Raw genomic sequence first — 41,510 nt, 5'->3', positions numbered from 1 at the left:
ATTTGATTGATCTTGCTTGATAACTTTTTCAATCATGGCACATTACGATGCCTTTGCGGAGTGACCATCTCAAGCATGCCCTTTTTGTCATTCATAAGGTAGTTATGGGGACCGCCTTAGGCTGTTTGGCTATGGTTAATAACCTGTACCTGAACGGCTATTTTCATGGTGAGCAATGGCTAATAATTACAGCGCTGCGTCCTGGCAGAAGTTGAGTGAGGGCGTAAATGTTTTGCTTTATATTTACGCCATAATTGATAACAATGTCTCTGGCATTTTGGCAGTAACGCGTGCTAAAGCCGACCAGGTTGTCAGGCATCTTCCTCATGCATCTGGCCGTCGATCAGGCTGATTCGCTCAGCCAGCTCTTCATCATGTTTGACCAGCTGATAGCTGCCGTCACACATATATTCCAAAAAAATGGTTTCTCCCTTACTGGCCTGTAGCTGATCGAGTACTTCTTGTGGCAATTCCACTCCCAGGCCGGCACCAACCGCTTGTATCTTAAGTTCAATCATTGTCGAAATTCACTCATAGGATGATGGGATTATTTTTGCAGATGTTGTTGCAAAAACGATGTAGTAATCCAAATTGTAGTTGTGCTGATTTGCAGATACAAGGCGGTGGGGTCGCCGGGGATTTGTTTCCGTAAAAGGTTAAATGGCCTGGCTGCTATAGGAAAAACTTTAATTTGTTATTCTTTGCTTTTTCTATGGGCGCTGATGAGTTTACGATGTTTTATTTGCAGCGAGCCCATTCACATAATATCGGCCAAGGAGTACTATCAGTATGCCGCCAAGCACCATCAGGGATGAGAGCATCAACTGCAATGAAATGACTTCATTGGCAAATATTACCCCGCCTAAAGCTGCAATAATAGGCACCAGTAGTTGAACAACGGCGGCTTGTATCACACTGAGTCCCCTCAGTGCTATATACCAGACGGCATATCCAATGCCCGAGGCAATTGCTCCCGACAACACCGCCAGTAAAATTCCGTCCCGTGACAGATGACTGTTGTAAAGCATCGGCAATACCAAGAGCAGAAGAAAAGGCAAGGTGCGTAAAAAGTTATAGCTGGTGTCGGCAAGCGGGCTGTTCGACCCCCGGCCTTTAAGGGTATATACGCCCCAGGCAATACCGGCAATGGTCATCAGGACAAAGCCGGTAAAAGACGGGGTGCTCAGACTAGGTTGCACTAAATAGACAAAGCCGGAAAAGGCGATCAAGGTGCCCAGCCATTCTGTTGCGTGAAGCTTGATGCCTGAAAGCAAACTGGCCATGATCATGGTCAGCTGAACGGCACCGAAAAGGATCAGGGCACCTGTGCCTGTGTCCAATGAAATATAGGCAAATGAAAAAGTGACCGCATAAAGGAATAACATAAAAGCAGCCGACCAGCTGCCTTTGGCTGGCGGTGTTTGATTGCTTTTTGTTGCCAGCAGTATAACCCCGAGCATAATAATACCGGAGAATAAGCGAATGGCGGTGAAGCTGGCGGCATCTATCGCGCTGTCTCCCAGCGCCAACCGGCACAAAACCGAATTTCCGGCAAAGGCAAAAAGTGCAAAGCCGGTACAGGCGGTAATTTTAAAAGTATTGGTGTTCATAAAAGCCAGTGTGCCTTAGCCATAACCTAAAATAGCAAGAAAATGTCTCTAACAAGATACATATTATCAACAAAATAAAATGTTTAGGGTGTTTTAAAGGGGAGCTTAACACGCCAGTTAAAACAAAAGGCAGCTTAGCCGGTTAAGTGATATAAACTGATGCCGATAGCGGTGACGATCAACAACAATCCCAGCGGCCGGCCCAGCTTTTGCCCCCAAGCGGCATTTTTTTCTATCGCCATAATAAAAGCCAGCAGCAACATCCAGCTAAGGTTTGCTGCGGAAACCGCAAACATCAGCAACATCAGCGCCCAACAGCAACCGACACAAAACAGACCATGCTGCCAGCCGATGTTAAATGCCTCACGCCGGTCATTTTTGCCGTGCCAGTGGCTCATCAGAAAACCCAGGGGCGTACGGCACATGTCCAGGCAGGCATATTTGACTTTTGAAAATTGAAAAGCACCGGCCAACAGGAAAAGTCCTGCACTCCACCCCCAGGTTTGTTGCATTTGTCTGCCACCGGGAATTTGTTCAAGCCCCCAGATAAGCGCCAGTGCTAATACACCAAAACCGAGCCAGGCTAGCAGATAACCACTTAACAGTAGCAACAGCAAATAACGGCTTTGTTTGCGCGAAGCCGTCATGCGGCGAAACAGGTTGATCAGCGGCACTGTGGTCGGCAGCATCATGGCAATTGTCATTAACAACCAACCCGCTAAAAAGGCAACTGACGAGAGCCAGGCCGGTACATGGCCGTGGTGAGCGTGTGCGTCGCCGCCATGGTTGTGAAATAAAAAGCCGTATGGCGACTGCTCCAGATACCATAATACTATCCAGGACAGCACTACTATGCTGCCCAGAACAATGGTTATCAGGTTGCGTGACGGGCGAACATTTATATCGTCAATAATTTTGCCCTCGGCAAAAGACTTAAGGTAAACATTATTTAACTATCACAACCTGTATGTTCGAACAAAAAGTCACTTTGAATGGAGTTGAATCCCTCAATATCAATATCGACATTTAAGGGCTCGCTTTTAAGGGTAAACTTGCTTGCTTTGCCGACATAGGCGGGAGCCCCCGGTACCGTGGAGAAAATACTGTTGGACAGCGTGGTGACCTCTCCGGTTGCGCTTCTATACGGCTCAAGCTCGGCATAGGCGACATCGGCTACCTTCAATATGCCTTTGCCTTCATTTACCTTAAACAAAATAGGCACCCGTTCTACAGAGGTAACTTCTCCCACCAGTTGCACAAGTTCTTTTACCGGCCCGCCTTTAGCGCCGGAATAAACCCCCTGGATAGCAGCTGCCTGCTCGTCCGTGGCATTTTCATCAATGAACATAGTAACCCGCCAATTGCCGTCGAGCACATTTCCCGGAATAAAGACCGCTAAAGCTATGGTTAAGCCTCTTACGTCAACGCCGTCAATGGTGCCATGCTGAAAATTCCAGGCCATGGCGGATTTACAATCAACAAAATCGGGGTCTTCTCCCACCCAGCAGGGGCAGAGGATTTTACAGGTACAAACTTCGAGCAGACTGCCTTGTAAACGATATGACATGGTGTTCTCCCTAATATTTAGTAGGTGTAAACATCCTTGAATTTAAAGCAATTATAGTGAAGATTTTCACTATAGCAAAAGCACGTTACGGCACCGGATAACACGATAACGACAAGCACTTTAATAACACCGGCTTAGCTGCTAATGTTAATTTTGATCTGGCATGAGGGACTTATGACTTTTCAAACTATTTACCCGGCAGGGAAGGCGCTTGTAACACTTTTTCACTTGCTTCAGGGGAGCGAAAACGCAGAAAAAAACGCTGGCTTTTATGCGTTTGCCGGTGCCGCTTTAGTGATTTTTCCCAACCCTGGCTACAGCATTGAAATTGACGGAGATATGCGTGATTGGAACGCCATTGAGGTAGCGGTCACCGACAAGGCGGGAGATGCCCACGGTACCGGTTGGTTTTCCAAACAGGGATTGCCCAAGCCAAAAAAAGCCAGGTCAGACAATCCGGGGATCGGCTTCGCTAGAGGGTAGCGGAAAGCTGTCACAGCAGGCAATTAGCGGTGGATACCTGTTAGGTGAAAAATCATTCCGGGGCTCAGACAGCGCCGAGCCGTTTAACTATACGCTCAAATCTGTGCCGAGAAAACGGAGCTTTCCCGACAACAAGAATAAATCTGCTCCCGGATGTTTGCGACCGCAAATACAGTGCTGCGCGTCAGTGAGTCCCGGTTAACGTTTGGGTAATTCATAACTGCGCTGGTCCGGTTTGACTCTGCCGCCATCCATGGCCTCCAGCATATGTTTAAGTGCCGGGGTGGCTTTGCCGTTACCATTTTTATCCAAAAAGTAGGTATGCCCCTTAGGGGTATCAACGCTGTTGTTAAAATTATCACAGTCAACTTCATAGACATTTCGGGGTAAAAGGTCTAAATCTTCCGGGCCTGTCATACCGAGTCGGCGCGAAACCACCTTGTTTTTTAAATTGGCTATTTTGCTGGCAGGCATGGCCAGATCGTCATTGGCAAAATAAACCAGGGTATTGCGTGCGGTATTAGGAATTAATTCGGCGTTTTGTCCCGGCTCCAGGCAATGGTTCACTACATCCGGCGCAAACATAAAGATATTGCGGAACAGCTCGGGCACTTGCCCGGCATGGTCGTGACGGCCCCAAAAGGCGACGGCGTTTCTTAGTACCCTTGCCCCCATGGAATGCGCTAAAATATTGATCCTGCGGGCACAGGGCTTGGGTAATGAAGCTTCTTTATTACGCCAGATATCAAATTTGGTCAGCATTCTGGCAAAAGCGCCGCCACTGGCATCGGCGGCTTTTTGATCGTCCCAGTAATCATCAATAAATGCGGCAAGAGAGTCATCATCACAGGGCCACATTAACGGCACCACATAAGCAAAGTCGGCACCTTTTTCTTTATTGATTAGTGTTTGCAGCGTTGTTGCATTGGGAAATATATCCGGCTCTGCGGTATTATTGAAACCATGAATATAGAGTAAAATCTGGGTTTTGGGCGGCAGGGCTTTTAACCGGGAAAAAAACTCCAGGCTGCCTATTTCAATATAATCATCTTCACCTTGGCGCTCACAAAAATACATGTCTGTTGCCGCCCTGGTTTTTTGTACCGGAAAGGAAATTTTTCTGTTTTTCTTGCTTCTGACGGATTCTTTTGGGGTGCGGTTGGTTGCAAATAACATATTGGCCTCATCTTATTGTTATTGGGGTGATAAATTGCCAATAACTGCAAGATGAGGGCTTGAGCAGGACAAGATTCAATATCCCTATCCAAATAAGACAATTCAATACTAACGTATTGTAAGGCTAGTAGTTTTTGTTGTTATGTCAAATGAACCTGGCTGCTGAACGGCCTGGCCGATGTACTTTTATTTGGTGAATTTTTAAGGGATTCAGGGGGAGGTCGCCAAATCTGACGCTCCCCGGCCGGTGGATTTCTCTGCCGGCTTTAATGTGGTTGAAGATGCTTGAACTGCAACTCCACCAGGCGCTGATAAAGCTCGCAGCTTGCCATCAGCGATTTGTGATCTCCCATTTCAATCAGTTTGCCCTGATCCAGCACTGCTATTTGATCAGCATGTTGAATGGTGGATAACCTATGGGCGATGATCAAGGTCGTGCGGCCACGCATCAATTCTTCCAGCGCCTGCTGTACATGATGCTCACTTTCACTGTCCAGGGCACTGGTTGCTTCGTCCAGTAACAGAATATGTGGATCTTTTAATATTGCCCGGGCAATGGCGATACGCTGGCGCTGGCCGCCGGAAAGCCTGACCCCCTTCTCGCCGAGAAAACTGTTGTAGCCGTCGGGCAGGGTGATGATAAATTCGTGGGCATGGGCTTTTTTCGCCGCCTCGATCACCTCTTCGTCGCTGGCGTCCGGTTTGCCGTAACGAATGTTGTGAAAGACATCGCTGCTAAAAAGCGCCGGTTGTTGCGGTACCAGCGCCATTTGCTGGCGTAAGTCTTTGGGATCGAGCTGGCGGATATCCGTGCCTCCCAGGGTAATGGTACCGGACTGGGGATCATAGAAGCGTTGCAACAATTCAAATAAGGTGGTTTTACCGGCGCCGGAAGGTCCTACAAGGGCCAGCACTTTTCCTTGTTCAGCGCTGAGTGTCAGTGCATCGGTCGCCGGGAGATCCGGCCGGGAAGGGTAGTTGAAGGTGACATTTTTAAAACTTATTTCTGCCGGCAGACTCGCGGCAGAAACGGCATTTTTTACCGGCGGCAATATATGGCTTTCAACCTGTAAAATCTCTATCAGTCTTTCCGTTGCTCCCGCCGCACGTTGCAGCTCTCCCAGTACTTCGGAAATGGTGGCAAGGGAAGAGGCGACTAAAATGGCATAAAAAACAAAAGCGCCGAGATCGCCGCCGCTCATCTTGCCTGAGATCACATCACTGCCGCCCACCCATAACATGCCGGTAATGGCGCCAAAAACGATGACGATCACACCGGCAATTAAAGTGGCGCGTTGCTGAATGCGGCGACGGCCGATTTGGAAGGTTTTTTCAACTTCACCTGAAAAAGAGACTTTTTCTTCCGGCTCCCGGGTATAACTTTGCACCGTTTTAATATGCTCTATTGCTTCCCCGGCATAACTGCCGACATCGGCCATGGAGTCCTGGCTTTTTCTGGAGAGCTTTCTCACCTTGCGGCCATAAAAGAGGATAGGCACCAGGATAAAAGGCACTGAGGTCAACACAATCAACGTCAATTTAATATTGGTGGCAAATAACATCACCAGGGCGCCTAAAAACATCAGCGCACTGCGCAGCGCCATGGAAAAAGAAGAGCCGATAATACTTTGCAGCAGCGTGGTGTCTGTGGTGATGCGCGACATGATATCGCCGCTGCCGCTGGTTTCAAAGTAACTGGGGTGCAGGGTGATCACATGGTTAAACACCGCCAGGCGGATATCGGCACTGACCCGCTCCCCTATCCAGGACACCAGGTAGAAGCGGGCAAAGGTGCCTGCGGCAATCAGGACCGTGATGCCAAGGATAAAGAACACGGCATTTTTCAGCTGCTCCAGCGATTGCTGGACAAACCCCTGGTCAATTAACATTCTCACCCCCTGGCCCACAGATAACATCACGGCGGCGGTAAAAATAAGCACAATAATGGCGGCAAGGCCCCGTGCTTTGTAGGGGCGGATAAACTGAAGAAGCTCTAACAATATCGTAAGTTTTTTACCTTGCTTACCCGTTTGGACATCAGCGGGGGCTGATATTGTTGCTGAGGGATCTGACTGCATATTTTTCCTTATTTTTTGCCTGTAAAAAGCGGTAATACCGCTAGGGTCATTGAGAGTAACACTAAGGGACAGTGTACGCGCTAATTCACCGACAAAATAGCAATTATTGCCAGGCATTAGCCCAATAACGATTTGCACAAAGACACGGTTTCCTTAATCAATAAGCTGGCTTATATTATTGAGGTGATTTGCCAGTAATATAAGCCATTTACCTTGTTTTATTCTTTGCTTCGGGTAAAGGAGCGCCGGGTAAGGATAACCACTTTAAGTTCAGGAGTTTTATGAAATACCTTCAGTTAGGCAGCAGCCCGTTAACAGTCTCCCGCATTTGCCTGGGGACTATGACCTGGGGCGTACAAAATAGTCAGCAGGATGCCAACGATCAGCTCGATTATGCCCTGGCGCAGGGGATTAATTTTATTGATACCGCAGAAATGTACGCCATTCCCCCGAAAAAAGACACCTATGGCAAAACCGAGACCTATATCGGCAACTGGCTAAAAGTCAATCCGCAAAAGCGCAAAGACATTGTTTTGGCATCAAAAATTGCCGGGCCGGGGTTCTCTTATATCAGGGAAGGTAAGGCGATAACCGGCAAATCGGTTATTCAGGCGGTGGAAACCTCGTTAAAACGCCTGCAAACCGACTATATCGATTTATACCAGTTGCACTGGCCTAATTATCCCACCCCGCATTTTGGCAAGCACTGGCCGAATAATACTCACTACAGTGAATTTGATGTTGAGGCGCAACGCCAGAATATGCTGGATATTCTACAGGGCTTAGATGCCTGTATAAAAGCGGGCAAGATCCGCTATTGCGGCTTATCCGACGATACCCCCTGGGGGTTGAATCAATACCTGAAATTAAGTGAGCTGCATAACTTGCCGCGCATGGTGTCGGTGCAAAACGAATTTAGCCTACTGCACCATAAAGACTGGCCTTATTTAATTGAAAATTGCGCACATGAAGATGTCGCTTATTTGCCCTGGTCGCCGCTGGCAACCGGGTTGTTAACGGGGAAATACCTTAATGGCGCCCGTCCTGCCGGCACACGCTTTACTTTTATGCAGCGTCACGGCCTGTTCAGGGATACGCCGATAGCCAATGAAGCGGTAACCGCTTTTGTCGAGCTGGCCAAACAGCATGGTATTTCACCGGCGAAACTTGCCCTTGGCTGGGTTGATCAGGTTAACGGGGTAACTTCTACCATTATCGGAGCGACCAGCATACCCCAGCTACAAGAAAATATTGCCGCATTCGGTGAGCCTTTATCCGCTGAAATCCTTCACGATATTGACCAGGTATTGAAACGTTACCCTGCGCCGTTTTAATATCCGTTGGCTTTATTGCAATAACCCGGTTTAGGAAAGTCTCCAGGCACCGGGTCGCCATTTCCGGCGGGGGCTGTTGCGGCCCCTGTCAAAATTTTATCGGCTGTTTTAAGTCATTTTCTGTAATGGCCTGGATTTTTTTATTGGCTAAGGTCAATTAAACAATCGCTTTTTTTCTTTTTATTTAGCTGTTAAGCCACTCCTTCTCTTGATTGAATGATTTTTGGTCAAAATATTGCACTATCCATTTTGTCCCTAAAGAAACACAGGCAAAGCGGCTAAGCACGGTATTTTGACTCCTGCTCCGGTTTTATGACCCGTGTTTAACATTTAGCCCGGGACAGTCATATGTTTAAAACAGTTGCCGAATTGATGTACCGGTGCTGTTTTGTTGTAGCAAGAGGTAATGATGGCGGCGATTAAAATTCCCAGTATTGATAATCACAAGTTTGCAGTATTTAACAAAATGTCTCCCGGTTGTTCTTTGACTGTGCAGGTAAATGCGGCGCAAACCATACGTTTCTCCAGCCAGTTGATCGGTTATGAAATGGGCAGTTATTTGTTGATCACTTTACCTGCCGGGGCTAAAGATAAATACCACAATACCTTGATGGTGAGCGGATATGAAGTGGTGATCCGTGCCTTGCTCGATGGCGGGTTATGCCTGGCCTTTTCCTGTCCGGTAGAATCCCTGGTTTCTTACCCCCATGAATTTCTGGTATTAAGCTTCCCCAAACATATAGAAACCTGTCAGTTAAGAAAACATCCAAGGGCGGCAACTTGCATCAGCGCCATGATTGAAAATACCGGCTTCGAGCAGGTCCCTGTGATCAATGGTTGCATACAGGATATTTCATTAGGCGGCTGCTGTTTTGTCTTTGATATGCCCGCAAAAGTCAAAGATGTACATCATAGAAAACTTATGGTGAACCTGGGAGATCAACAACATAGTGTCGGCATGCTGGCGGGGGAGGTCAGAAATCAGCGTAAACAACAAACGAAAATACGTCTGGGGATAGCTTTTGACGAAACCACCAGCCAGGTGGCTGCGTTGTGCCGTCAATTACATGTCGACTTAGCCGCCTTACGTTAATTTCACCAAAACAACACAAATTGTCCGATAACCTGGATAAATATCTTAATGTTTCCCTATTCAAAATTGCTGCTAACATAAATTTCTCACAAAAATATCACGATAAAAGTTAATTTTTTTAACATTTATTTCACCGCAAATTCAAAAGGTTAAAAAAAAGTTAAAATCAATTTAAAATTATTTGAAATTAATCCTGAGGCCTCTGGGTCTTTTTAAATCGATTGAAGAGTCGAAATAGATCGACGGCGTATTTCAGGATGATGTTGAATGTTCAATAAAAGAAATTTTTCAAAATTACCTATATTCCCCGGTTTAGTTTTCACTTTACCCGTGTCGCTAATGTTATTGCCGGCACAGGCGTCAATATCAATCGTTATTGTTTTTAAATGACAAAGGTTTATGTCAACTCATTTGTTGATCGGCTGTGCTGCTGATAACGGCCTGCCGGTTGGGAAAATCAAGAATCGTTAATAAATAAGGAAGATACGATGAAAACTATTACAAAAAATGCCATCACTCGTGCCCTGGTTAAGTTCAATTTAGTTACTGCGGTTATTGCCTGTAGCACTTTCGCTCAAGCCGGAACGGTGCAGACGCTTAACTTTACCGACCAGCATGCTCCTAACTGGGGTATGCAGCAGTACGGCGGCTTTGCCGTAAGCCCGGGCTCAACGTTCAAAGTAGTGATGACACCTGATGCCGCTAAAGATTTAGACGGTGAAAGTGAAGTTTCCATGTATGTCAACTGGGACTCGGCGCCTGCTATTTTTGGCAGCAAGTTTGTTTGTTCTCCGTCACATGCATCGAACGATTATTATGCACAGGAAGTTTGCGAGTTAACGGTGCCGTTAGGGGTTTCAACCGCCCATGTTGGCATCAGTGGTTTTAGTTTCTTCGCCTATCACGATTTAACCATTACCCATGAAGCCCCAAAGGTAGAAACCTTCGCCGGGCCGATTGGCAATACCGAATGGGTTTACAAAGAGTTTCCAGTTACTCCGGGCAGAGGTTTTAAAGTTGAAGTGACCCCTATTATCGGCGACGACCACAGTGAAACCGATGTTTATGTGCAATTTGATTCACAGCCCTGGTATAACAACTACAGCTGTAAATCTATGCTGGCAGACGATTTGACCGACGTGTGTGAAATCATAGTGCCGGAAGGCGCCAGCAAAGCCGTTGTTGGTATCATAGGCTCTGGTTTCCACGTAAGCTATGACGCGAAAGTAACTTACTAGTCATTTGCCCCGGTCAGCGCTGCTTTAAGCACTGACCGGTGAACAAGTTGAGCTGGCAAGGCTATGCCTGTTTTATCAGCTCAGCTTGCCCATAAAGGTCTTAGCCAATAGAGCGACTAAACCGGGGCCGCTTTTCGGGCAACAATCTTCTGCAACAGCTTTGGAAAAAAACGTTTGATCCATAAAGCGTGCATTTCCATGCCTTTGCCTACGGCAATTTCCGGCTTGCCTTTTTTCCAGCCTTTCACTATTTTGCTCGCGGCTTGATGGACATCCATACCCGCCTGGATATCCTGATCCATTTTGCCAAATTCAGAGCCGTCGCCGTTTAACGCCTTGTTGGAAATATTGGTGCGGATAAAACCGGGAGTCACAGTAGAAACATAGATGTTTTCCCGGGCCACTTCCGCCCTGAGAGCATCAAAAAAGCCCATCATGGCATGTTTGGCGGCGCAATAGCCGGTGCGATAGGGCACACCGACTTTGCCTGCCACCGAAGCGGTTACCGAGAGGTGGCCGCTGCCTTGTGCCAGCATGATTGGCAGGACTAACTTGGTCAGGGCAATTTGCCCGAAAACGTCTACTTCGAATAAGGTTCTGTAGGTGTGCAGTTCGGAGTCCACACACAGGGACCGTTGGGAAATACCGGCATTGTTGAACAAAAAATCTATCCGGCCAAACTGACTTTGTGCTTCTTGTACTTTTTGCGCCATGACATCAAAGTCGGTCATATCCAGGACCAGCACATAAACATCTTCATCACTGGCACCCGCCTGCAAGCATAAAGCTTTGACCCGGTCGAGTTCGTCCCTGCGCCGGGCAGAAAGAATGAGTTTATGGCCGTCAGTTGCCAGCAATTGCGCAACTGCCTCTCCTATGCCGGATGAAGCTCCGGTGATCCAGCTTACTTGCCCTTTTTTCAATGCTGCTCCCCTTAGATTTTTATTATGTGATGCCTTGCTTTAAGGCATATGCTGCCTTGCCCGTTGCGGTAAATTATGCCTGTTTTATAGATGGTATCTTAATGTAAGTGTTTGAGGAATAAAATATTGCACGCAGTACATCGGCAGAGGCACGGGGGATTGCTTCTGCTATTGCAAGTGAGTCTATGACTTGAGGTTATTTTTTATTGATGTGCTGCGCCGCCAGGTATACGCCGGCGCCGACAAGAAGTGCTATGCCCCAGTTGCCGCCAATTTCATTTTCAAAAGGGGATTTTACTTGTTTTACCTGTTGTTGCTGGGCGCGTTTTCTTTCTGCCTTTCGCGGGGACGAATCTGCGGCGGCATTGCTGCCGATAAAACACACAAGAGTAAAGAAAATAATAAACAGAGTGTGCATCCATTTCATGTGAAATATCCTTTTTTGGCAAAGTTAAAAACGAAGCTTTTTCAATTTTTACCTACTTATATCAGCATAGTGGATGAGGTCATAACCGGTAATATTTTTTATCAATAGGCTGAGATTTTCCTACATTGTATTTCCTCTAATATTGTTATTTGTGTTACTGCTTGGTGTTTGCCGGCAGGGGGGAATATAAAAAATCAGGCCAAAAATTAAAGGGGAAGCATCCCTTATATACTCATTTAAAAGGCTTTGTTAGACTCGCTCGCGATACCTGGTTCGTATCATGATTTAACTCAAGGACGTAAAATGATTAAAAATGTATTGGCGATCTGTACGCTGATTTTTTCTGTCGGTTCATTGGCAGCTTTTAACCGGCGACAAAGGTAAGGGGTTAATTGCTGCCGGAAATTATGACAACCGCAGCATTAAATATGTTTCCTTATACCCGGCGGTGAACTGGAAACAGGTTGAAAATCATGCATGCCATACAAATCAATTGCTTACATTAACATCCCAAATCAAATACTGTATTTTTCATTATTATTAATGTGGTTTTTGCCGACAATAAGGCACATCAAGCCCCTTAAATTGCATCTACTTTTGAGCAATCACAACAGAGTCAGAGTCTAAAAATAAATTGTCGTCTTCTACAAGGCTATCAATTACCATCAGAAGGCGTTTGCTCGTCCGCCAACCCTTCAGTTTCATGCTCAAAATATTTTTCTGCAAACTCTATCAATATTTCCGCTAATTTATTTGTGTGGTCGTTATTGGCTGCCAGGTCCTCGACTGTTTGGGTCAGTAAACTTTCCAGCTCTTCAACCCGTTTTTCAAGTCGCTCTACTTTTTCTTCTAAGGCTGCTTCACTCATTAATTATTCCTTCCTCTGGTTGTTAGATGGTTTATTAAGCAAAGTTAGTCTATCAGCCGGAGGTAAGGGATTCAATTTGTTACCAGGGAGGGGAGCTGGTGTTGCATCCAAATCAAAGGAGGGTGATCCAGGCAGAGCATGTTAAAGAGGTTTTTAAGGTTGAAGTTGTTACTGGGGGCGCTGCGACTACCAAGGTAGCCGCTCGAGCTTGGTTTTATAAGTCAGAGCTTACAGGCTTAGGACTGATTTTCCGCTTAAGGGATTTTTTTAAGCTGACTTTAAATAAGTCAGCACCTTCAGCGGTTAAGGCAAAAGCTGCTGAGCCTTTAGGGCTGTTAAAAATATATCCTTCTTGCATTAGTAGCGCTATGGCGCCCGTGTGCTCACCTTGCTCTTCGGCTGTGCCGTCAACATCTGGGAATATATCAACAAAATGTATTTCTTGTTGCACAGGAAATTTGCTGGCTAAGTGGTTAAGAATAGCTACGGCAGGTTTTTCGAATTTTTCTAAATCAATACTCATTACCTTTCCTTCTGTTGGTGTGTATTCGTTTGGCAACAATAGATTACCAACACAAGGGAGGAGGTTCAACGCTTCAAGAGGGGAGCCTGATGTCACCGGAAGAAAGGCAATTGGTTTGCGAAACATCAAACAGGCTACCAGCCAAATATGAGCGCATGTATCAGGAATTAAGAGCAAGGCGAGCTTGGGCCACAAGCTGTCTCTCCTTGCTGATACGACTTTTATTGAGTTTTATCACTGTCTTTACCATGGAAAAATTACCAGGTTATTTTTCCCGTTTATTAGCGAACAACAGCTACCGACTTAATCTGTGCCCAGGCATGCTTGCCGGGCTCTAGTTGTAACTGGTGGACAGATTTTTGCGTTAACCTGGCAATAAAGTATTCGGCACCGCATTTTAACCGCACCAGCGCCATGGCTTCATCCTGGTCTTGGGAGATCTCTACTACTTCTACCGCTAAGCGGTTGACGATACTGGTATCGTCATGTGAGGCTAAAGCCAGGCTGACATCCCGGGCAAGTACCCGTACCCGGACGGATTGTTTCAGGGCATCACCGCCGTCGCGTACCCAGAGTTCGCCACCGTCAAAGGCGATTCGCACCAGGTGCCACTGGTTATCCCGCTCGGCTACTTCTCCGGTGATAATGACTCCGGTTTCTTCACCAAATTTCAGGGGTAAATCGATGCGGGACAGTACCTCGGTCAGGTTGCCCTGGGCCACCAGTTTTCCCTGTTCCAGTACCAGGATATGGTCCGCCAAATGGGCAACCTCATCCATGGAATGGCTGACATAAAAAATGGGAATGTCGAAGCTTGCTCTTAGCCGCTCCAGGTAGGGCAATATTTCCTGTTTGCGGGCGCTGTCCAGGGAGGCCAGGGGTTCGTCCATCAGCAATAATTTCGGCTGGATCAACAGGGCGCGGGCGATTGCCACCCGTTGTCGCTCACCGCCGGAAAGTTGGGCGGGATAACGTGGTAAGACAGGAGCGATGGCCATCACGCTCAATACCCGTTCATATAAGTCCTGCGAAAAAGGGACGCCGGAACGTTTGATGGCATAATCCAGGTTGGCCTTTGCCGTGAGATGCGGAAACAGGCTCGATTCCTGGAAAACATAACCTAAAGGGCGTTTATGGGTGGGTTTACAGTGGGATGCGCTTTGCCAGATATCTCCTTTTACGGTTAACTCGCCCGAATCCGCCGTTTCTAATCCCGCGACACAGCGCAGGAAAGTGGTTTTTCCCGAACCTGAATGGCCAAAAATGGCGGTAATGCCATTACCGGGCACGGTCACATCGACATCCAGTGAAAAACCATCGGCTTTGTCTCCCGGGTAAGCGAGTCGGAAGCTGGCTGCTATGGTGTTATCGGTTAAGGCGTTAGTTAAGGTATTAGTCAAGATCAGCCACCATATTTCATGCCTAAGCTCGCCTGTTTACGCTGAAAGCCATAAAGCCCGAGCAAGACGATAAAGGAAAACACTACCATGCCGGCGGCCAGGGCATGGGCCTGGGCATATTCCAGCGCTTCGACATGATCATAAATTTGCACCGATACCACCCGGGTTTCGCCGGGAATATTGCCGCCTATCATCAGCACCACGCCAAATTCTCCCACGGTATGGGCGAAGCCGAGTATGGCGGCGGTAATAAAGCCGGGTTTGGCCAGCGGCAGGACCACAGTGAAAAAAGTATCCCATGGTCCCGCCCTTAGGGTGGCGGCGGCTTCAAGCGGACGCTCGCCGATGGCTTCGATGGCATTTTGAATCGGCTGTACTACAAACGGCATCGAATAAAATATCGAGCCTATCACCAGTCCCCAAAAGGTAAAGGGCAGGGTGCCCAGTCCCAGGCTCTGAGTAAATTGGCCGATCACTCCGTTGGGGCCCATGGCCAGCAATAAATAAAACCCTAAAACCGTAGGTGGCAGCACCAGCGGCAGGGCGACGATGGCCCCTACCGGGCCTTTCCACCAGGATTTGGTTCGGGCCAGCCACCAGGCGATAGGGGTGCCGATGAGCAGCAATAATAGTGTTACGGTGGTTGCCAGGCGTAAGGTCAGGTAGATGGCGCCCATATCCGCTTCGGTAAAAATCATGATTTTATCTCCGCTTTTCTTTCCAGAGCCGGGGGGTGATAGCCGTAGGCCATGATAATCTTTTTGGCTTGCTCACTTTTGATAAAACGGAGCAAGGCTTGTGCCGCTTCGCTGTTTTCCCCCCGTTTAAGCAACACCGCATCCTGGCGGATAGGACGATGAAAATGATCAGGAATGATCCAGGCAGAGCCTTGTTTGATCTGGCCGTTAACTATAATTTGCGACAGGGAAACAAAACCGAGATCCGCATTGCCTGTGCCGGTAAACTGGTAGGTTTGCGCGATATTTTCTCCCTGCACCCACTTGCTCCGGGTGGCTTCCTTTAACGATAACTTTTCCAGGACTTCAACAGCGGCAAGGCCGTAAGGGGCCAGTTTGGGATTGGCCAGCGCCAGTTTATTATAAGCGCCCTGGCTGAGCACGCTTGCGTCTTCAACCTTAAAGTTCGGTTTGACGGACCACAGGGCCAGGGTGCCGATGGCATAGGTGAACCGGCTTTTCGGCACTGTGTAACCCGCCTGTTCCAGCGCCAGAGGTTTGGCCTGGTCAGCCGACAGCAGCACCTGAAAAGGGGCGCCGTGTTGGATTTGGGCAAAAAACTTGCCGGAAGCGCCAAAAGCGAGCCTGACCTTATGGCCGGATATCTGCTCAAACTCCTTGACGATTTGCTTCATGGGGGCGGTAAAATTCGATGCTGCGGCAACATGAATAACCTCTGCCGCTGCTAAATTGCTGACAAAGGTTAGCAACAACAAACAGCTTGCCTGGAGCAGGTGCATTAATTTACTTTTCATTAACTGGTTAACTTGTTGATATGGTCTGAAATAATCAGCCTGGTAGCGCTATATAATGCATGATAGCGGGCTGCTGCACAAGGATTGTCGGGGTTTCCCGGCTCGTTAGCGAATAAAATCCTGCTACCGGTCATTTTCTCCGACTCTTGTGGACATCATTTCGATAGTCCAATATCATGGGGCGCAATACAAAACTAACCTTTTGGTAACATATGAAAAGTAAACACTTGATTTTAAGCTCGGCGGTAGCACTCGCCTTGTCTCTGGCTGGCTGCAGCCAGTCAAACTCTCCAAGCGCCTCAGAAACATCTATCGCTAAAGCATCTCATTCAAGTCAAAATATTACCTACCCGGTGACGAAAAAAGTCGATGTGGTTGATGAGTACTTCGGCACTAAAGTGGTTGATTCCTACCGCTGGTTGGAAGACGACATGAGTGCGGAAACCGCTGACTGGGTGAAGGCGCAAAACAAAACCACCTTTAGTTACCTCAATAATATTCCTTACCGCGACAAAATTAAAACCCGCTTGTCTGCTTTATTGGATTATGAAAAAGTAGGCATGCCGTTCATTGAAGGGGATTACAACTACTTCTTTAAAAATGATGGCCTGCAGAATCAATATGTTTTGTATCGCGAAAAAGAGGGCATGGAAGCGGAAGTTTTTCTTGATCCCAATGCCTTTAGTGAAGACGGTACCGTTTCCCTGGCGGATATTGAATTTAGCGAAGACGGCTCGCTTGCGGTTTATCTGATCTCCGAAGGCGGCAGCGACTGGCGTAAAGCTCGGGTGGTGAATACCGAAACCAAAGAAGTGATTGAAACTGAGTTGGTTGATATTAAATTCAGCGGCATATCCTGGGTCGGTAACGAAGGTTTTTATTATTCAAGTTACGACAAGCCCGAAGGCAGTGAGCTGTCGGCAAAAACCGACCAGCACAAGTTGTATTACCATAAGTTAGGCACACCCCAGTCGCAAGATGTGGTTGTTTTTGGCGGCACTGCAGCCGAAAAACACCGTTATGTCGGCGGTAAGGTCACCAAAGACGGTAAATACCTGTTAGTTTCGGCATCAGTTTCAACTTCCGGCAACAAGGTTTTTATTAAAGACTTAACCAAAGCGAACGCTAAACTGATTCCTGTGGTGGATAACACCAATTCCGACACTGACTTTGTCAGCAGTAACGGTGACGAGTTATTACTGATCACCAACATGAATGCCGCCAATAAACGTGTGGTTAAAGTGAATGCCCTTAATCCGGCGCCTGAAAACTGGGTAGACGTTATTCCTGAGACGGAAAATGTCTTGTCTGTATCTACCGGTGGCGGCTATTTATTTGCTAAATACATGAAAGATGCCACCTCTTTTATTCAGCAGTATGATCTTGAAGGTAAGAAAATACGAGATATCGCCTTACCTGAAGTTGGCAGCGCCAGGGGATTTGACGGTAAAAAGACTCAGGATAAAATTTATTATTCCTTTAGTAACCAAAAAACACCCAGCACTATTTTCAGCCTGGATGTTGCCTCGGGTGAGTCTGCTGTTCACTTAAAATCAAAAGTGAATTTCAACAGCGATAACTTTGAATCGAAACAAGTTTTTTATACCTCAAAAGACGGCACTAAGGTGCCGATGATCATCACCCATAAAAAAGGCATTAAATTAGACGGCAGCAACCCGACCATTTTATATGGTTACGGCGGTTTCAATGTCAGCCTGCAGCCTAGCTTTAGCTCAACCCGTGCCGCCTGGCTTGAACTTGGCGGCGTTTATGCCGTTGCCAACTTACGCGGCGGCGGAGAGTATGGTAAGAAATGGCATAATGCCGGTACTAAGCTGCAAAAACAAAATGTCTTTGATGATTTTATTGCCGCGGCAGATTATTTGATCGAGAAAAACATTACCTCATCGGAAAAACTGGCGGTAATGGGCGGCTCTAACGGCGGCCTGTTAGTGGGTGCAGTGATGACACAACGCCCCGAGTTATTTAAAGTGGCGCTGCCGGCAGTAGGCGTATTGGACATGCTGCGTTACCACACCTTTACCTCGGGCGCAGGTTGGGCCTACGACTACGGTAAGTCTGATGATAACAAAGAAATGTTTGAATACTTGTTGGGTTATTCTCCGGTACACAATGTTAAAGCCGGTACCCAATATCCTGCTACCTTAGTGACCACAGGCGATCACGACGACCGTGTTGTTCCGGCGCATTCGTTTAAGTTTGCCGCCGAATTGCAGGCGAAACAGGCAGGGAGCAACCCGACGTTGATCCGTATCGAAACCGATGCAGGACACGGCGCCGGTACGCCTATCAGCAAAACCATTGACCAATATGCTGATATTTTCGGCTTCACCTTATACAACATGGGTGTGAAAGATATTTAATCAGCCGTGGAGAGTATTATTGTTATAGTGCTATCCATAGTTGATTGCTTTCTCATTTAAGAGAGGCGGATATCTAAAAAGGGATCTTATGGATCCCTTTTTTCTATCTGAAATTTCAATTCATGATGATTTTATTGGCTTATTATTGCCTTTGGATTCAAATGTGACTTTGAAACTTCTTTTTATTTTTGTCTAATAAAATGGTTTTGCACCAGGCAATTTAAATACCTTTGTGCCTTCACATGTGTAAACTTTAGCGGAGAAGCCAGGTCGGCAAACAACGGAATACCGCCGCCAAGAAGCACAGGGATAGTGGTGATAATCAGTTCATCTATCATATCCTGCTTCAGGAAGTTCTGAATGGTTACGCCACCGTCTATATACAGCTTGTTAAATCCCTGTTCGTTCAAATCCTTGACAATCCCTTTTAATTCTCCTTTCACTAAGAAGACTTTCTCTTCATAGCCCGACGGTACTTCAGTCATAGTATTGCTAAGGACAAAAACGGGTTTGCTATAGGGCCAGTCACAATCAAAACTTAGCACCGCCTCAAGGGTATTGCGGCCCATAACCAGGGCATCAATATTGTCGATAAAATCATTAAAACCCAGATCATCACCTTCAGGGTTGGGGATCTCATGCAACCAGTCGATCTGATTGTTTTTATCTGCGATATAACCATCAAGGCTGGTGGCGATATAGACGATGTTTGACATAGTAACTCCTGCTGTCTCTTTTTCACTTGGCAAAAATAGGGATTTCATATAATATTCTACAGTGTAGAATATCTAGTTTAACGAGGTGATGAAATGAATGTCAAGGACAAGAAGCGGGGACGGCCTGCCGGAAAAGGGGGGGGGTTGAGCAGGGAGAGTATCATAACGCAAGCTAAATCTCTGATGCTGAAAAACGGTAAAACTCCAAGTATCAGACAGTTAGCATCTTCACTGAATATTGATGCGATGGCAATCTACTACTACTTTTCGAACAAGGCGAGTTTGCTTGAAGCGATAACGGTTTCTCTGATTGAAGATATCTATGAACCCAAGGGCTCTGCTGACTGGCAAGAAGAATTGACGTTATTGTGCAAGAGTTATCTGGCGCTTCTTAGCGACCATGCCGGCTTGATGGAGACCATGTTATCCATGACAACCATAGGACCAGCCCAGGTATTTAGCAAACGTTTTTCGCTCGCATTAAAACCGCTTGCCCTTAATGAGCAGGATATGAAGGATGCACAGGATCTGTTGGTGGATTACTTGCACGGTTATGCCCTAGCTATGCATTGTTGCAGTGAACCAGGACAATTAACGATTGAGCAGCTAGACGGCCCGCTCAAATTTTATATGGGGGCGCTAACAAGTAAAATGACGGTGTTAGCAGCTTGATACTCTCTATTTCCCGCTAATTAAGTTTCGAAACCGTAGCAGGCCAGAGAAGAGGTGATGATTACACCGTTTTATTGCTTGAGTTATTGCTGCCGGTGCCGGGCGGGTCATCCTTTATTGCCATCAAGATGGCACCACGTTCAGCAAAATCGGAAGCACTCCAGAGCATTAGGGGGGAGTCATAATGGCCTCTCAGTAATCCGAGGTAGGCCAATATCATCAGGGTAGGCACGGTGGCCGCTCCCAGATCGCCGTAACTGTCAGCCGGATGTATCATGGTAAAGTTTTCATCTATATTTGGGCTGTTGCGGCTTAAGGCGATACCCCATTCTTTACCATTGGCGTGTTCGCCGTTAAAGCTGGAGAAAACCGTTTTTACCGGTTGCTTTATTCCCGCCAGGGCCGTTCGTATAGCGCTGCTCAGGCCATCCCCCAGGCAAACTTCTTCGCTGTAGATATGGCCGGGTTCATCCGCAAATCCCGGCGGACCCAAGGTGATTTTATTGTTTTGAACCTGGCTTAAAGCAAAAAATGCCGCCCCTTCACCGGGAACAAAACCGTCCATGCTGCTAGCGGTCAGTAGCCTTTGTTGCTGATCAAGTAAACCCAGTTGCATTAAATCTAGATAAGAATCTACGCCGCCGATAAGTACAGTGTCAGACGCGCCCGACTCTATCATTGCCTGACCCGCCTGAAAAGCGGCAATCCCTCCGGCCCTGCCAAGACGAAAACATCGGCTGGCGCCAAAGTCTATGATGTCTGCACACTCCCGGGCGATATCTAACAGTAAGGCATTACCATCAAGGTCAGCGGCCATATTGTGCTCTGAGGGCAGCGCCAGCATCAGCGGCAAAGGTCGGACACAATCCAGCTGGCTATGAACCTGGAAAATAGCAACACAGGCCAGTTGGATCAGCTGCCGGTAATAAGCCGATTTTCCCTGGTTGCCTGATCCGGTTAATGCAGCCAGGCACTCGGGAGGCACAAGGGCCATTTTAAATGGCTGGTAATCTTTAGATAGAATATCGGTTTCCTGATATTGACAAATACCTGCGCGGACGGCGGCACTCACCGCAGGTGCACCTATGCCAAGCGGATTGATCATGCCACAGCCGATAATGGAATATTGCCTTGCCATTATGTGTTTAATCTAACAGGTTTGTCATGAGCTGCCACAGGATTCTTATTTAGGTTAATGGGTTGCACTCATAAGCATAGTTGATTGTTTTGCGGTGAAATTAAAATGATTCTTAAGCGGGTAGAATTTATTGCAAGAGACCTTAGTATTCCTGTGTGCATGGTGTCCGCTACTTTTCATTTCCGTCAAAAATGGCAAGATATACAATGCAGCTAATAATATTTTTATTTTGAAATATAATATACAAAAGTACGGTCGGATGAGGCGGGGTTAATCATAATTTGAATAAGACGAGTGTCATATTAGTGTCATATTAGTGTCATAAAAGTAGTGTATTTTGTCGGCTCTTTTAAATCTCTCCCCTCTTTCTCGGGTAGCGAAATTATCAGACGATTATTTTATCGGGCATAGTTTCAAAAAATAATCGCCCCTTTAGACAAGATTAACATTAATCACGTTATAAATTTTAAACTGTAATTCTCTTTAATTCTGAACTTAATGAGACTGTTGATTGTGCGTAGCATATATAGGTAATAAGCATTGAAAACCAAAGTCGGCAAGTGGCTGGTTGACGAACAAACGCGAACTATTATCGCTGGCGAGGAAAGAATAGAGCTAAACTTGGCAAGTTTTAAACTGTTGCAACTTTTTATCTCTTGTCCTAAAGAAGTCGTTCCTTTATCTAAGATAAAGGAACAGGTATGGCAAACCGAATTCACCACAGATAACCTGGTATATCAAACCATCCGGGGTTTGCGAAAAGCCCTGGAAGGAGAGGGTGCACAAAGTTATATCAAAACAGTTCCCCGCCACGGCTATCAGTTATCGGTGAAAATAGAAAAAGTATCAGAAATACTTTCTTTGGCAGAAGAAACAGGAGAACTGCCGGCAACAGGGCAAGCACAGGAAAAGAAAGCGGATAAGCGACTATTTTTCACTACTGGCCTGTTTTATAAGATTATGATTATTATGGTGATAATCATCTTGTTTGCCATGTTATGGCTGACAACCACCATCCGGGAGCAAGCGACTGATAAGCCGATAGACAACCCTAATAATGGTCACTTGCTTGTTATTTCGCCAGTTGCCGGGATAAGTGAAGCACAAAACAAGGCGTTTAAGCGCTATAGCCAGAGCATTAAAGAAGATTTAAAGTTATCTGAAGAAAGTTCATCCAACACGGTAAATCTGCTGTCAAAATTAGCTCGCTCGGGCAAAGAAAATAAGTTGGTTGTGCAGTATATGCCACAAAGAAATGCTGTCTTAAATTTAGTATTTACCGGCCAGGCTTCACGTTTGGTGCATCTGTCGATAACTGCACTGGATAAAACGTTGTTTGAACAAAAGCATACGCAGCCCTATCAGCAAATGCTGGACATTTTTAATGAACCAAACATTAAGTATGAAAAAGCAGGTATTACCGGGCTGTTAACCGAAGTTAAAGAAATCAAAGCGTTGCTTTCTTTAACTTATAGCCCGCCAGCACGTTTGCAGTCGGCACAACAAACTATTCGCCGGAGCATAGAAAAAAACAGCCTCAATGAACAACAAAAACAGGCAAAATATTATTTTATCGAAGCCTTATATGCTTTTTATAAAATAGAGCACTACAGTAGCCAACGTTTATATACAGGCGTTAATTACTTATTGAAAAATTACAGCCAAAGCAATTTTTCAGTGGTTGCGGCTGCGTTATATCTGGCGCATTCAGGTCACAGCCAATTAGCCTATCAGCTATTGGAAAATCAACAACAAGACAGTTTTGTTCAGGCCATCAAAGGCATGTTGCAGTTAAGACTGGGTGAAACTTATTTGGCATTAAACCATTTTGAAGCCGTATATAAAGTGGACAAAGCTTTTGAGGACAATACTGCCTATTATATCTGGCTGTTAAAGAAGTATAAGCAAAACGCTAAACTTGAGCGGATATACTCAGATCTGGAGCAAAGTGATTATATCGGTAACGATCTTTATGACATGCTTTTTAGCTGGTTACTTTCTCAAGGTAATTTTTCTGAAGCGATAAGTTTTATTGCCCGCTACGATAGGGTCATGGGTTGTAGTGACGGCTTATACAGTGCGATGGCACTGTTGAATAATTCTTTGATAAATCAAGAAAAAGCAATGTTATGGCAATCTCAGGCTACTGCCGTCAACAATAGAAACCGTCATATTCCATGGTTAGCTTATGTCAGGGCATTATATAATAATGATCTGGCATCATATCTTAGCTGGTATCAGTCATACATCAAAGATGTGATAGGACAGGAAAGCCGCATGCATTCGCTTATTATTACCCTAATGGCGCACCTGGTGTTAGGCGAATATGAGCAAGCAAACGAATTATTAACGACGCTGGAAAAAGTAAAAATAAATCATTTTGACCCTGCTGTCGTCGTCATTATCAAGGCGCTGGTACAAAGTCATATCGCCAAACAACAAAACCAGGCAATAGATGACGTAATTGCCGATATAGAACCTCAGGTAAAAGCATTTAAACTGCTGCAAGGTTCACTGATCAGACAGGTATTGGCCAGTTATTTTATGCTTTCCAGAGATTTTGATGAAGCAGAAGTTCATTTACTGGAGGGTTGTAAGGCAAATCCTGCGCTTTGTTTAGGTTGGCAGCATATCTCCTTGTTTAAGCCTGTGATGCAAACCGATAAATTACAAGCGGCTATCAAACAGGCGAATAAAGCCATTAAAGACAATCAAGACAAACTGACTCAACTTAATAGTCAGGTGACACAATTGTGCCCTGCAGCTAAGCAGTAAATAACAGTGTCATTTCATTTACTATTTTTAGCTTTTCATGAGCAGGTAGGAGTTGTTTAATGAGTAAATCTTGTATACTAAGTGATGATCTCTGGAGTTAAAATATCTATCTGATCAGGTAAGTATTGTCGCTATTTACCCGATATCGGCTATTTTATCCTGTTAATGATCGCGACGGGTTTGCTGATAAACATTTATCCCGGCCCGTATCATCGAATTTTTCCGCTGAAGAATATGACTGAAAAAAATACTAACTTTTGTCCCAAAAGTGGCGGGATAATTTGTTGTGCACGGCATTAAAGGAAATAAGATTGAACAACACAGTAGGCAAGTGGCTGATAGACGAACAGGGCCATTGTATTGTCAGTGGTGATGAAAAGGTAGAGCTTAATCTCGCAACCTTTAAATTATTACAGCTTTTTGTATCTTGCCCGGGCGAAATTATTTCTTTATCTAAGATAAAGGAAGAAGTCTGGCAAAATGAATTTACGACTAATAACGTGGTATATCAAACCATACGTAGCCTGCGTATGGCGCTAGAAGGGGACTCGGGAAAAAGTTATATCAAAACGGTGCCCCGTCACGGTTATCAACTATTAGCCAAGGTTGATGACCAAGCGGAAAGCTTTGTTCCGGCGTTGTCTGGTGATGAAAAGATGGAGTCACCTGCCGTACCACAAGAGTCAGCAGGTATTACCGGCCTGGAAAGCAATAAGCTAAAGACACGCCGTTGGCGCCTGATGTTGGCCATTATCGCAACCATGGTAATCGTTATGGTAGCCGTTATCGAGATTTTTTGGGTCGCAAACATAAGCCAACCGAAAAATAGTATAAGTCCAAGCAAAGGCCAGTTAATCATTATTGATGATATTGTCGAGATCAGTGAACAACAAAGTCAAACATTCAGGCATTATCAGCAAAAAGTTGTCCTCAATTCAAACATGGAAAAAACAACCTTATCCAGTGCCGAAAATTTACTGTCAAAATTGGATCAGATGGGGGACAAACATAAACTAGTCGTGCGATATTTGCCGGTTGAAAAAGCCATTTTAAACCTGGTGTTTGTTGGTAAACCCTCGCGCCTGGCGCATTTGTCTGTTCAGACGCTCGATAAAATAACCCGGGAAGCAGATCTGGAAACATTTACGCATCATTTATTGGCTGTTTTTGACGACCCTATGTTGGACAAGGGAAATTCCGGTATTGCCGGGTTGTTAAGAGAAAACCAAGCCGCTAAGGCTTTAGCTTCTTTATCATTTGGCCAAACGGAACGTTTACAGATTGCCCGTCAGTCGATCCGGGAGGCAATTGAAAAATACAGCCTGAACGAGCAACAAAAAAAAGCCAAGTATTACTTTATTGAAACCTTATATGCCTTCTACCAGATTGAAAGTTTCGATGACAAACAGTTGCATACCGGTGTTAATTACCTCTTATCCCATTACAGCCAAAGCAATTATTCCCTGGTTGCGGCAGCGTTTTACCTGGCAAATAAAGAAAGCGTCTCCATTGCCTTTCAGTTGCTGGAATATCTTGAGCAAGATCCTTTTGTCACTTACATCCAGGGATTATTACACTACGAGCTTGATGAATTAACATCGGCGTTAAAACACTTTGAAAAGGTTTATCGCCAGGATAAAGACTTTCAGGATAATACCTATTTTTACCTTGAGTTATTGTTGTCAAGTAAGCGCAGACAGGAATTTGGCCAAATTTATACCGACTTAAAACATGAAAATTATATTTCAACCAACATTTATTATCTGTTTTATAACTGGCTGCTTATGCAGGGGGACTTCCCGGAAGCCATCAATTTACTTTCCCGTAATCTTGACAAGTTAATTTGTAATGATGACCTCTATGGTGCAATGGCCCTGGTCAATAATGCCCTGGCTAATCCAACACAGGTTGATAAGTGGCAAGGGCTGCTTAGCTCGGTAGAAAGCAGGGACTGGCGCCCGCCATGGCTGTTTTATGTCAGGATGCTCAACGAAAACAATCTGCACGCATATGCGCCATGGTATGAAGAGTACCGTCAAGGCGTGTTAGGACAGGACAGCTTTATCGACCCCATTATTTTTGCCTTCACCGTCCGGTTAGCTTTAGGTGAATATGAGCAGGTTGATGCTGCTATGGAAAAGCTCGAACAAGCCTGGGCAAGCTTTAACGAGCCCGCTGTTATAGAGGTTGCGAAAGTGGTCTTAAAAAGTCAGCTTGCCAGGCAGCAAGGAAAAAACATAGACGATTTACTTGCATCTGTAGAGGAGCAAGTCATAGCGTTACAGTGGGATGAAATACCTTACATTAACCAGATACTTGCGAGCTATTATATTCTTAGTGATGATTTTTCCTCCGCAGAGGTTCATTTAATTGATGGCTGCAATAAAAATCCGGCAATCTGCTCCGGCTGGCAAAATATTCCCTTGCTTGCCCCGATAATGCAAACCCAAAAATTGCAGCTGTCCCTAGAAAAAGCAGAGCAAGTGATTAGAGAGAATCAATCCAGGCTTACCGCGCTTAATAGCAAGGTTGCAGCTAGCTGTCCGGCTTTATGATAAAAACATAACAGGGTATAAAAATAAAGAAATTTTAGTTTCTGAAAACTTCTGAATACTCCTTAATTCGCTGGTTTTTGCCTATCAACTCCTTATGCTGACTTCATTGATATATGAAGCACGTCACAGGAGAAGTTGAAAGATGAACATTAAGATAAAAAAGTTACCCCAGTATGTTGCTATCATAGTGCTGGGCGCGGCAGTAACAGGTTGTGGAGGTTCATCATCTGCAGATGAGCAGCCGCAACTCATTACCCCCAAAGCCTTGATACAATCAACAGGGACGGAAACATCAGCCGGAACATCCAGCACTTCCACACCTGCGGTAACGGCGACAACACCTGAAACAACGACACTGACAACAGAAACAGATATTGAAGTGCTGGCACAAGTTAAAGCTATAGCCGATAAGAATACCGCGACCATATGGCCAGGTTTCGATTATGCGAGTATCGCCCAGTACCTTATCCGCCAGGAAAGCGTTTCCAGGCCCGTCAGTGGCTTTATCGTTAATCCGGTTAACGAGATCGAAGGCGGGCAAATATTGGGAGAAAACGAGAACTCAGGCTTATCCGCCTGGCGTTACGACGGAGATTTGTTTGCAGCATTTGACAATAGAGCTGACAAGCAACATAGCATGGATAATCATATTTATGTCGTTTCAACCTATTATAAATCTGACAAAGATAATATCGCTACCTTTGTTGGTAATGCCTTTACCTTGCATCAAAATAACCACTGGCCATCGCTGGCCAATCGCGATTTTAATGATGCATATCCCTTAACCGAGGAAGTTTTAACCTTAAAGCTGCTAAGTCTGGAGTTACTCAAAGCATTTCCTCAGGTCTTAGTCCGAGAAGGGAAAAAGCCATTTTGGGGTACAGAAAAAGCACCGCTACTATTAAATGTTGAGCAGTTAAAAGATATTTTGGCACAATATGTTGCTGTGCGTCGCGAAGAGATCTCTCTAGATAGCAGCATGTCCTTAGCAGGCGGATTATCATCTTATTACGAGGCTAAACTTGGCAGTCAACATTTTCTGATCACCACTTTAGAGCGGGTTTTAGTTGCCTCAGAAAAACAAAAAACTTATGTGTCTGAAGATCTTTTCAGTAAAAAATACAGCCCGTTAACCGGCTTTGCATATTTTTATTCGGGCATGTTTGCAGAAACCGGCGCCGCGGTTATCGATATATTAAAACAGCTTGGTTATGATCTCAGGCAAATAGAGCAAGGGACATCACCTTACGATGCTGCGAAAGAGCTATTATCTTTATCTGAAGTTGAATTGGATCAAGCGCTGGAAAAAGCCAAATCTCATGAAAATTGGTCTGCTATCGAGCAGCGCGCCGCCGAGCTCTCCGTAATAATCAATCAAGTTTCCTCTTCCTGATACAACATTTATTTTTAAAACAAATCAGAAATCCAGGGCAGGGATGCCTGACAAACAGTTCGAAAGCAATCACTCACACCTTCCTTATCAGAATCTTTAAGCATTTGATTTTATCGCAACTGGTCGCCCGGATATTTAATATGTACACGCCAGGTTGAATTCAAGTTATTTAATGGGTAAACCATGACTTCTTGCTGGTAGCGCAATATTCATCAGCTTGGTAATTGTCAGTTAGCCTTTATAAGTTTCTGCACTTGTCCCTGATATTTGTCATTGTGCATTGTAATAGTGAAAGCCTGCCATCACTTGTTGGCGGCCAGCCCAGGTTTTTATCAGTGATATCATTGTGATCATTTACTGTTTAGCTACAGACGAAAATAATACAGGTTTCCTATGCTATAGGATAACGGGATCGCCCTGTTCCCGAGTGCTTCTATTGCATAGCGTAAAGTCTTTATAGTCCTGATGTTTTTATCTTGACGACGACAGCAACACAATCACTTAAAACGATTATTTAAAATAATAATATTATCCGTGATACCGAAAAATGGCTCAGAAGTATAAAAACGGTTTTTTCCCTTAAGTTGCAAACCATGCCTTTCCCCCGGCCTAGCATAATCGCACAATAAAAACAGGGAAAAGCCAATATAACAAGTGGTGGTCCCACCTCTTACCAAGAAAGTAAACCTGCATATATTTTGAATATAAATTCATTGTACTGAATAGGCACCTTGCCGGCCACCTGGAAAAGTTCAATACCATTTAGCTGCCAAACCTAGCTCAAAAACAGAATTCCCTATCATAAATACCTGTGGCTTTCTACCCCCTAGTAAGACGAAAAAAGAAAAATAAAGATCTCTGAAAAAGATTTGAGAGTAATAAATAAACAGATCTCACTTTTATCATGAATAATCGATGCTCTTTTTAGCGGTACCTAAAAGTACCGTCTTGAAATTACGTCAATGCAGAATTTGACGGTAGCAGTTTTTAAGCGTGGTAAAGTGAATGTCTACATTGAATAGATATACAGAAAATGAAATTGAATCAGCATTCAGCTGTTTGACTTTATTGATGCAATTACATTCAGTTCCGGTGACTGAATACAATATCAGTGAAAATACCCGGTTATCTTTTAAGGTTCAGTTAAAACATTTCAGTAGTGCCCAAAAGATTTCCGCCAAGCTCAGCAAGCTGACACAAAAAAAACTGAGTAAAGACGACCTGCCTTTGGTGTATCGTGATAAGTCCGGCAAATTTGCACTCCTGGTTAAATTATCTCAGGAGCATGCCTTAGTGCAATTCACCGACAAGCCAACCCCGAGTCAGCTTTCCCTGGAGGCACTGCAGCAAAGCTGGGGCGGTGAGGTCATTACCCTGGCCGGACCGGCGATGCGCTTTGATGTCAGCTGGTTCATTCCTGAATTCATTCGCCATCGTAAGCTTTTCAGCCAGGTGATCCTGTTTTCCCTGATGTTGCAGCTGCTGGCCCTGATCACGCCGCTCTTTTTTCAGGTGGTCATGGATAAAGTACTGGTGCATCAGGCGCTGGCTACCCTGGATGTGCTGGTGATGGTGCTGATTGCCGTCGGCATTTTCGAAGTGGTACTCAAGGGGCTTAGGGAATATATCTTTGTCCATACCTCCAGCCGGATTGATATCGGCCTGGGCATAAAGCTCTTTCGCCATCTGCTGGGCTTGCCGTTAACCTATTTTAAGCAGCGACAGATCGGCGCCATCATTACCCGGGTGCAGGAGCTGGACAGTATCCGTGATTTTCTCACCGGCTCTATGCTGACCCTGACCGTTGATGTGGTATTTACCTTGGTTTTTTTTGCGGTGATGTACTGGTTGTCTCCCTTGCTAACCTTACTGGTATTGGCGACCTTACCTTTGTATTTCCTGGTGGCTAAGTACAGTACCAAACCGCTGCAGGAGAAAATCGAACGCCAGTTTCAAACCTCAGCCGCCAACAGTGCCTTTTTAAATGAAACCGTCAGCAGCAGCGAAACCTTAAAAAGCCTGGCGATAGAGCCAAAAATGCAGCGCCGCTGGGAAGCGCAAACCCAGGAGATGGTTCAGGCCGGTTTTAATACCCAGGTGATTAATAACCAGATTTCACAAACCGTGACCTTATTGCAAAAGCTGACCTCCGTCGGGGTGATCTGGATAGGGGCCAATATGGTGATGTCGCTGGAAATGACCATAGGTCAGCTGATTGCCTTTAACATGATGGTCTCCCATGTATTGCAGCCCATCGCCAAGCTGATTGATTTGTGGCAGCAATTTGTCCAGACCCGGGTGGCGGTGGACAAACTTGGCGACATGCTGAATTTGCCGGTGGAGCAGGAGCAGGGCAAGCGGGTGCCGGAGGTACCGCTGCGCGGCGATATCCATTTTCATAACCTGGGTTTTAGTTATCAAGCCGATGGCAGTGAGCCGGTTATTCAGTACTTAAATCTGACGGTACATCCCGGGGAAAGCATAGGTATCGTGGGTCCGTCGGGCTCGGGCAAGTCGACCCTGACCCGGTTATTAATGAAACTCTATACCCCGCAGCAGGGAATAATCCTGCTTGACGGCATGCCGATGGACAATCTTGATCCGCACTACCTGCGCAGTCAAATCGGCGTGGTGCTACAGGAAAACTACCTGTACAACCGCAGTGTGCGCGACAACATTGCCTTAAAAAGCCCGACTGCCAGCTTAGATGAAGTCATCAAAATGGCGAAACTGGCGGGGGCCCATGACTTCATCCTGCGCTTGCCGCTGGGTTACGACACCTTACTTTCTGAAGGGGGCGAATCCCTGTCCGGCGGCCAGCGCCAGCGTATCGCCATTGCCCGGGCACTGATGGGCAACCCGAAACTCTTGATTCTCGATGAAGCCACCAGTGCCCTGGACGACGAATCCCAGTCGCTGATACAGGCGAACATGAGTGAAATCTGCCGTGGCCGCACCGTGATCACCGTTGCTCATCGTTTGAGCACAGTCAAACATTGCGACCGCATCATCACGCTTGAGCGCGGACAAATCACGGAAACGGGTAACCACCAAGAATTACTGGCTTTAGGCGGTACTTATGCCCGCCTGTGGCAGCTGCAACTGGATCTAAACGAGGAGGCAGCCTGATGCTGTTAACACATCTTAAGACCGCCCGTCAGGCGTTGAAGAGTCAGTGCAACGAGCCGGCAAAAATGACCTTAAGCCAACGGGAATATGAATTTCAGCCGGGTTACCTGGAAATTGTCGAACGCCCGCCCGCGCCCTGGACCAAGCGATTAGCAACAGGTATTACCTGCTTGTTGCTTGCTATCTTAGCCTGGTCGGTTATCGGCCGGCTGGACATTCATGCCCAGGCCAGCGGTAAACTCATCGTCAGCAGCAACTCGAAAGTAGTGCAGGCGGCAGAGCCGGGAGAGATCACCACCATCAATGTTGCCGACGGCCAGCAGGTCAAAGCCGGTGAAGTCTTGATCAGCCTGAATCCGGTGGGGGTGCAGGCGGAGATACGGGAGCTGCAGGAGCAATTTACCTTTCAGCAACTGGAAAGTGCCCGCTTACAGGCCTTGCTCACACAAACACCGTTAGAGAACTTTATTGCACCAGACAGCGCCAGCGGGCAGCAGGTCAGCACGGCCCGTGCCTTTTTAACTAGCGAGTGGCGGGATATCAGCACCCAGCTGGACAATTATGCCAGCCAGCTCAAGGTCAACGAGGCCGACCGCCAGGCAAGACAAAACGAGCTCAATGAACTGGAAAAGCTGCAAAGCAATGCCCAGCGGCGCCTTGAAGCCAGTAAAACCCTGGCGGACGTCAAACAGTTTGCCTTGATGGAGCTGCTGCAGCTGGAAAGCGAGCTGCTGGAAGTGCGCCGCCTGTCGTCGGAAAAACAGGGAGAATTTGATGTGCTTGCCGCCCAGGTCAAGAGCCTGGAAAACCAGCGGGATAACTTTATCGCCAAAACCCGCCGGGAAAACCTGGAAAAGTTGAGCCAGTCACAGGGCACCCTGGCAGTGCTGAAACAAAAACTGGTACAGGCCCGGGAAAAATACCGTCAGCACAACCTTATCGCCCCGGTGGACGGCGTGGTACAGCAGCTGGCGGTACACACCTTAGGCGGCGTGGTCCAGGCGGCGCAGCAGTTGATGGTGATTGTGCCGGATGAAGTGCCGCTGGAGGCGGAAGTTATGGTGCTTAATAAGGACGTGGGGTTTGTATATGCCGGCCAGGGCGTGGAAATTAAAATCGATGCGTTTCCCTATACCCGCTACGGCACCATCAAGGGGGAGGTGGCGCATATTTCCCGCGATGCCGTGGAAAATGAGCAGTTAGGTCTGGTGTTCCCGGCAAAAGTGTTGATTAACAGCAGTACTATCCTGGTGGACGACAAGCAGGTGCCGTTGCAGGCGGGCATGAGCATTAACGGTGAGATCCGCACCGGTGACCGCCGGGTGATTGATTACTTGCTCAGTCCCATTCAGCAATATCAGTCTGAAGCCATGGGAGAGCGCTAATGAGTACCTTAACCTCAACTTATTTACAAAATGAGCAAAATAACAGCCCTGAGCAAGAAATTAGTCCTGAGCAAGAAGTTCGCCATGAGCAAGAGAGTCGCCACGGGTCAAGGGTTAGCACCGGCGATGAACAAAAGCTGGCACTGGACGCCCTGGTATATGCCGCACAAAGTTTTGAAATCAAAGCAGAAGCCGCACAGCTGGCCCATCGCCTTGGCAGCGAACGCCTGGGGGAGTTTGACTTAAGCCGTTGTGCAAAATGGATTGGCCTGCGGGCCCGGAGTGAATTTTGCGATCTGGCCAGGCTGGAACGTTTGCCTTTACCGGCGTTAATCAAGACCCGGCATGGCTGGCAAACCCTGTTGGAAATCAACGGCGATGAAGTCAGGTTATACGCCCCGGATATCAAAGACGAGTGCATTGTCTCTATGGCAACACTCAATGATATCTGGCAATGGCAGGTGCTGCTACTGGCGCAGCCGAGGCAGGCAGAGCGTCAGCGTAAATTTGGTCTTACCTGGTTTATCCCGTCAATTACCAAACATGCGGCGCAGTTTAAAGGCGTGATTATTGTCTCCTTGCTGTTACAGCTTATTCCTTTGGTATCGCCGCTGCTGTTTGAAAACGTGATTGATAAAGTGCTGGTAAGCCGCAGCCTGTCGAGCCTGCAGGTGCTGGGCATTGCCATGCTGGCGCTGGCCATTACCGAGCCTTTATTCGCCTTTATCCGCTCCTGGCTGTTTACCAATTTGGCCAGCAAGGTCAACAGTGAATTGTCCAGCCGTTTGTTTGAGCATTTGGTGGCATTGCCGCTGAGTTATTTCCAGCAGCGCCAGAGCGGTGAAATCATCGCCCGGGTGCGGGAAATGGGGCAAATCCGCCAGTTCCTTACCGGCTCTGCCTTAACCATGATATTAGATTTGGCCTTTATCGGCTTGTTTATCGCGGTGATGTTTGCCTACAGCGCCACCCTGACGTACCTGGTGCTGGGGTCGCTGGTCGTTTACTTCCTGTTCTGGCTGGCGGTGGGGCCGATATTACGCGCCAAAGTCACCAAGGAATATGAGCTGGGGGCAGAGAATACTGCGTTTTTAACCGAGGCGGTCACCGGGGTAGAAACCATTAAAACTACCGCCACTGAAGGGCGCTTCCAGCAGCAGTGGCAACGTCAGCTGGCGGATTATGTCCGGGCACTCTTCGGTGCCCGTGTGGTAGGGATTTTTGCCGGGCAGGGCATTGGCCTGGTACAGAAAATCACCTCGGCATTGCTGCTGTGGTGGGGGGTAACGCTTGTGATGGAAGGGGAGCTCACCCCGGGTGCTCTGGTGGCCTTTAATATGCTTTCCGGCCATGTGACCCAGCCGATTTTACGCCTGGCCCAGCTGTGGCAGGACTTTCAGCATACCCTGATTTCCCTGAGACGCATCGGCGATATTCTCGATCATGACACCGAAAGCGGCAGCCAGGGCATGGCATCAATCCCGACCCTGCAAGGCAGCGTCAGCTTTCAGGGAGTGCGTTTTCGCTACAGCGCCGACGGCCAGGAAGCCCTGCAAAATCTTAACCTGGATATTAAACCCGGTGAGTTTATCGGTATTACCGGCCCGTCCGGCTCGGGCAAGTCTACCTTAACCCGACTGCTGCAACGCCTGTATGTGCCGCAACACGGCCAGGTATTGGTTGACGGCATTGATTTGGCGATTGCCGATCCGGTGGCGCTGCGCCGCAACATGAGCGTGGTGTTGCAGGAAAGCCGCCTTTATAACGGCACCATCAGCGAAAACATCAAAATCTGTGTGCCCGAGGCGACAGACGAACAAATTATCGAAGCGGCCACCTTGTGTGGCGCCCACAACTTTATTGCCGAATTGCCCCAGGGATATCAAACCCAGGTGGGGGAGCGGGGTGCGCGCCTGTCCGGCGGTCAGCGTCAGCGCATCGCCCTGGCCCGGGCGTTGTTAACCAACCCGGGGATTTTATTGCTCGATGAAGCCACCAGTGCCCTCGATTATGAATCGGAAGCGGCGGTGATGAGCAATATGCAGGCAATAACAAAGGGAAGAACCGTAATAAGCATAGCGCACAGGTTAAACACCCTGCGCCATGCAGACAGAATTCTGGTGATGGACAAAGGCCAGATTATCGAACAGGGAAGCCATGAAGCATTGCTGGCACAACAAGGCTTATACGCCAAGTTATGGCAGCAGGAAGCATCTTAGACAAATGAATAAGGCAGGAAAAAATGATAAATGATGAAATCATAGTAACTGGTGAAGGACAGTCGGATACTGAAACAGATAACCGACAAAGCGAATCCGTTGGCCAAGCTCAGGAAAGATCTGCACTTGAAACATTTTTAAGTGAATTTAACTGGGATGAAGTGAAAGTTGCAGCACAAACCGTTATAGGGTTTGAACAAGGGGAAGCTGCAGCCATTGTTGATACGCTAAATAGCGCGGGCTTTGATGATAATGACGGGGCTTCTGTTGGTAATAGAAACTTTCGCGTCAAATATTATTCGGATCATATGGGCGATACCGGAAAGCCGGTGGAAGAGTTTTTTCGTGCTTTAGCAAAAGATAACGGCAAAGGCGAAAGCTTTGTCACAGAAGCATTGGCAACTAAGACATCTGCAGCACACCCGATTGCATTCGGGGATTATCAAAATGGTATCGTCAGGTTCAATGTGGACCATCCCAACCTTTTGTTGGACGGTAAGCTTGATACCGTACTGATAAAGTCAACTTTTGTGCATGAAGCGATGCACCTTTTATCTGCAGACAGGAAGGGCTTTAGAACCCAGAGTGATGGAGCATTCAACTGGGATGAAGCTTTTACCGACTTTATCGCTGAAAAAGTTTCCAAGCAAATGTTCGGTGATGATTTTGCTTATAGAACAAATTATTACACGGGCGGCAGTAATGCACGTCCGTTAAGAGATCAGTTTTCCCACTTCTTTTCTGAGCAGGGAATACAGAAGATCCAAAACGCCTACTTTAGCAATGCTGATGCTTTATCCTCCTGGCTAACATCTGAGCCGGATCTCAGCGATTTTACCGAGGCAGGTAGAGAGGCATTTAACAGCTTATCAGCACAACAGCAACTTACCAATCAAGCTTGGTTGGACAATGTTGTTGTAGCTTATGAAGATCCGATCCCCAAGGGGATATCGAGCAAAGCAGAAGCGGCGGCTAATGGCTTAAGTTTAAAAGCCACCCAGTTAAATACGGCGTTGGCTGCTTATGGCTTCTCCGGGGTGTTAACCAAGGACGCCTTGTCCAGAGTGGGAACTATCGTTTATGGCAAAGAAACCCGGGAAGATTATGAGGCGCTGTATAAGGTTATCGATGCGGATGCTGAAACCATTCCTAAGGTGTTCAGGTCCGGTGAGTTGGTCTACGTTCTTGCAGACGGTGACGATTTGCAAAGCGCCAACCGGGCATGGTCAGGCAATCAAAGTAAAGAGTATATGTCGTTAGCATTATCTGCGGTGTTAGAGCGGCAACTCAAAACAGCAGCATTGCCCGCCTGGATCGCAAAGAGCCCCGAGCGTTTGTCGCAACTGGCAACATTTTTATCATCGAAAACCTTGTCTAAAGCGGGTAGTAAGCTTGCGCCCAAACCTTTTATCAGTTCCGGCGTTGAACAACAAAAGCTAACTGATTTCGAGAGTTACTTGAGAGAGCACAACCTGGTTGCGTTTGATAGTGACAACAACATCATACCGGAATCTTTGAAAAGTTTATTAAGTCAGCCTGAGGCGCCTGCCGGCTGGGATTTGAGCACCAGGCAAACACCAGAGGCACCGGAAGGTTTAGGAGATAATCAAGGCACTAGAACCATAGATCCATTTTGGACAAACTTCGATTGGGATCAAATAAAACAGGCAGATAAAGAGACGCTCGGTTTACCTCATACCGGCAATAAACCTGTGATATACGATAATGCGCTGTTAAAAGATATTGAAAACAGCGACAGTCTCAGTGATGCTGAAAAAGTTGCCCTGTCAGGTTTTGATGATGCAGATAGCGGTTCAAGCGGTGATCGGAATTTCAGGGTGAAATATTATTCGACCCAAGGGCACGGCGAGCACCCGGAAAGAAATAATCTGTTGGCCTACCAGAAAGCGTTTGCCTACGACCAAAAGCTTGCTGTTGACCCTTCCAATAACGCACCGGCCCCCGCCTTTAGCGGTAAAGACGGTATTATTCGTATTTTCGTTGATGATCCTAGCTTTTATCGCAACGGACACCTGGATAAAGAGTTTGTCCAGTCAACACTTGCCCATGAGTCGGTACATGCCTCCTCGTCCGGCCGCCGTGCTTTTGGTCCCTTCAGTTTAGAAACCCAGAAAGCCAATTGGGATGAAATGGTGACGGATTACCTGGGAGAAAAGGTAGCCAAAGCCGTTTTTGGCGAAGACTTTGCTTTTCGTACCAATTACAACAATAAAAATGCAGTTTATAACGCGGGCTTAACGCTTAGAGGCCAGCTTGAGCGCCATTACAGTGCGGAGCAGGTCAATCAGATTGTAGAGCAATACCTGTTTGATCCTACTGCATTCGGTCAATGGTTAAATCAGCCCAGCCAGGGCAATCCTGAATTGAGCAATCAAAAATATTTAGAAAATGTGATTTCCGAAGAAGTCGATGCCACGGCAAATCACTTTCTCAAGGAAGGCAATACCATACTCAATTCTTTACCCGGCAAAATAGCCAAGGTCAATAATGTCCTGGACGCTATCGGCCTGCCGAAAATAACTGAAGCCGATTTAACCAGGCAATTGGTGGTATACGGCGTTAATACCAAACAGGCCTTTGATGCGGTATATCGGGTCGCTTATCCTCAGGCAGGAGAAGAAGCAAGCGTACCGTCGCTTTATACCGTTGATAACTATGTTTATATGTATGCGCCTGAGGGAGATAAAGTCCTGCTTTGGGGAAATAATGACAATGTCGGTGCATCGGATAAACTCATCACCACTATGGTTAAAACTGCCGTACAAAAGAGCCTTTCTACGGCAACGAATGTGCCTGACTGGCTAAAAGCCGATACGGCAAGTTTATCGCAACTGGCTAATTTACTAACGGCACAGATAGTGCCCACTTTCGGGACGAAGTCCAGATTTAAAACGGTTTTGAGACGTTTTACTCTTGAAAGCGCAGAAAGTGCCCAGTACGAAACCTTCAAGTTATATCTGACCGACAATAACCTGGTCTCGTTTAATGAAAGCGGTCAAATAGTTCCCGAATCATTAACTGGCCTGCTCAGCCGTGCCGAGGCTCCCGCCGGCTGGCAGCAAAGTGTTAGCGTTTTAAGTGCAGAGGGGGAAATTGCTTATGCCCATAACGTCATCGACAACCGGGACGTTAATACTTGGGATGCCCCGGAAGTAACACCGAGACAAGACGGCGGCAGCAGCCGCTATGATGCCCAGGTGATCGTTCAGTTGGAAAATGATCCTATTGTCAAACGTGCAGCGGCACGTCTTGCCGGCAAACATCCCGACAGCAGCGTTATAGTGCAATTAGATGCCGATGGCAACCCGAAAGTGGTTTATGGCGATATGTCGATACTCGACTCCGACGGTGTCGATAACATCCGCTGGCAGCTGGTAGGGCATGGCCGTGCAGCCGATGACGACAGCCGGACGCTGGCGGGACGCAGCGCCGCTGAACTGGCCGCTCAATTGGCGGATATTAAAGGTACATTAACACCGGGGCGTATCAGCCTGGTGGGCTGCTCTCTTGCTTCGCATTCACAGCAGGCAAATTTTGGCGAACAGCTGACACAGGAGTTGAAATGGGCCGATACCGAGATATCGGTGCGCACTTCAGAGCTGGCGGTAGATAGCGCCGGTCATAAACATGTCCAGGATGCAAACGGCGATTGGGTGCATAAAGACAGCAACAATAAGCTGGTGTTGCAATGGGATGCTCAAAACAATACGGTTGAGCGCAGCAGTGCCTACGATTATAACGGGCAGGAGTTTGCCTATGAAAGCCCGGGTGACGAGGCTGTTGACGGTGTGCTTGGGCCTAAGTTTAAAGGCAAGGGGCCTAAGCTGAAAGTTGAGCCGGTAGCGCCGCCCCCGACGGCAGCCGAATACCTGCAACAAAATAAAGAACTTTTGCACAGTAAGATGCAAGACTTGGATAATCCGGTATTTAACAGGGCAGCAGATGCACCTTCGTATGAAACCTTCCAGGCAAGAGAAGTTGCCGTGGAAAATGGTTTCAGGTTAACGAAAACCAGTGCCGATGTCTTTTTACATGCCAACCGTGTTGAAGGTTTATCCCAAGGGGGCAGTGCCGGTGATAAGATCCATATCAGTGTACAGGAAGGGGAAGTCTCCCGGGCATTTGAGCTGATCAAAGGGCTGCTCTTTTCTGCAGACAGCCCCATAGATAGCTGGAAAGTGACTGATATGTCTCGTACCGGAGCTGATTCCAGGGTAAAAGTGGGTACGCAATTTACCTTGTACATTAAAACGGATAACGAACGAAAAGAATACAGCGCCGAGGGACTGAAAAAAGTACAAACTTTTGTTAGTGAACTTGAACGTACATTAAGTGAGGGGGGGATTACGCCCGGCGTGAAACCGTCCTCCGATGTCAGTCCATCCCAGTGGCAATATGCTTCCTATCGCAACGAATTAAGCAGCGACCGGGAAGGGGGCGAGCAGCAAACACAGGCATTGCAGGCACAGCCTTTCTACCAGTTGATCACCCAAGACCCGACGGTGCTGGTTAAAGACTTTGCCCAGGATTTTGCCCGGGCAAGCATAGAAGCGGATTACTTTAACCGCTTTTACGGGGAAGGCAGCGCCGAGGTTTACCGGGAAAGCGACGGTAGTGTCAAACTGCGTATGCTTAAAATACCGGGCAAAGCGCTCGACAAGTTGACCCTGGCTGAGTTGCCGGCCAATGCCAAAGAGCTGTATTTAAATATGATCGCCGACCTTGGCGATGCCCAGCTATACCATCAGGATCTGAAACTGAGCAACGTGCTTTATGATCAGGCAAGCAATCGCTTCTGGCCGAAAGACTTTACCGGCGTTGAGGACTACAGTGATGCCGATAAACTCAGCAATTTTGATAGCGCTGCTGCGCAATTTGAGCAAAACCTGATTGATATCAGCAGGGATAATACCCCGGCAGGCGAAGTGCTGGAATCTCTGGGAGACAGCAATTTAAGCACTCAGGAAAAACTGGTGTTGCTGGATAAGGCATACGGCAAAGTGGCGATTGGCGGGATAGAAATCAGGCGGGAGCGACTGCGGAGAATGGGCGCTCAAATCGACGGTAAACTTGTCGACGCCGATACCGACTTTAGTTCGCCTTCGCTGCAGGATGATCTGACCTTTGACAGCGAACGTTTGCTCAAGCAATTGTTGAATTTGCCCGATGATGAAGCAGGCAAAAACAAGCAGGCGCTGTATATTAACCTGTTCGGCGATAAGGCGAATACGCCGTTATCCGATGCTGCCTTACTGCAGTTAATCGACAACAACCCGGGCAATCAAAGTCTGGCAACAATCGCTTTGTATCTGAAGCGTCAAACCCAGGCAGGAGTATATTCAAGTACCGAAAATGCCGAAGGCCAGCCAAGCAAAGCGAAACGTTTTATTGCCTATGCCAATACCTTGATCACCGACCTTGATGCGCCGCCGACAAACTTGGGCAGTGATCTGCGTAAATGGGTTAAAGTGCAGGATTTTGCTGAACAAACAAATAATTATGGCGCCTGGCAGGATGATCCTAGCGTCGTTAGAGAAATAGGCGGACTTTTCAAGCGCAGCAATGGCGAACTGTCGCTGGATCAAACGAAAGTGGATAACTTGTCATCGGCACAACTTAAGACGCTTAAAGTCAAGCTCGATACCTTAACCATCAATGAACTACGTACTTTAGATGAGCAAAAGGGAACACTTGAGTCCGGCATTAGCCGTGAACAGCTCTATAAAGCGGGCGCCATTATCGACGGTAAGGCGGTGCATAGCCAAAGCAACTTTAATTCGCAGCAACTGGTCTTTGACGGTGATAAGTTTGCTCATGCCTTTGCCACGGCAGATACCGTTGGCAAAGCCAGATATCTGGATTTGCTTAACCGCTCCGCCAACCAGCAAGGAATGACAGCCGAAAGTCTGATCACCGGTGAGGGGGCATTAGTTGACAGCGTCAAGCTTTCGATGGCTGAACTGGCAAACAGCGACAGCTGGAATGACGGCAAGCTGAAAATAGGCGCCTTTGATGATATTTCTGCTGGTATCGACACGGCCGTTGCCGCTAAATCCTCAAGCCTTAATGCTGCCGGGGCCGCGGCCGGCAACACCTTAAGCGTGATCGACAAATATGGCAAAGCCAGTGGTTTCTGGTCACTGTTCAAGTCAATCGGTACAGATGATCAGAAAGGCATTGAAAGCAGTGCCGGCGGCCTGGCCAATACCTTTGGCAGTGAGGCCATTGAAAAATTAAGCCAAAAAGTCGGTGCACGTATTGCCCGTTCCGCTACCGCATCATTAAAAAGTATCGGCGGCAGAATCGCCAGTGGTGTCGGTAAGGTGCTGGGTAAGGGGGCCGGTGTTATCGGTGCGCTGGCCAGTGTGCCTTTTGATGTTTATTACGGCATTGTTGAACCGTTGAAAGGGTTCGAAGATAAAAAAGGCCTGGAACGCCAGGATGCTATTTATTCCATTACCACTTCGGCTATTTCAATAACGGCAGCGACAGTTTTTGCCGGGCTGACCTTAGTCGCCGGACCGGTTGGCGCCATCGCCGGTGCCGTATTTGCCGTTGTTATGGTGGGGGTTGATGCCATTTATTCCGCGGTGCGCAAAGTACAGGCAATAGAAGAAATTATTCCTCTGACTGCCGGGCAAAGAGCTGAAATAGGCACCCGGGCATTTTTTGGCGACACTACGCCTCAGAATATTCAGGAAGATGTGCTTCAGGCACAATATTCTTCTAAGTATCAAGAGCTGTTAAAAAGCAGCGCTGATAACCTGTTGGCCGGTGTCAGTGACAATTTTAGCGCCGTTATCTATGAAGAAACCGAGGTCAAGGTACAAAAATTTGCCGAAGGTTACTTAGATATAGGCGGCACATACCAAGATGCCTGGGAAGGCGGTGAAATCGATCATGAGCATATA

At 47.0% G+C, this 41,510-nt stretch carries 28 protein-coding genes (1 of these 28 only partly in view); 13 read left to right on the top strand and 15 right to left on the bottom strand.

Going from position 1 to position 41,510, the window contains the following annotated elements; genetic code table 11:
• Positions 1-311 precede the first annotated feature (311 nt).
• The 4 genes from QL234_RS26010 to QL234_RS25995 form a co-directional block, all read right to left on the bottom strand.
• Complete coding sequence (locus tag QL234_RS26010; protein ID WP_044831129.1) at positions 312-518, bottom strand: hypothetical protein; 207 nt, start codon at positions 516-518, stop codon at positions 312-314.
• Between the two features lie 210 nt (positions 519-728).
• Positions 729-1,610, bottom strand: coding sequence for a DMT family transporter (locus QL234_RS26005; RefSeq protein WP_281560679.1), 882 nt, complete (start codon positions 1,608-1,610; stop codon positions 729-731).
• 134 nt (positions 1,611-1,744) lie between these two features.
• Complete coding sequence (locus QL234_RS26000) at positions 1,745-2,458, bottom strand: DUF2182 domain-containing protein (RefSeq protein ID WP_281560678.1); 714 nt, start codon at positions 2,456-2,458, stop codon at positions 1,745-1,747.
• A gap of 101 nt (positions 2,459-2,559) precedes the next feature.
• On the bottom strand, positions 2,560-3,177 hold the full coding sequence (locus QL234_RS25995) for a DUF1326 domain-containing protein (RefSeq protein ID WP_281560677.1): 618 nt from the start codon (positions 3,175-3,177) through the stop codon (positions 2,560-2,562).
• A 174-nt stretch (positions 3,178-3,351) separates the two neighbouring features.
• Here QL234_RS25995 and QL234_RS25990 point away from each other — a divergent pair, with 174 nt between their 5' ends.
• Positions 3,352-3,660 carry a hypothetical protein gene (locus tag QL234_RS25990; protein WP_281560676.1) on the top strand — a complete coding sequence of 103 codons (309 nt, stop codon included), beginning with the start codon at positions 3,352-3,354 and terminating at the stop codon, positions 3,658-3,660.
• Positions 3,661-3,858: 198 nt separating this feature from the next.
• On the opposite strand, the gene QL234_RS25985 is transcribed toward QL234_RS25990, so the two are convergent.
• Entirely contained in the window at positions 3,859-4,836 is a 978-nt protein-coding gene (locus QL234_RS25985; protein ID WP_281560675.1) for an alpha/beta hydrolase, read from the bottom strand.
• A gap of 266 nt (positions 4,837-5,102) precedes the next feature.
• Positions 5,103-6,914: an ABC transporter ATP-binding protein/permease gene (locus QL234_RS25980; protein WP_281560674.1), complete on the bottom strand. Its 1,812-nt coding sequence runs from the start codon at positions 6,912-6,914 to the stop codon at positions 5,103-5,105.
• Positions 6,915-7,195: 281 nt separating this feature from the next.
• Here QL234_RS25980 and QL234_RS25975 point away from each other — a divergent pair, with 281 nt between their 5' ends.
• The 3 genes from QL234_RS25975 to QL234_RS25965 all read left to right on the top strand — a co-directional run bounded on the left by QL234_RS25975 (position 7,196) and on the right by QL234_RS25965 (position 10,579).
• A complete protein-coding gene (locus QL234_RS25975; protein WP_281560673.1) occupies positions 7,196-8,248 on the top strand; it encodes an aldo/keto reductase in 1,053 nt (350 codons plus the stop codon).
• Positions 8,249-8,654: 406 nt separating this feature from the next.
• Positions 8,655-9,341 carry a PilZ domain-containing protein gene (locus tag QL234_RS25970; RefSeq protein ID WP_281560672.1) on the top strand — a complete coding sequence of 229 codons (687 nt, stop codon included), beginning with the start codon at positions 8,655-8,657 and terminating at the stop codon, positions 9,339-9,341.
• Between the two features lie 488 nt (positions 9,342-9,829).
• The gene (locus QL234_RS25965; RefSeq protein WP_281560671.1) at positions 9,830-10,579 is read left to right on the top strand and encodes a hypothetical protein; all 750 of its coding nucleotides are present in this window, start codon (positions 9,830-9,832) and stop codon (positions 10,577-10,579) included.
• A 116-nt stretch (positions 10,580-10,695) separates the two neighbouring features.
• On the opposite strand, the gene QL234_RS25960 is transcribed toward QL234_RS25965, so the two are convergent.
• From QL234_RS25960 to modA, 7 genes are all read right to left on the bottom strand, one after another.
• Positions 10,696-11,502, bottom strand: a complete 807-nt coding sequence (locus tag QL234_RS25960) for an SDR family oxidoreductase (RefSeq protein WP_281560670.1) — start codon at positions 11,500-11,502, stop codon at positions 10,696-10,698.
• A gap of 196 nt (positions 11,503-11,698) precedes the next feature.
• Complete coding sequence (locus tag QL234_RS25955; RefSeq protein WP_281560669.1) at positions 11,699-11,929, bottom strand: hypothetical protein; 231 nt, start codon at positions 11,927-11,929, stop codon at positions 11,699-11,701.
• Positions 11,930-12,584: 655 nt separating this feature from the next.
• Complete coding sequence (locus QL234_RS25950; protein ID WP_281560668.1) at positions 12,585-12,797, bottom strand: hypothetical protein; 213 nt, start codon at positions 12,795-12,797, stop codon at positions 12,585-12,587.
• 214 nt (positions 12,798-13,011) lie between these two features.
• Positions 13,012-13,515, bottom strand: coding sequence for a hypothetical protein (locus QL234_RS25945; protein ID WP_281560667.1), 504 nt, complete (start codon positions 13,513-13,515; stop codon positions 13,012-13,014).
• Positions 13,516-13,601: 86 nt separating this feature from the next.
• Positions 13,602-14,720 (bottom strand): molybdenum ABC transporter ATP-binding protein, encoded by a 1,119-nt coding sequence (gene modC / locus QL234_RS25940; protein ID WP_281560666.1) that lies wholly within the window; start codon positions 14,718-14,720, stop codon positions 13,602-13,604.
• Between the two features lie 2 nt (positions 14,721-14,722).
• Entirely contained in the window at positions 14,723-15,418 is a 696-nt protein-coding gene (modB, locus tag QL234_RS25935) for a molybdate ABC transporter permease subunit (protein WP_281560665.1), read from the bottom strand.
• Positions 15,415-16,212, bottom strand: a complete 798-nt coding sequence (gene modA / locus QL234_RS25930) for a molybdate ABC transporter substrate-binding protein (RefSeq protein ID WP_281560664.1) — start codon at positions 16,210-16,212, stop codon at positions 15,415-15,417. The genes modB and modA overlap by 4 nt, the downstream gene beginning before the upstream one ends.
• 212 nt (positions 16,213-16,424) lie before the next feature.
• On the opposite strand from modA, the gene QL234_RS25925 reads away from it, so the two are divergent.
• Positions 16,425-18,596 (top strand): prolyl oligopeptidase family serine peptidase, encoded by a 2,172-nt coding sequence (locus QL234_RS25925; RefSeq protein WP_281560663.1) that lies wholly within the window; start codon positions 16,425-16,427, stop codon positions 18,594-18,596.
• Positions 18,597-18,778: 182 nt separating this feature from the next.
• On the opposite strand, the gene QL234_RS25920 is transcribed toward QL234_RS25925, so the two are convergent.
• Positions 18,779-19,312, bottom strand: a complete 534-nt coding sequence (locus QL234_RS25920) for a dihydrofolate reductase family protein (RefSeq protein ID WP_281560662.1) — start codon at positions 19,310-19,312, stop codon at positions 18,779-18,781.
• A 93-nt stretch (positions 19,313-19,405) separates the two neighbouring features.
• Between QL234_RS25920 and QL234_RS25915 the strand changes: the two genes are divergently transcribed.
• A complete protein-coding gene (locus QL234_RS25915; protein WP_281560661.1) occupies positions 19,406-19,984 on the top strand; it encodes a TetR/AcrR family transcriptional regulator in 579 nt (192 codons plus the stop codon).
• Positions 19,985-20,045: 61 nt separating this feature from the next.
• On the opposite strand, the gene QL234_RS25910 is transcribed toward QL234_RS25915, so the two are convergent.
• Positions 20,046-21,122 carry a beta-ketoacyl synthase N-terminal-like domain-containing protein gene (locus QL234_RS25910; RefSeq protein ID WP_281560660.1) on the bottom strand — a complete coding sequence of 359 codons (1,077 nt, stop codon included), beginning with the start codon at positions 21,120-21,122 and terminating at the stop codon, positions 20,046-20,048.
• A gap of 540 nt (positions 21,123-21,662) precedes the next feature.
• Here QL234_RS25910 and QL234_RS25905 point away from each other — a divergent pair.
• The 7 genes from QL234_RS25905 to QL234_RS25875 form a co-directional block, all read left to right on the top strand.
• Positions 21,663-23,897, top strand: a complete 2,235-nt coding sequence (locus QL234_RS25905) for a winged helix-turn-helix domain-containing protein (protein ID WP_281560659.1) — start codon at positions 21,663-21,665, stop codon at positions 23,895-23,897.
• 311 nt (positions 23,898-24,208) lie between these two features.
• A complete protein-coding gene (locus QL234_RS25900; protein WP_281560658.1) occupies positions 24,209-26,452 on the top strand; it encodes a winged helix-turn-helix domain-containing protein in 2,244 nt (747 codons plus the stop codon).
• 142 nt (positions 26,453-26,594) lie between these two features.
• Entirely contained in the window at positions 26,595-27,845 is a 1,251-nt protein-coding gene (locus QL234_RS25895) for a hypothetical protein (protein ID WP_281560657.1), read from the top strand.
• Positions 27,846-28,850: 1,005 nt separating this feature from the next.
• Complete coding sequence (locus QL234_RS25890) at positions 28,851-30,974, top strand: type I secretion system permease/ATPase (protein ID WP_281560656.1); 2,124 nt, start codon at positions 28,851-28,853, stop codon at positions 30,972-30,974.
• The gene (locus QL234_RS25885) at positions 30,974-32,359 is read left to right on the top strand and encodes an HlyD family type I secretion periplasmic adaptor subunit (RefSeq protein WP_281560655.1); all 1,386 of its coding nucleotides are present in this window, start codon (positions 30,974-30,976) and stop codon (positions 32,357-32,359) included. Before QL234_RS25890 ends, QL234_RS25885 begins: the two co-directional genes overlap by 1 nt.
• Positions 32,359-34,578, top strand: a complete 2,220-nt coding sequence (locus QL234_RS25880) for a type I secretion system permease/ATPase (protein ID WP_281560654.1) — start codon at positions 32,359-32,361, stop codon at positions 34,576-34,578. The genes QL234_RS25885 and QL234_RS25880 overlap by 1 nt, the downstream gene beginning before the upstream one ends.
• Positions 34,579-34,601: 23 nt before the next feature.
• On the top strand, positions 34,602-41,510 hold the 5' portion of the coding sequence (locus QL234_RS25875) for a C80 family cysteine peptidase (RefSeq protein ID WP_281560653.1). The gene runs 4,128 nt beyond the window's last position; the window shows 6,909 of its 11,037 coding nt (coding positions 1-6,909); its start codon is at positions 34,602-34,604; the stop codon falls past the right edge of the window.

The sequence above is a fragment of the Thalassomonas sp. RHCl1 genome (genome assembly GCF_947387555.1).
Classification (GTDB): Bacteria; Pseudomonadota; Gammaproteobacteria; order Enterobacterales; family Alteromonadaceae; genus Thalassomonas.
The sequence above is the reverse complement of the archived record's forward strand: the minus strand, read 5'-3'. Positions and strand labels throughout refer to the sequence as shown.

Bases quoted from the DNA above. Each gene is read 5' to 3' on its own strand.
- QL234_RS25910 (WP_281560660.1), bottom strand. From the start codon at position 21,122: ATGGCAAGGCAATATTCCATTATCGGCTGTGGCATGATCAATCCGCTT.
- QL234_RS25975 (WP_281560673.1), top strand. From the start codon at position 7,196: ATGAAATACCTTCAGTTAGGCAGCAGCCCGTTAACAGTCTCCCGCATT.
- QL234_RS25895 (WP_281560657.1), top strand. From the start codon at position 26,595: ATGAACATTAAGATAAAAAAGTTACCCCAGTATGTTGCTATCATAGTG.
- QL234_RS26005 (WP_281560679.1), bottom strand. From the start codon at position 1,610: ATGAACACCAATACTTTTAAAATTACCGCCTGTACCGGCTTTGCACTT.
- modB (WP_281560665.1), bottom strand. From the start codon at position 15,418: ATGATTTTTACCGAAGCGGATATGGGCGCCATCTACCTGACCTTACGC.
- QL234_RS25885 (WP_281560655.1), top strand. From the start codon at position 30,974: ATGCTGTTAACACATCTTAAGACCGCCCGTCAGGCGTTGAAGAGTCAG.
- QL234_RS25980 (WP_281560674.1), bottom strand. From the start codon at position 6,914: ATGCAGTCAGATCCCTCAGCAACAATATCAGCCCCCGCTGATGTCCAA.
- QL234_RS26010 (WP_044831129.1), bottom strand. From the start codon at position 518: ATGATTGAACTTAAGATACAAGCGGTTGGTGCCGGCCTGGGAGTGGAA.
- QL234_RS25955 (WP_281560669.1), bottom strand. From the start codon at position 11,929: ATGAAATGGATGCACACTCTGTTTATTATTTTCTTTACTCTTGTGTGT.
- modA (WP_281560664.1), bottom strand. From the start codon at position 16,212: ATGAAAAGTAAATTAATGCACCTGCTCCAGGCAAGCTGTTTGTTGTTG.
- QL234_RS25950 (WP_281560668.1), bottom strand. From the start codon at position 12,797: ATGAGTGAAGCAGCCTTAGAAGAAAAAGTAGAGCGACTTGAAAAACGG.
- QL234_RS25970 (WP_281560672.1), top strand. From the start codon at position 8,655: ATGATGGCGGCGATTAAAATTCCCAGTATTGATAATCACAAGTTTGCA.
- QL234_RS25880 (WP_281560654.1), top strand. From the start codon at position 32,359: ATGAGTACCTTAACCTCAACTTATTTACAAAATGAGCAAAATAACAGC.
- QL234_RS25965 (WP_281560671.1), top strand. From the start codon at position 9,830: ATGAAAACTATTACAAAAAATGCCATCACTCGTGCCCTGGTTAAGTTC.
- QL234_RS25890 (WP_281560656.1), top strand. From the start codon at position 28,851: ATGTCTACATTGAATAGATATACAGAAAATGAAATTGAATCAGCATTC.
- QL234_RS25985 (WP_281560675.1), bottom strand. From the start codon at position 4,836: ATGTTATTTGCAACCAACCGCACCCCAAAAGAATCCGTCAGAAGCAAG.
- QL234_RS25990 (WP_281560676.1), top strand. From the start codon at position 3,352: ATGACTTTTCAAACTATTTACCCGGCAGGGAAGGCGCTTGTAACACTT.
- QL234_RS25925 (WP_281560663.1), top strand. From the start codon at position 16,425: ATGAAAAGTAAACACTTGATTTTAAGCTCGGCGGTAGCACTCGCCTTG.
- QL234_RS25920 (WP_281560662.1), bottom strand. From the start codon at position 19,312: ATGTCAAACATCGTCTATATCGCCACCAGCCTTGATGGTTATATCGCA.
- QL234_RS25915 (WP_281560661.1), top strand. From the start codon at position 19,406: ATGAATGTCAAGGACAAGAAGCGGGGACGGCCTGCCGGAAAAGGGGGG.
- QL234_RS25995 (WP_281560677.1), bottom strand. From the start codon at position 3,177: ATGTCATATCGTTTACAAGGCAGTCTGCTCGAAGTTTGTACCTGTAAA.